The organism is Tenacibaculum halocynthiae, from assembly GCF_964512825.1.
Classification (GTDB): Bacteria; Bacteroidota; Bacteroidia; order Flavobacteriales; family Flavobacteriaceae; genus Polaribacter; species Polaribacter halocynthiae.
On record NZ_CAZELG010000016.1, the window covers coordinates 1 to 57,671 of the forward strand.

General features: G+C 29.2%; 54 protein-coding genes (1 of these 54 running past the window's edge). 26 read left to right on the forward strand and 28 right to left on the reverse strand.

Annotation, left to right across the window (positions count from 1 at the left end):
• Together ACKTTQ_RS05270 and ACKTTQ_RS05275 are read right to left on the reverse strand one after the other, a co-directional pair.
• Positions 1-3,210: beta strand repeat-containing protein (locus tag ACKTTQ_RS05270; protein WP_408048597.1), on the reverse strand; the 3,210-nt coding region annotated here is incomplete at its 3' end.
• 564 nt (positions 3,211-3,774) lie between these two features.
• Complete coding sequence (locus tag ACKTTQ_RS05275; protein WP_113785878.1) at positions 3,775-4,527, reverse strand: TerB family tellurite resistance protein; 753 nt, start codon at positions 4,525-4,527, stop codon at positions 3,775-3,777.
• A 160-nt stretch (positions 4,528-4,687) separates the two neighbouring features.
• On the opposite strand from ACKTTQ_RS05275, the gene ACKTTQ_RS05280 reads away from it, so the two are divergent.
• From ACKTTQ_RS05280 to ACKTTQ_RS05315, 8 genes are all read left to right on the forward strand, one after another.
• Complete coding sequence (locus ACKTTQ_RS05280) at positions 4,688-5,098, forward strand: BrxA/BrxB family bacilliredoxin (RefSeq protein WP_093870041.1); 411 nt, start codon at positions 4,688-4,690, stop codon at positions 5,096-5,098.
• Positions 5,099-5,196: 98 nt separating this feature from the next.
• Entirely contained in the window at positions 5,197-5,658 is a 462-nt protein-coding gene (locus ACKTTQ_RS05285; protein WP_113785877.1) for an Lrp/AsnC ligand binding domain-containing protein, read from the forward strand.
• Between the two features lie 10 nt (positions 5,659-5,668).
• Entirely contained in the window at positions 5,669-6,250 is a 582-nt protein-coding gene (locus ACKTTQ_RS05290; RefSeq protein ID WP_093870039.1) for a HupE/UreJ family protein, read from the forward strand.
• Positions 6,251-6,308: 58 nt separating this feature from the next.
• On the forward strand, positions 6,309-6,734 hold the full coding sequence (locus ACKTTQ_RS05295) for a deoxycytidylate deaminase (protein WP_093870038.1): 426 nt from the start codon (positions 6,309-6,311) through the stop codon (positions 6,732-6,734).
• A complete protein-coding gene (locus ACKTTQ_RS05300; protein ID WP_113785876.1) occupies positions 6,727-8,289 on the forward strand; it encodes a S41 family peptidase in 1,563 nt (520 codons plus the stop codon). Before ACKTTQ_RS05295 ends, ACKTTQ_RS05300 begins: the two co-directional genes overlap by 8 nt.
• Positions 8,290-8,716: 427 nt before the next feature.
• Positions 8,717-8,896 (forward strand): hypothetical protein, encoded by a 180-nt coding sequence (locus ACKTTQ_RS05305; RefSeq protein ID WP_408048598.1) that lies wholly within the window; start codon positions 8,717-8,719, stop codon positions 8,894-8,896.
• A complete protein-coding gene (locus ACKTTQ_RS05310) occupies positions 8,883-9,650 on the forward strand; it encodes a hypothetical protein (RefSeq protein WP_408048599.1) in 768 nt (255 codons plus the stop codon). The genes ACKTTQ_RS05305 and ACKTTQ_RS05310 overlap by 14 nt, the downstream gene beginning before the upstream one ends.
• A gap of 1 nt (position 9,651) precedes the next feature.
• Positions 9,652-9,864 carry a hypothetical protein gene (locus ACKTTQ_RS05315; protein ID WP_408048600.1) on the forward strand — a complete coding sequence of 71 codons (213 nt, stop codon included), beginning with the start codon at positions 9,652-9,654 and terminating at the stop codon, positions 9,862-9,864.
• A 7-nt stretch (positions 9,865-9,871) separates the two neighbouring features.
• Here ACKTTQ_RS05315 and ACKTTQ_RS05320 read toward each other — a convergent pair whose 3' ends face one another.
• Positions 9,872-10,297, reverse strand: a complete 426-nt coding sequence (locus ACKTTQ_RS05320) for a hypothetical protein (protein ID WP_408048601.1) — start codon at positions 10,295-10,297, stop codon at positions 9,872-9,874.
• 486 nt (positions 10,298-10,783) lie between these two features.
• Between ACKTTQ_RS05320 and ACKTTQ_RS05325 the strand changes: the two genes are divergently transcribed.
• From ACKTTQ_RS05325 to ACKTTQ_RS05365, 9 genes are all read left to right on the forward strand, one after another.
• Positions 10,784-12,661, forward strand: a complete 1,878-nt coding sequence (locus ACKTTQ_RS05325; protein ID WP_408048602.1) for a hypothetical protein — start codon at positions 10,784-10,786, stop codon at positions 12,659-12,661.
• A 146-nt stretch (positions 12,662-12,807) separates the two neighbouring features.
• Positions 12,808-13,347, forward strand: a complete 540-nt coding sequence (locus ACKTTQ_RS05330; protein ID WP_299135848.1) for an RNA polymerase sigma factor — start codon at positions 12,808-12,810, stop codon at positions 13,345-13,347.
• A 14-nt stretch (positions 13,348-13,361) separates the two neighbouring features.
• A complete protein-coding gene (locus ACKTTQ_RS05335) occupies positions 13,362-14,129 on the forward strand; it encodes a HEAT repeat domain-containing protein (protein WP_408048603.1) in 768 nt (255 codons plus the stop codon).
• 18 nt (positions 14,130-14,147) lie between these two features.
• Entirely contained in the window at positions 14,148-14,966 is an 819-nt protein-coding gene (locus tag ACKTTQ_RS05340) for a DUF4097 family beta strand repeat-containing protein (RefSeq protein WP_408048604.1), read from the forward strand.
• Between the two features lie 43 nt (positions 14,967-15,009).
• Complete coding sequence (locus ACKTTQ_RS05345; protein ID WP_113785871.1) at positions 15,010-15,741, forward strand: DUF4097 family beta strand repeat-containing protein; 732 nt, start codon at positions 15,010-15,012, stop codon at positions 15,739-15,741.
• A gap of 56 nt (positions 15,742-15,797) precedes the next feature.
• Positions 15,798-16,916 (forward strand): transglutaminase domain-containing protein, encoded by a 1,119-nt coding sequence (locus ACKTTQ_RS05350; RefSeq protein WP_113785870.1) that lies wholly within the window; start codon positions 15,798-15,800, stop codon positions 16,914-16,916.
• A 111-nt stretch (positions 16,917-17,027) separates the two neighbouring features.
• Positions 17,028-17,378: a YciI family protein gene (locus ACKTTQ_RS05355; RefSeq protein WP_233487104.1), complete on the forward strand. Its 351-nt coding sequence runs from the start codon at positions 17,028-17,030 to the stop codon at positions 17,376-17,378.
• Entirely contained in the window at positions 17,378-18,619 is a 1,242-nt protein-coding gene (locus ACKTTQ_RS05360; protein WP_408048605.1) for an RNA polymerase sigma factor, read from the forward strand. The genes ACKTTQ_RS05355 and ACKTTQ_RS05360 overlap by 1 nt, the downstream gene beginning before the upstream one ends.
• A 49-nt stretch (positions 18,620-18,668) precedes the next feature.
• Entirely contained in the window at positions 18,669-19,013 is a 345-nt protein-coding gene (locus ACKTTQ_RS05365; protein WP_299135857.1) for a VOC family protein, read from the forward strand.
• Here the strand turns inward: ACKTTQ_RS05365 and ACKTTQ_RS05370 are convergent.
• The 22 genes from ACKTTQ_RS05370 to thiL all read right to left on the reverse strand — a co-directional run bounded on the left by ACKTTQ_RS05370 (position 19,010) and on the right by thiL (position 41,232).
• Positions 19,010-19,567 (reverse strand): MOSC domain-containing protein, encoded by a 558-nt coding sequence (locus ACKTTQ_RS05370; protein WP_093870015.1) that lies wholly within the window; start codon positions 19,565-19,567, stop codon positions 19,010-19,012. The genes ACKTTQ_RS05365 and ACKTTQ_RS05370 overlap by 4 nt on opposite strands.
• 31 nt (positions 19,568-19,598) lie before the next feature.
• Entirely contained in the window at positions 19,599-19,955 is a 357-nt protein-coding gene (locus ACKTTQ_RS05375) for a hypothetical protein (RefSeq protein ID WP_408048606.1), read from the reverse strand.
• Between the two features lie 66 nt (positions 19,956-20,021).
• Positions 20,022-20,504, reverse strand: coding sequence for a hypothetical protein (locus tag ACKTTQ_RS05380; protein ID WP_408048607.1), 483 nt, complete (start codon positions 20,502-20,504; stop codon positions 20,022-20,024).
• Positions 20,505-20,784: 280 nt separating this feature from the next.
• Positions 20,785-21,078, reverse strand: a complete 294-nt coding sequence (locus tag ACKTTQ_RS05385; protein ID WP_408048608.1) for a hypothetical protein — start codon at positions 21,076-21,078, stop codon at positions 20,785-20,787.
• Between the two features lie 14 nt (positions 21,079-21,092).
• Complete coding sequence (locus ACKTTQ_RS05390) at positions 21,093-21,269, reverse strand: hypothetical protein (RefSeq protein ID WP_408048609.1); 177 nt, start codon at positions 21,267-21,269, stop codon at positions 21,093-21,095.
• A 149-nt stretch (positions 21,270-21,418) separates the two neighbouring features.
• The gene (locus ACKTTQ_RS05395) at positions 21,419-21,817 is read right to left on the reverse strand and encodes a hypothetical protein (RefSeq protein WP_408048610.1); all 399 of its coding nucleotides are present in this window, start codon (positions 21,815-21,817) and stop codon (positions 21,419-21,421) included.
• Positions 21,818-21,940: 123 nt separating this feature from the next.
• Positions 21,941-22,474, reverse strand: a complete 534-nt coding sequence (locus ACKTTQ_RS05400) for a hypothetical protein (RefSeq protein WP_408048611.1) — start codon at positions 22,472-22,474, stop codon at positions 21,941-21,943.
• A 5-nt stretch (positions 22,475-22,479) separates the two neighbouring features.
• Complete coding sequence (locus ACKTTQ_RS05405) at positions 22,480-26,298, reverse strand: DUF6443 domain-containing protein (RefSeq protein WP_408048612.1); 3,819 nt, start codon at positions 26,296-26,298, stop codon at positions 22,480-22,482.
• A gap of 15 nt (positions 26,299-26,313) precedes the next feature.
• Complete coding sequence (locus ACKTTQ_RS05410) at positions 26,314-30,345, reverse strand: hypothetical protein (RefSeq protein ID WP_408048613.1); 4,032 nt, start codon at positions 30,343-30,345, stop codon at positions 26,314-26,316.
• A gap of 124 nt (positions 30,346-30,469) precedes the next feature.
• Complete coding sequence (locus ACKTTQ_RS05415; RefSeq protein WP_408048614.1) at positions 30,470-31,963, reverse strand: GH3 auxin-responsive promoter family protein; 1,494 nt, start codon at positions 31,961-31,963, stop codon at positions 30,470-30,472.
• On the reverse strand, positions 31,964-32,827 hold the full coding sequence (locus tag ACKTTQ_RS05420) for a M23 family metallopeptidase (RefSeq protein WP_093870013.1): 864 nt from the start codon (positions 32,825-32,827) through the stop codon (positions 31,964-31,966).
• 83 nt (positions 32,828-32,910) lie between these two features.
• Positions 32,911-33,798: a hypothetical protein gene (locus ACKTTQ_RS05425; RefSeq protein WP_113785867.1), complete on the reverse strand. Its 888-nt coding sequence runs from the start codon at positions 33,796-33,798 to the stop codon at positions 32,911-32,913.
• A 70-nt stretch (positions 33,799-33,868) separates the two neighbouring features.
• Positions 33,869-34,312 (reverse strand): Spy/CpxP family protein refolding chaperone, encoded by a 444-nt coding sequence (locus ACKTTQ_RS05430; protein WP_093870011.1) that lies wholly within the window; start codon positions 34,310-34,312, stop codon positions 33,869-33,871.
• A gap of 56 nt (positions 34,313-34,368) precedes the next feature.
• Positions 34,369-34,749, reverse strand: coding sequence for a hypothetical protein (locus ACKTTQ_RS05435; RefSeq protein ID WP_299135860.1), 381 nt, complete (start codon positions 34,747-34,749; stop codon positions 34,369-34,371).
• A gap of 6 nt (positions 34,750-34,755) precedes the next feature.
• A complete protein-coding gene (locus ACKTTQ_RS05440; RefSeq protein ID WP_093870009.1) occupies positions 34,756-35,319 on the reverse strand; it encodes an RNA polymerase sigma factor in 564 nt (187 codons plus the stop codon).
• A gap of 118 nt (positions 35,320-35,437) precedes the next feature.
• Positions 35,438-36,286, reverse strand: a complete 849-nt coding sequence (locus ACKTTQ_RS05445) for a hypothetical protein (RefSeq protein ID WP_113785865.1) — start codon at positions 36,284-36,286, stop codon at positions 35,438-35,440.
• A 66-nt stretch (positions 36,287-36,352) separates the two neighbouring features.
• A complete protein-coding gene (nadD, locus tag ACKTTQ_RS05450) occupies positions 36,353-36,940 on the reverse strand; it encodes a nicotinate (nicotinamide) nucleotide adenylyltransferase (protein ID WP_299135861.1) in 588 nt (195 codons plus the stop codon).
• A gap of 11 nt (positions 36,941-36,951) precedes the next feature.
• Positions 36,952-37,551, reverse strand: coding sequence for a guanylate kinase (gmk, locus tag ACKTTQ_RS05455; protein ID WP_093870006.1), 600 nt, complete (start codon positions 37,549-37,551; stop codon positions 36,952-36,954).
• A 2-nt stretch (positions 37,552-37,553) separates the two neighbouring features.
• On the reverse strand, positions 37,554-38,420 hold the full coding sequence (locus tag ACKTTQ_RS05460; RefSeq protein ID WP_299135862.1) for a YicC/YloC family endoribonuclease: 867 nt from the start codon (positions 38,418-38,420) through the stop codon (positions 37,554-37,556).
• Positions 38,421-38,451: 31 nt separating this feature from the next.
• Positions 38,452-39,351 (reverse strand): DMT family transporter, encoded by a 900-nt coding sequence (locus tag ACKTTQ_RS05465; protein WP_299135863.1) that lies wholly within the window; start codon positions 39,349-39,351, stop codon positions 38,452-38,454.
• Between the two features lie 126 nt (positions 39,352-39,477).
• Positions 39,478-39,948: a peptidoglycan-binding protein LysM gene (gene lysM / locus ACKTTQ_RS05470; protein WP_093870003.1), complete on the reverse strand. Its 471-nt coding sequence runs from the start codon at positions 39,946-39,948 to the stop codon at positions 39,478-39,480.
• A 237-nt stretch (positions 39,949-40,185) separates the two neighbouring features.
• Positions 40,186-41,232: a thiamine-phosphate kinase gene (thiL, locus tag ACKTTQ_RS05475; protein ID WP_299135864.1), complete on the reverse strand. Its 1,047-nt coding sequence runs from the start codon at positions 41,230-41,232 to the stop codon at positions 40,186-40,188.
• A gap of 161 nt (positions 41,233-41,393) precedes the next feature.
• Here thiL and ACKTTQ_RS05480 point away from each other — a divergent pair, with 161 nt between their 5' ends.
• From ACKTTQ_RS05480 to sufD, 8 genes are all read left to right on the forward strand, one after another.
• Positions 41,394-42,857, forward strand: coding sequence for a choice-of-anchor B family protein (locus ACKTTQ_RS05480; RefSeq protein ID WP_299135865.1), 1,464 nt, complete (start codon positions 41,394-41,396; stop codon positions 42,855-42,857).
• 6 nt (positions 42,858-42,863) lie between these two features.
• Complete coding sequence (locus ACKTTQ_RS05485) at positions 42,864-44,189, forward strand: hypothetical protein (protein WP_408048615.1); 1,326 nt, start codon at positions 42,864-42,866, stop codon at positions 44,187-44,189.
• A gap of 4 nt (positions 44,190-44,193) precedes the next feature.
• Positions 44,194-44,949 (forward strand): MbnP family protein, encoded by a 756-nt coding sequence (locus ACKTTQ_RS05490; RefSeq protein WP_299135867.1) that lies wholly within the window; start codon positions 44,194-44,196, stop codon positions 44,947-44,949.
• 6 nt (positions 44,950-44,955) lie between these two features.
• Positions 44,956-46,011, forward strand: a complete 1,056-nt coding sequence (locus ACKTTQ_RS05495) for a cytochrome-c peroxidase (RefSeq protein ID WP_299135868.1) — start codon at positions 44,956-44,958, stop codon at positions 46,009-46,011.
• A 118-nt stretch (positions 46,012-46,129) separates the two neighbouring features.
• Complete coding sequence (locus ACKTTQ_RS05500; RefSeq protein WP_093869999.1) at positions 46,130-46,459, forward strand: HesB/IscA family protein; 330 nt, start codon at positions 46,130-46,132, stop codon at positions 46,457-46,459.
• Between the two features lie 27 nt (positions 46,460-46,486).
• Positions 46,487-47,935 (forward strand): Fe-S cluster assembly protein SufB, encoded by a 1,449-nt coding sequence (gene sufB, locus ACKTTQ_RS05505; RefSeq protein WP_093869998.1) that lies wholly within the window; start codon positions 46,487-46,489, stop codon positions 47,933-47,935.
• A gap of 92 nt (positions 47,936-48,027) precedes the next feature.
• On the forward strand, positions 48,028-48,780 hold the full coding sequence (gene sufC / locus ACKTTQ_RS05510; protein ID WP_093869997.1) for a Fe-S cluster assembly ATPase SufC: 753 nt from the start codon (positions 48,028-48,030) through the stop codon (positions 48,778-48,780).
• A 51-nt stretch (positions 48,781-48,831) separates the two neighbouring features.
• Complete coding sequence (sufD, locus tag ACKTTQ_RS05515) at positions 48,832-50,145, forward strand: Fe-S cluster assembly protein SufD (protein WP_093869996.1); 1,314 nt, start codon at positions 48,832-48,834, stop codon at positions 50,143-50,145.
• A gap of 81 nt (positions 50,146-50,226) precedes the next feature.
• On the opposite strand, the gene ACKTTQ_RS05520 is transcribed toward sufD, so the two are convergent.
• Positions 50,227-52,557 carry a trypsin-like peptidase domain-containing protein gene (locus ACKTTQ_RS05520; RefSeq protein ID WP_408048616.1) on the reverse strand — a complete coding sequence of 777 codons (2,331 nt, stop codon included), beginning with the start codon at positions 52,555-52,557 and terminating at the stop codon, positions 50,227-50,229.
• A gap of 698 nt (positions 52,558-53,255) precedes the next feature.
• Between ACKTTQ_RS05520 and ACKTTQ_RS05525 the strand changes: the two genes are divergently transcribed.
• The gene (locus ACKTTQ_RS05525; RefSeq protein WP_408048617.1) at positions 53,256-53,966 is read left to right on the forward strand and encodes a DUF547 domain-containing protein; all 711 of its coding nucleotides are present in this window, start codon (positions 53,256-53,258) and stop codon (positions 53,964-53,966) included.
• A gap of 148 nt (positions 53,967-54,114) precedes the next feature.
• On the opposite strand, the gene ACKTTQ_RS05530 is transcribed toward ACKTTQ_RS05525, so the two are convergent.
• On the reverse strand, positions 54,115-56,520 hold the full coding sequence (locus ACKTTQ_RS05530; protein ID WP_408048618.1) for a helix-turn-helix domain-containing protein: 2,406 nt from the start codon (positions 56,518-56,520) through the stop codon (positions 54,115-54,117).
• A 212-nt stretch (positions 56,521-56,732) separates the two neighbouring features.
• Positions 56,733-57,671 carry the 3' portion of a 2-oxoglutarate dehydrogenase complex dihydrolipoyllysine-residue succinyltransferase gene (gene odhB / locus ACKTTQ_RS05535; RefSeq protein WP_093869992.1) on the reverse strand. It continues 273 nt past the right edge of the window, so the window shows 939 of its 1,212 coding nt (coding positions 274-1,212); its start codon lies beyond the right edge, outside the window; it ends in the stop codon at positions 56,733-56,735.

Below are 57,671 nucleotides of genomic sequence, written 5' to 3' on the forward strand. Positions count from 1 at the left end.
ATTCGTTCCTGTGGTAGTGGTCGTTACACTTCCTGCTCCTTGACAGCGTGTGCTAGTCCCTGGACTAAAAGCTGCGATCGTCACCGTTGGAGTTACTGTTAAAGTAACTTCACTAGAAGTAACACTTTGGCAAACATTTGTTGTACTTGTTGCTATTAATCTATATTTATTTGTAGAAGCACTTATAAGTGGATTCGTTAATGTTAATGCTGCTGTCGTTGCATTACTATATATACCTCCATTACTAACTGTATTCCAAGCTCCAATTCCTCCTACTTGCTCTTCCCATTTATATATTAACCCAGTAGTTGTTCCGGTACTACCACTGTAATCTGGATTAGTCCCTGGCGCAGTTCCTGTAAATGTAGTTGTATTCAATGAAGAAACTACGGCTGTAAACGTAACATTACTCCCTAAACATATAGTACTACTTGTGGGCTCAGTATCAATTTGTATTTTTGTTGCTATTACTTCATTTCCAGTTGTACCTTGCCCCTGATCTCCTCCTATATCAGCTGTACCTCCTGAATTGACTAAATTTGGAACACCATTCCCATCTATACCTCCTTGGCTTGCTATATTTATTCTTCCATTACCATCTAATTGGCTTGCTAAAACATTCTCATTTGCCTCAATAGCATCATAACAATTATCATTATCACTATCTAAATCTAAATGATTCGGTATACCGTCATTATCAGTATCTAAAAAGCCTCCACAAATTAAACCTAAGTTAATAGGAGATTTAGTATTTCCAGATTTCAAGTCAAACTTCAAAGAAGTTGTAGTTGTCTTTATTTCCCATACTTCAGAAGCAACAGCTACACCTAAAGCATCGAAATTCAAGACCCCTCCTGAATTAGAATTTACTGTTAAATCATTATTAGGATCAGACACAGTATAAGTACCTGTAGATGTCAATTCCCATGTATCTCCAGCATCAAAATTCCCTGTAATACCTGTTTCATGCTTTATAGAAACAGTTACAGGAGAAGAAAAAGTAAAAGTAGCAGTTCCTCCTTGCGTCATTAAAATATCCCCATTAGCATTTCCTTCATCCACCGTACCAGTTGTAGCAATTGTTACATTTATTATTTTTTGAGTTTCTTCATCATAATAACTTCCAGTAGTTAATGTAGAACCAATACCTGTTAAATTCATAGGTGAGCCTGCACATCCTAATGATTCATCAGTATCTAAAATACCATCATTGTCATCATCTAAATCTACTCTATCCGCTTCCCCATCACTATCAGCATCATTACCTGAACCATTAATTGTAATTATTAAGTTAGCTGTATCTGTAGAAACTCCATCAGAAATTTCATAAACAAAAGTATCTGTTAGAGTTTGACCAACAAGTAAAGCAGCCACAGCTGGATTTGTTGTATCAACAATATACTCATAACTACCATCTGCATTGACAATAATTGTTCCATATGTACCAGCATAAGAAGTTCCTAAATTTGCAGCACTTACATTCCCTAATGTTGTACCTATTTTTAAAACCAACACTGAACTAGCTCCTTGCCAATAAATATCAGAAACTCCTGCTATCTGGCTACCTTGATCTGCATCGGTAGCATTGGGGCCATAATTATAACTTAACTTAAGCTGGTTAATTGGTTCTTCAAAAAACACATTTACATTACCAGTTGCATCACCAGGAACAGCACTTCCTATACCATAAAACGTATTATTTCCTGCATCAACAACACCCCCTGTAGTTACATATTTATATGTAGAATTTAAACCATTTAGGTTCCCTTCAATTTTCATTTGATCTTGCCATAAACTTCCTTGTGAGAAATCAATATCTGCTAATAAAAAACCAAGGTTATAAACTGGTTGGTCAAAATTAATAGTCAAAACAGTATCATCTGTAGGGTTAGTAGTTCCATCAATATTATATAACAGATATCCTGTATGCCCACCATTTGTTGTATAATCTACAGTTTGATTAAACGATGTTCCAAAACCACCTGGATCTGAAGTTATAAATGAAACTCCTACTCCTCCTACAGTTTTAGATTTTCCATGAACGGTTTCCCCACTAGTAAAGTTACTTTCCCATACTAAAGTTGTCAATCCTCTGTCAACAGCATCGGCTCCTCCTGTTCCTACATCTGTAATTACATTCCCTGTAGCACTAGCATCTACAAATGCCGTTAATGAATTTGTATTATCAAAAGCACTTGGAGCTTCATCTACCCCATTAATTGTAACTGTTAAATAACCATAATCTTTAATACCTATTGTATCTTCAATGGTATATGATATAATATCATGTAATGTTTCACCATTTCTTAATCCAGTTACAGATGCACTCGTTTCATCTACATCATATACGTAACTACCATTTGACTGTATAGTTATAGTACCGTATAATGTGGTATATGCATTACCAACTTTAGCAGGATACACATCAACCTCCGAAACAGAGATAGCTGTAGCCCCAGAATCATTGGTTCCATCTGTTAACACGTTTCCTGTTATAGTTGTAGTTGAATTAGCAGCAACAGAATTAACATCATCAACAGCTACAGGTGCAGTTGTAAAAACTCTTATTGTTGTAGTTGCATTTGCTGTAGCTCCATTAGTATCTGTGATAACTACATTCATTGTACGGATACCATCTGTATAAGGGCTTTTTAAATCACCGTAATATAATGTTGCCAAAAATGTTTGAAAATCAGCATTTGATATCGGATTTCCTGAAGTTTCTGTTATACTAAAAGTTGTGCTTGTTGTTTGAGTTACTCGAATTGTTGAACCTCCTATTGGATAATCAAACGGACCAGAAACTGGTGTTTGAAACCATAATAAATCAAACCCAGGTCTATTAATTGCTAGTAGTTCTCCATTAGGAGTATCAACTATGCCTGTAAAACTAATTATTGCACTTGCAATTCCTGCATCTGATGTTACTTGTGGACTAACCGATACTGGATATATATTTGAAGTTGTGGGTTGAACTTGAAATTCATAATTATTTCCTGAAGTTATTCCATTTAAGTCTAACGTAGGTGAAGCCATCATAGAGAACATAAAAGATGGAGCCATTTTACTAGTACTAATTCTATTCTTTAACACATCAAATTCAGCATCTCTAAGAACTAAAAAAGAGGTATTATCTTCAGAATTTTTAGCTGGCTTTAAATTTAATATTTTTCCTTCTTGTGAAAAAACACATTGAAAGGTAATAAGCATGCTAAATAGTATATTTAAACATGTGGCTTTTGTACTGCCATAGTAGTAACTTCTCTTCATAATCTGGGGGACTAAAAAGTTTATTAATAGTTAGATTGCATATTGTAACTAGTGCTACAAAACGCTTTATGTTGCGTAGTAGAAAAACTATATTTTTATTTTTTCTAGTTAAGAAAAAATAAAAGTCAAAATAGTAGTAGTAGTAGTAGTACTTTTTACACATTAAAAATATACTATCTCATTTCTATAATTGTTTTACAAAAATTAACAATTTTAGAATACCTCTTCTTTTAAAAACTATAGACATAGTAGTGAATCTTTATAGTTTTTTTTACACAAAAAAATCAAATTGGGTGTTTTTATAACGTAGCTATTTTTTAGTTTAAAATAAATGCTTTAAACTAATTATAAAAAAATTGACTTTCCCCGTGCATTGATAAGATTTTATATATAAAACAAACTTTTAGTTCCATCAAAAATCTCTTATCACTTTAATATTATCTCTGCTAATATAATGATTTTAACATTTATTAACATAATTTTATTGAAAAAAAATAATTTTCACTAAAACCCTCTTTGCTTTTTTATTTCATCATAAGCTTTTTGAACTTTCTGAAATTTTTGCTTTCCTATTTTAATATGTTCTTCCCCTAAACCTATTAATTTATCTGGATGGTATTTTTTCACCATTTTTCTATAAGCCTTTTTAATTTCAGGTTCTGAGGCTGTTTTAGGTATTTCTAGAATTTTATATGAACTTTCAGATTCCGAAATAAACATCGCTTTAATAGAACTATAATCACGTTCATTAATATATAAGTAATACGCTATTTTTTTTACAGCTTCTTCTTCAGAAACATCAATACTACCATCAGCATTTGCTATTCCGAATAAGAAATGTAGTAATTGTAAGCGAGATGAATGCGACATATATTGTCTGATTTGTAAACAAACCTGTCTAGTAGAAATTTCTCTTTTTACAATTCCATTAAATAATTTAAATGCATGATTAGCCCTTGTTTTTCCATACAAATTAACAAAGTATTGCCTAACATAATCTAGTTCTCTCTGGTCTATTTTCCCATCAGATTTAATTACTATTGACGCTAATATTAATAAACTAATTTCAAAATCTCCAGATTGAACATATTGACTTTCTTCATTTTGATGCCCTTTGTACTCTTGTTCTTCTTCCTTTAAATCATCAACAGAAACTCCATCAATAAAACTACCAACTACAAAACCTATTATTGCTCCTATTGGACCTCCTAACGTAAATCCAGCTCCCGCACCTAACCATTTGGCAAATTTCCCCATGTAAATATTTTTAATCAAATATAAACACTCTTTGGTTAAACTTGAAACCTTTTTTATTCTTTAGAATTATAACTTTAGTAACTTTTTAAAAACTACACTCCTTTTTTTAAAATTTTGCTTCAATTGTATAAAAGAGGTATCTTTGTATAAAATTTTATTTATGTACCCAGAAGAATTAGTAAAACCTATGCGTGATGAATTAATCAACGCTGGTTTTGACGCTTTATATACTGCTGAAGATGTTGATAATGCTTTAGCAAAAGAAGGAACAACTTTAGTAATGGTAAATTCAGTTTGTGGTTGTGCAGCTGGTACTGCAAGACCTGGTGCTATTGCTTCTTTAGGAGCAGATAAAAGCCCAAATCATTTGACCACTGTTTTTGCAGGTGTTGAAAAAGAATCTACAGCTAAAGCAAGAGAACATATGATTCCTTTTCCTCCTTCATCTCCAGCTATTGCTTTATTTAAAGATGGTCAATTAGTTCATATATTAGAACGCCATCACATTGAAGGTAGATCAGCACAAGCTATAGCTCAAAATTTAGCTGCAGCTTATGATGAATTTTGTTAAATTTTAATTGAAAAATTATTTTAACAAAACAATAAAAAACAAAAACCACTCAAATGAGTGGTTTTTTTTATAATTTTACCTCTTACACACTACAAATCATGACAAAGAAATTTAAAATTGATGGTATAGATAAAATAATTATAAAAAGACTTGTTCAAGATGCTAGAACTCCAGTTTTAAGTATTGCTCGTGAGGTTGGAATTTCTGGCGCAGCTATTCATCAAAGATTAAGAAAATTAGAAGATTCAGATTTGATCGAGGGTTATAAAATGGTTTTAAACCCGAAAACACTAGGCTACACTACTACAGCTTTTGTTGGTGTCTTTTTAGATGCATCTAGTTTATATTCTTCTGCTATTAAAAGATTAAAAGAAATACCTGAAATTGTTGAAAGTCATTATACTACTGGAAACTATGCTGTTTTTATAAAAATAATGTGTAAAAACAATGAAGATTTAATGCATTTATTAAATAAAGATATTCAAACAATAAAAGGAGTTTCTAGAACAGAAACTTTTATATCATTAGACCAACAAATTAACCGACAAATTAAAATTTAATATTTAAAAAATGAACGATTTTGTTTTATATTTTGAAATGGGCTTATTCCATGTTTTAGACATAAAAGCCTATGACCACATTCTTTTTTTAATTGTTTTAGCTGTTGTATATCAATTTAAGCAATGGAAAAAAGTATTATGGTTAATTACTTTATTTACTGTTGGACACTCAATTACTTTAGCTCTTTCTGCATATGGTATTATAAATGTACGAGCTGATTTGGTTGAATTTTTAATCCCTTTAACAATATTCATTACAGGGTTAATGAATGTTTTAACTGCAAAAAAAGCTTCAATTGGGAAGGAGAATCAAAATTTATTTTTCGCATTATTTTTTGGATTAATTCATGGTCTTGGTTTTTCAAATTATTTTAAAATCATGATTGGAAAGTCTAGTGACAAACTGGTTCCTTTATTAGAATTTGCTCTAGGAGTTGAAGTTGCCCAAGTAATAATAGTTTTAGCAATACTATTAATAGGTTCTTTATCACAAAGTGTACTAGGTGTAAATCGCCGTGATTGGATACTTGTTGTTTCTTCTATAGTTATTGGTTTTGCTTTTCAAATGATGATTAATCGTGTTTTTTGGTAAAAATTAACAATACTAAATTATAATTCTAACTAAATTAGCTTTTTATCTAAATTTTTAGATCTTGAATAAAAAACAACGTAAATACGATATTGCTTACTTAAAGATGGCGCATGAATGGGGACAGTTATCTCATTGTAAAAGAAAAAAAGTAGGTGCTCTTATTGTTAAAGACCGAATGATTATTTCTGACGGTTATAATGGTACTCCTTCTGGTTTTGAAAATTATTGTGAAGATGATGAAGGATATACTAAATGGTATGTTTTACATGCTGAAGCCAATGCAATTTTAAAAGTTGCAGCTTCAACCCAATCATGTACTAATGCTACTTTATATATAACATTATCTCCTTGCCAACAGTGTAGTAAACTTATACACCAAGCTGGTATTAAACGTGTTGTTTATACCGATGCTTACAAAGATCGTTCAGGATTGGATTTTTTAGAAAAAGCAGGAGTAGAACTGACACATTTACCAAATGAATAAAAACAATTTACCTATATATTTTTCAATAGCTGTTGTTTTCGGTATTCTTATCGGAACATTTTTTAGTAAAGGAAACTCAAACATCATTGGAAAAAACTCATCTAATGAGCGTAAAATCAAAAGACTTATTGATTACATTCAAAGTGATTATGTTGATAATGTAAACACTGACAAACTATTAGATGGTGCCATTGCTGAAATGCTTGGGAAATTAGATCCGCACTCAGTGTATATTCCTAAAGAAAACCTCCAATTAGTAACCGAAAATATGCAAGGTAACTTTGTAGGTATTGGTGTTCAATTTAGAATGGATGAAGACACTATTACTGTAATTGAACCTATAAAAGGTGGTCCTAGTATAAAAAAAGGCATTAAAGCTGGTGATAGAATTTTATTAGCAGATAACGATACTTTATATGGTAAAAATTTGAAATCTGCTCAAATACTAAAAAAACTAAAAGGAAAACCAAATACCAATGTTGATTTACAAATTTACAGAAAAACAAATGACAGTACTTTTAATACTATCATTACACGCGGTAAAGTAAATATTAAGAGTGTTGATGTAGCTTACATGGTAAATGAAACCATTGGTTACATTAAATTAGATCGTTTTGCTCGTAATACCTATAAAGAGTTTAAAACTTCTTTAGAAAAATTATTAAAAGAAGGGATGACTAGTTTAGTTTTAGATTTACGTGGTAATGGTGGTGGATTTATTGACATAGCTAATAAGATTGTAGATGAATTTTTAGAAGATGACAAACTCATAGTTTACACTAAAAATAATAAAGGAGATATTAATAAATCTTTTGCTACTGAAAAAGGTGATTTTGAAAATGGAAACTTATATGTATTAATAGATGAAAATTCAGCCTCGGCTTCTGAAATTGTTGCAGGAGCTTTACAAGACAATGATAAAGGTATCATTATTGGTCGCAGATCATTTGGTAAAGGGTTGGTACAACAAGAAATGGATTTAGGAGACGGTTCAGCAGTTAGATTAACAACAGCCCGTTATTACACTCCTACAGGACGTTCAATACAGAAACCTTATAAGAAGGATAAAAAATCGACTGATTACAGAAGTGATATCCAAAACAGATATACCAATGGAGAATTATTTGACAAGGATAGTATAAAAACAGTTGATAGCTTACAATTTAAAACCCCAAAAGGTAAAATTGTTTATGGTGGAGGTGGTATTATTCCTGATATGTTTGTAGCTGTTGATACTACAGCTTATTTACCAACAATCTTTTTTAGACCTTTAAATAATTTTGCATTTGAATATGTTGATGGAAATCGTAAAAAATTATCAAAATTATCAATAGGCGATTTTATCAAAAACTTTAATAAGGATAAAAAAATATCTAATACTTTTTTAGCTAAGCTTAAAGATTATACAGTTTCAGAAAGAACAAAGAAACAATTAGAAAAAAATCTAAAAATATTAATTGCAAGAGACTTATATAATGATGAAGGTTTATATAAACTAAATCAGCAAAATGATAAAATGATTCAAAAAGTTTTAGAAATTGAAGCTAAAAAATAGTCATTAAAAACCACATAAAAACACTCTTTAAAAAAACTAACAATAGCTGGATTATTGTTAGTTTTTTTAGTTAAAAGACTAAAACTAGAATTTTTAGTTTTTAAATTTCACTCTTCCTTTTATTTTATATTATCGAAAATTTTTGAATGCATTTTCTAACTATATTACACACTCCTTTAATTAACAAGTTTTTATAGGATATTTACGCTTAAATTCTCACTTTTATAAAATGTTAAAAAAACAGCAAACTACGGGAAACCCCGTAGATTTACACTAGGGGTATTGGGTATTGTTTTTCATAAAAAAACGCTGTAAGTTTGAAAAAGCATTATTTGCTATAACAGACTAATAATCAATACAAAACACTTCTTTTAAACAATCAATTACTACTATATTTACACTAGTATTAACTTTAAAATAGTGTAAAATGAAAAACTTAAGAACAATTTTAGCAGTAGTATTTTGTATGGTAGTATTAACTAGTTGTACGGATAATTCTTTAGAGGAAATTGAGCAAAATGAAAGACAAAATAACATCCAACTCATTGAACCAGGAGATGATGGAGAATCGGACCCAGAAGAAGAAGAAACTGGTGAAGAAGGATAATATAAAAAGTATCATATTAGGCATAGTAGCATTTTGTATGGTTGCTATGTCTTTATTTCATGCTCCTTTTAAGAGATACTCTAAAAGTTTCTTAGAACATAAAAAGAATTATACTAAAATTATAAAAGAAAGAAGTTACCTGCAAGATTCTTTATTAAATGAACTAGGAGCTACTCTTTCAATAACCCAATATAAAAAAGCTAAAAAAGAATACTGGAAACTATCTCAAAATAAACTTAAGGCATACACTAAAAAGAAAAAAGAATTAATAACAGAACATTCTTTCAGAGGAAGAAGTAGTTTTCGGTTTTGGCTTTTTGCATTCGGATTGGTCATAGCCTTATTATTTTTTAGTTGCAAATCCTTGTATCACGATATTGTAAACGGTAGTACTTTTAAATTTCAATTTATTTCACTTACTGGTATAATTGTTTCTTTTTTTTGGTTAACACACCTACTATTTCTAACTCAACAAGATTTTAATACAAACAGTTATATAGCAATCTTATTAGTTGCAGGTGCACTTTCAAGTTGTTTCACCTACTTTTTAGTGAAAAACTACACCTATAAAGATGACTTAATTTTAAAGCAACTTTCATTAATTGATAGAATAAAAACTGTTCATTATCCTCGAGTAGCTTTGAAAGCACTTTACTCTGAAAGGAACGATAAGGCTATGCTTTCTGCTGACAGTGTTAAAGAAAACGCCAATGCATTTGATGATGATATAGTAACAACACTAAAAGGAGTTTAGTATGAGTATGAAGCAGCTGAGAAATATAATACGTAGAATCTTAAAAAAGAGGACTTACACTACAAAAGAACAACGTAGAAATATTAAAAAGAAAACTATTATTGAAATAGCTAAAAAAGTTATAGAAGAAGAAAACAAAACAGCAAAAATAAACGATAAGTTAGATAAAAAAATGAGCACGTTTTTAAACAAAAATAAATCTCACTTTTTATAAAAATCTATTACTCGTTTTTAAGTTTTTGTTCTAATAATTTTTCATAACTTTCTATTTTAGCATACATTTTTTTCAACTCTCTTTGTTGTTGAAAGTTAGATAATATTGTAACTACGGCATCAATTTTAGTTTCCTCTCTAAAACTATCAGAATTGATTAAAATATAATCTAAAATATTTTCATTCTTCACCCCTTTCAAATCAACCACATAATCATTCTCTAAATTTAACATCGAATCATTTCCTGTAATCAACCAATTAAAATTTAATTCAGGATAATTTGCAGAGATAACAACAAGCCATTTAGAATTTATTTCTGTTCTACTATTAATAGCTTCATTCAAAACACCATTACCAATGTTAATAGTATTTTCAAAATCACTAATAGTAATACCTTTAAATTCAATAAATTCTTTAACTCTGTTTATTATCATGATAAAATATGAAAGGTTTTAAATTGGGAATATGCAATATAGCGGATTGCACAGTAACAAATATAAGAAAATTAAGGCTAGCTATAGCAACAGCGTACTGTTATAATCTTAAAAAAAGGTATTTTCCCCTTTAAAATTTAAACACTCTTTTTATTAAAAATTGATAACAATTCATATCCTTTATTCTTTAAACTAATAGTACTCCTTCATTTAACTTCCATTTAAAAACAGTTTTTAATAAGTAAGTCAATGGCTTACAAAAAGTAAGTCGTTGACTTACCTTCAAATATATATTTTCAAGTACCTTTACTTTTATTTTTTTACATAGCATTATATTTCTTTTAATTTTAAACAAAATGATTAAAAAAAGCAAGATAAAAAACTATTAGAAAGTATAAAAAAAAGAATAACTTCTACTAACTAACATTTAAAATAAAAAGTAAGAACAGCTTGTTTAAAAACAGGCTGTTCTTACTAAAATAAACTATGAAAAACTACCTACTACTAATTGCACTATTTTTAAACAGCCTATGTTTTGGCCAAAACCAACATGGTATAAAAATACAAACTACTCAAAGTGAAAGAAATCAGCAGTGCCAATACTTTTCAAAAATGTTTAGGCAAAAACCTAAAGAAATAAAGTTTGGTATTAAAAGAGAAGGCACGAAACTATATTTTGAAATAAATAACAAAAAGTGGTTTACTCAGCTTTTTAAACAAACGGGGGATGGTATAGCTGTAGATATTGTACCAAAAACAAGATATGAATGTAATGAAGATGTAAAGCCACAACAAGTAAGAGGTCTTTTATTAAAACCTGTATATGCAAAACAGTTACGAAGAAGTTTAAAGCCCTATCAAAAAAGGTATAGAGTATATGTAGGACAAATACCCAAACCGCTTGCAAAAGATGAATTAGAATTTAATATTTTGTTTTTAGCAAATAGAACATTATGCGAATATTATTACATATACAACTTACAATCATACCCATGGGATTTACTAGATATGGGAGTATATTTAGACTCATTAGTGTACAAAACAAAAAGCATAACTACTCAAAAAGATAAATTTGTAAAAAAATATAAAACGCTAAAATTCACTATCCCTTTCAAAAAAAATAAAGCCACTTATTTACCTGAAGATATTAAACCTCTCTATGACTCTTTACAACTAACTGATTTTAACATTAAAAAAATTAATATTAGAGCTTATGCATCAGTTGAAGGAAGTTTAAAAAGAAATACTGAACTACAAAATCAACGTGCTAGTAGTATTGCAAAAGCACTACAATCATTTCAAAAACCTCATATCCAAACAGAAGTTAAAACCTCAGAAAATTGGGTAGAGTTTTTAAATGACATTGAAGAAACTGCTTATACTGATTTTACAGATCTATCAAAAAAAGAAATAAAAAAGAAATTAGTAGGTAAAGTAGCTACCGATTTAGAGCCTTATTTAAAAAATCATCGAAAAGCGGTACTTACTTTAGAACTCGATAAAATTGATAAATATAAAGACATGCCAATCACTAAATTGGTAACCCTTTTTAATGAAAACATTGTTAATAACGATATACAACAAGCAATAAACATTCAAAATACTATTATAGGAAAGTTAGCTGAAAGATATTCTCCAGAAGTTTTAACTAAAATGGAAATTCCTAGGCAAAAAAAATACATCACCCTACTTACCAAAAATAGTATGGTTAAGTATTTAAACAATATTAGTCAAACATTAATTGTAACACATGAATTAGAACAATTAGAAAAAATAGCCCCGAAAAACAAAAGAATAAAATACAATTTAGCTGTTTTAAAGTTTGTTATTTGGAGAAACAATGGAAAGTCATTCAATGAAAATAATTTTAAAAAGGAAATTTTCAACTTAAAAAAATATGGTATTAATCAAAAATTAATAGACCGAATGCTTGTAAACTTTCATATAGTAAAAGCAGAAAAAGAAATGAGGAAAAGAGACAATGCTAAAAAAGATGTTTCTGTAAAGTATATTTTAAACAACTATAAAAAATTTCCTTTTTCAAACTATGACTACTTAAGTTTAGCTCAATTTTTAACTCATTATGCCAATATAGATAGTGCTATTGAACTATTAGATAAAAAAGCTAGAAGTATTACCATAGATGAAGATTTACTATTTTATTATTTAAATTTAACGATCATAAATACAGCATATACTGAAACGACTGAATACAGAACTATCATGCTAAACGCCATTAACATGAATAAAGATCGTTTTTGTAAACTTTTTAATCCTTCACTAGAAGATGGTGTTACCTTTCAGTTGCTTGAAGACAAATACTTACGCAAAGCATACTGTGAAAGCTGTAATACAACTAAATAACTTTAAGTAAAACTTAACTTTAATCAACTATAATTTAAAACTCACCCAATGGTGAGTTTTTTTATTCTTTAATTTTTTTTCACCCTAAGTGTAACCTTTTTGTAAATTGATGGTTTTAAAGATAGAAACTAACCAAAACTAACACATTGAAAAACTTAACAGACGAAGAACTTATGTTACTAGTTGCCAATGGAGACCTAGAAAAGCTATCCATCATTTTTGATAGATATCATCTTCGCATCTATAATTTTTTCAAGAAAATGTTACGTGATAAAACGATTAGTGAAGATTTAACACAAGAAGTATTTATAAAAATATTAAAATATAAATCATCTTATAAAAGTGGAAATTTTGCATCTTGGATATTTACAATAGCAAGAAATATTTTTACAAGTCACTATCAAAAAAACAAAAAAGAAAGAGCCAATATTATTAATGATGATTTAATAAGCTCGAATGAAGAAATAGCTTCAGAAGGAAATAAAGAAGCAATTGAGCATTTACAAAAATCATTACAACAGTTGAGTGTTTCTGATAGAGAATTAATTGTAATGCATAGATATCAGGGAATAAATTACGAACAAATTGCTGAGATTTTAGGAAGTTCAGCAGGAGCTATAAAAGTCAAAACACATAGGGCTTTAAAGAAATTAAAAAACATGTATTTTCAAACTATAGAAGGTTGATAAAAAAACATATTATGAATTGTAACGACGTACAAAATCAACTTATTAATTATATAGATAATAAACTCTCAAATGAAGAGCATTTAAAAATAGAAACTCATATAAGAGTTTGTGATAATTGTACTAATGAATTAAAAAAATTAGAAGATATTCTTTTAATTATATCTAATGATGAAATAGAAAAACCTGGTGAAACATTAAAATTGAACTTTGAAAACTTTTTAGCTAAAGAAATCAAAGAGGCAAACACTAAAGTTATTTCATTAAAGTCTAAACCAGATTGGAAATCGTATATAAAAATTGCTGCAAGTATTTTAATAGTTTTAAGTGCTTTTTTAATTGGTAGGCAGTCTAATCAACAAAAAACATCAATTGCTAGTCAGCAAAAAACACAACAGAAACAACAGTTTTTTGCTTTATTAGATAACCAATCGGCTAGTAAACGAATTTTAGGAGTAACAAATTCAAAAAAGTTTTCGGAAAATAATATAGAAATAATTGAAGCCATAGTTAATAAGCTATTCTATGATAAAAATGTTAATGTGCGATTAGCTGCAGCAGAAGCACTTTCAAAATTTTCATCATTAGAACTTGTGAAAACAGCTTTAATTAAAGCATTGCAAACAGAAAAAGAAGCCATTATTCAAATTGAATTAATTCAAATTTTAGCTAAAATACAAGAAAAAAGAGCGCTCGAACCCATGAAAAAACTACTAGAAAACGAAGAAACACCAAATTATGTTAAACAAGAACTACAATACAACATACCAAGTTTATTGTAATTAAAATTATAAAACATCATGAAAAAAATAGTCCTATTATTATTATTTATTGGAAGCACTGCTTTTTCTCAAGGCAAAGAACACAAACATTCTTTACAAGGAGTAAAAAAAGTACATATTTTATCAAACACTACAATTAAAGTTATAGCAACGAATACAAATTCATTACTATTAAAAAATCACAGTAATCATTCTGACAATCAATGTGAAGAAGATAATGATCGTGAACACTCCAATAACAAACATCATCAAAAGAAAAAAGATAAAAGAAAAGGATTAACCGCTATTTACCCAGGAGGTAAAGACAACACTAATGGGTTTGGTTTTTCTATAACAAAAGAAGGAAGCACCTTAATTGTTAAAGATTTAAAATCTCGTTTCCAACGACATGGAATTCAGCTTGAGCTTCCTAAAAACATTAATCTTTTTGTAGATTCAGGTAACTTAGGAAGCATTCATATTGAAGGATTTTCTTCTGAAATTGAAGCTGACTCAAATGTTGGTGAAATTAGCATGAAAAATGTTACTGGACCTATTACTGCCCACTCTAGTACAGGAGCAATTAATATCGATTTTAGTAAAGTAAATCAATCATCTCCTATTAGTATAAGTTCATCTGTTGGTGAAATTGACATTGCTATTCCTGCTTCAACAAAAGCAGATTTAGAAATAAAAACTAACAAAACAGTGTATACCAACTTTGATATTAACATTCCTACAAAAGAAGGTTTAAAAAATGTAAGTGGTAGAAAAAGAATTGTAAGCACCATTAATAATGGTGGTGTGCAAATTAAATTAAGATCATCTATGGGAGACATCTATCTTAGAAAAAAATAGTCTCTTAAAAAACTAATTCACACGTAATTTAAAATCTAAAAAAATGAAAAGTTTATTCTTATTCATAGGATTACTATTGCCTTTTAGTAACCTAACCGCTCAAAAAAAAGTAGTAACAAAACAAAATTCTAACTCTATTGAAGAAGTGTATGTAAATACCAAATTTGCTAACACTATAGAAGTTCAAAATTGGAATAAAAATGAAATCTCAGTAGTTGCTAACGTTAATATAAACGACAATAAAGACAATGACTACTTTAAATTTGAAACCAAAAAAACGGGAGCTATTTATAATGTAAAATCTGATTTTGGCAACTTATTTAAAAAACATAAAAAAGGAGTTACTATAACTCACAGTGGTAAAGGTTGTAACAGTTACAATTTTTGTTCTAACCATAATAATATAGTTATTAATTATGTTATTTATGTACCTAAAAAAATGACTTTAAAAGTTAAAAGTATTTCAGGTGATGTAGCCGTTTCTTCATATCAAGGGAAATTAACGCTAGATTTAGTTAGCGGTAATATTGATATAAAAAAACACTCAGAAAACATGTATTTAAAAACTGTTAGTGGTGATATTGATGTTGCTGTAGCTGATGCTACTTTTGAAGCAAGAACATTAACTGGTACTGTGTACTCAGATTTAGATATTGACTTTAATCAAAAAAGCAAAAGATCATCTCGTAATAAAATTCAAGGAACCATAAAAAACGGTACTGCTTATTTAAAATTAAAAACCGTTAGTGGAGATATTCTGTTAAGAAAAATTTAAATAAGGCAACCTTATAAGTATATTTATAGTCTATAAAATAAACACAATATATAACTATGAAAAAACTATTTTTAGTACTTATTTTAACAGGCTTATTTATTTCTTGTAAAGAATCAAAAACATACAACAATCATCCAGTAATAAATGCATCAACTGTAAATACTAGCTTTAAAATTGCAGAAAACTGGTATAACGGAAGATGGTCTATTGCTCCACAAGTAAAGCATGATACTTTGAAAATACAATGCCTTTCCAATCCTGAAAAGTTCGTTTTCAAAACAGACATGGATAGCATTTCTTTTGATGTTTTTGAAGGGAAATCGTATGATTTTTATGTACACTTAAATGATTCTATATATGCACATACAATAATTAAAGGGACTTCTTTTTCGAGGGAAGAAATAAAACATAACATTACTTCTAAAAATGACAGTCTCTTTATTTTGTATGAAAACAACAAAGAAAATCAATATCTAACAAAACTTGCTTCAAAATACCCTATCCAAAACTTAATCGATCAAAAATCTAACGACACTGAAAAAATCGTGAAAATTTTAGATTGGACAAATGCTAGATGGAAACATAGCGGAAATAACTCACCAAGTAAATCAGACCCAATTACTATTTTAGATGAAGCTAAAGCTGGAGGTAGATTTCCTTGCTTTGCCTATGCAATTGTACTAAAAGCCCAATTAGAAAATGCAGGTTTTAAGGCTAGAACTATTTATTTAAAAACTAAAGATGTAGAAACAAGAAAATCTTCTCCCGGACATGTAGCTACTGAGGTTTTTATTAATGATATACAAAAATGGGCATTTGTAGATGGTCAGTTCAATGTTATGCCTACTTTAAATAATATTCCTTTAAATGCTGTTGAGTTTCAAAATGCATTAACTAATAACTATGAAAACCTAGAGCTAACTAGCTTAAAAGAAGTATCAAAAAGATCATATACTGAGTTTGTATATGATTATTTATACTATTTAGATACTAGCTTAGATCATCGAAACTTAATTGGAACTGACATTAATCAACAGAAAATAAATGATAAAACAACCCTAATGCTAGTACCAACTGAAGCTCCTAATCCAAGGAAAATTGATTTTTGGAGTTCTAAAATCAATTATTGTATCTATACAAACTCTTTAAAAGATTTTTACGCCAAACCACATTAAAATTATTTAGTTAAATTAGTATTCATAATTTAATTTTGAAATAAAATTAAAAAAAGTGTCCTTTTTTATTTTTGGAAAACGTCTTACTAATACAAAACTTTAAAACTTTAAATGATGAAAAAATTTATGATGCTTTTTGTTGGAACTGAATACACTGATCTTGGACTTTCTCCAGAAGAAATACAAAATCGCATGGAAAAATGGTTTGCATGGAGTGAGAAAATGGAAAAGGCTGGTATCTTACGTGGTGGAGAAGCTTTAACATCACAAATAAGACGTATTGTTGGACAAAATAGAACAGTTACAGATTTAACTTCAGCTGAAGTTAAAGAAATTGTAGGGGGTTATTATTTAGTTGAAGCTAGTGATTTTGATTCAGTACAAGAAATTGCGCAAGATTTCCCTGATTACGACTTAGGAAACACGGTAGAAATTCGTGAAATTATGGTATTTGACAGTTAATGGATTCTAAACTCATAGATCATCTTTTCCGCCATCATAGCGGGAAGATGGTTGCTGTTTTAACTCGAATTTTTGGATTATCTAATCTTGAAATTATAGAAGATGCTGTTCAAGATACTTTTTTAAAAACAAGTACAAGTTGGCGTAATCAGCAACCTGATAATCCTGAAGCATGGTTAACTCATGCTGCAAAAAATAGAGTTTTAGATTTATTTAGAAAATTAAAAGCTGAAAAGAAATATATCCCGGAAATTAAAAATGGTATTGAAGCTATTTCTATCAATGACCTTTTTTTAGATACTGAAATTGAGGATGCTCAATTACGAATGATTTTCACTGCTTGTCATCCAAGTTTAAATGCAAAAGATAGAATTTCATTTGCCTTAAAAACCATTTCTGGATTTAGTATAAAAGAAATAGCTTCTGCTTTATTGACTAAAGAAGAAACCATAAAAAAAAGATTATTAAGGGCTAAACAAAACATTCAGAAAACAAACTTACAATTCAAAATACCAACTGGAAATCAATTACCTATTAGAATTGAAAGTGTTTTAGAAATTTTATACCTCATCTTTAATGAAGGATTTCATTCTAATAAAAAAGAAATTTTAATCCAAAATGAATTGTGCGGTGAAGCTATGCGTTTATGTAAAATGTTATTAAAAAATAAGCACACAAATATTTCTGCTAGTTACGCATTGTTTGCTTTAATGTGTTTTCATGCCGCTCGCTTAGATGCAAAAATAAATACTGAAAACGAATTACTCGATTTAAAAACTCAAGATAGAAACAAATGGTCTTTTCCTTTAATACAATTAGGAAATGCAATGATGAATAAAGCTGTAGAAAACGATGAATTTTCTTGTTATCATTATGAAGCTGCTATAATAGCTGAACATATTAAAGCACCTAACTTTGAGCAAACAAATTGGAATAAAATATTACAATGGTATCAACACTTATATAAACTACAACCAACAACTTCACATTTATTAAGTATGGCTGTAGTGTGTTTACAAAGTAAAAACTATATTAAAGCTAATTACTATTTTGATAAAATTACTCCTCTTGATTTAGGGCAACGCTCTTATTTATATTTTGGAGCCAAAGCCGAGTTCTTTTATCAAACTGGAAAAATTAAAGAAGCTATAAAATATATTGATATTTCTTTAAAAAATGTAAATAATTCATTAGAAAAAAAATACCTACTAAAAAAGAGAAAAGTAATGTATAACCTTTAGTTTTTAGTTCTATCTTTCACTGAAATTACATTGACTAAAACTATAGTAAATGAATACCAACAATCACATAAATTATATAGAATTTACAGCTAGTAATCTTGAAAAGATAAAAACATTTTACACCAATACTTTTGAGTGGGTTTTTACCGATTATGGTCCTAACTATGTTGCTTTTTCAAATAGTGGTGTAGAAGGAGGGTTTGAAAAATCTGAAAAGAAAATAAAAAACGGGGTATTGGTCGTATTATATCATAAAGACTTAGAAAGCATTCAAAATTTAATTGTCAAATTTGAAGGAAAAATAACTAAAAATATTTTCTCATTTCCTGGTGGCAGAAGATTTCATTTTACTGATCCTTCTGGAAATGAGCTCGCTGTTTGGTCAGATAATTAAGATTTATTTTTAGTTCTTTTTTCATTATATACCTCAGCAATAGTTTTAGCGTCAGTACATGATTTTATCTGTATAAACTGATCTCCAGATTTTACAAAACCAGTTTCTAAAACTTTAAAATAAATTCCTGAATAATTCTGTTGCCAAAATTGCTTTACAATTTTCATATTATTAAAACGAACTCCAAGTTTCATACATGGCTCTCTTGGCTTAGTTACTTCTAATATTGCCTCCCCTACTTTATAAGTATCTCCTACATGAATCTTAGTTTCATCTAAATCGTCAATTGTTAAATTTTCACCAAACATTCCATGTTGCCATTCCAAATCTGGATAAAATTCTTTCCAATACTCATAATGTTTTTGAGAATACCCATATACAGCTTGATCTACTCCTCCATGGCTTTCTCTATTACAAATAGCATCTCCTTTTATTTCTTCAACATCTAAATAAATAGCTTTTTCAACAGGAAATTTAAAAATACCAGTAGTAATCGTTTTTCCTTTCCAATCTACTTCTTTACGTTCTCCTATGCTTGTAGCTATTATTTTCATGAAATAAGATATTTAATAAAACAAAGATAAGTTAATACGCATTTAGCGTATAGTTTATGTACTCATTTTTCAACGAATACACATCATTAACTATTTTCATTACCACCTTATACACTTCTATAGTATCAGTATTTCCTCTCAACCTTAGAAAGTAATCATTTTTCTCAACTTCAGTAAACTTTTCAAATAATTTTGATGATTTAAAATTACTTAAATTCTTACTGTTATCTAATTTATCTTTATGAAAAGACACTTCAATTACTATTGCTTTATCATCTGGAAAATCAAAATTCAAATCCCATAAATTAACATCTCTTTGCTTATATAGCTGCATTAACACTTGCCCATTTGATCTAAAAACATCTAATTGGAGGTTTTTTATCTTCAAGGTTTTTTAACCTATTTAAAAGTTCAAATAACTCATTTTCTTTAATCATGCTTTTCTCAAATTAAATTATTTTTTAACTTTTTTCATTGTTTTTTGATAATAATACATAAAACCAAGACCAGAAAGTCCAACTCCTGTAGCCCATCTATTAAATTTTCCAGGTAAATAAACCTGTGGCCAGGGTTTCATTCCTGATCCAAAAACAGTTTTGGGAATAAAAGTAGCTCCTCTACCATAATAGACTCTAGGAAAAGGTAAAATTAGACCTCCTAAATACTTCTTCCCTCCAATACGGATCCCTCCTTTTGGTGCTCTTCTTAACATTGAATAAACTGGCTTAGAATAATCAAATCTTCCCAATGACGTTTTCACAATTTGTGATGTTAAATGAGGGTTGGTTATTCTGAAAGCGTACCTAATCATTAGATTTTGTACCTGCTTAGTAGCAAATCCTAACAACTTTTTACCAAACCAACCTAATCCTTTTGCTATAAAAGGAAGTGGAATAAAATCTCCATAATGCCCAGGAGTAGCAGCACCATTAGCCAACCTTGATCCGTTTAATCCAGAACTTTGCCAAATACCAGGAGAAATTCTATCTGAAAAGGAAGGATTAAAAGGGTTATCTATTTTTTGAGTAGACCCTCCTAAATAACTTCCTAATAATTTATCTATAGCATCACTGTTTGAAGGCCCACCTAAATATGTTATTACATCATAATCATTACCTCCTTCAAAACTTACTTTAATATACTTGTATACTTTTTCTCAAAATACCATAGAGCTATAAAACCATGCTACAATATCATATGATATGGCTTTATTTCAATTATAAAATTTCTTTTTTTATCTCATTTATTTTTAATAGCAAATCTTTTTTGTAAGTATCAATATTTAAACCATTTATATCTGGAAAACCATGTGAAACTGCATCGAAATAATACGCTACTCTTGTAAGAAATGAATCATTACAAGTTTCTAAATAATTGTCAATATCACTAATTAAATCATTTGAAATATAATCTTCAGGTGGAGCAACATAAAAAGCTTCCCTATTATTGTCATTTAATAATGCTTTTTCTAATGCGGGTATATATATACTATAAAACTTAGCTTTATTCATCTTTTTTAAATTTATTACCATCTTCTTTTACCATCTGGCCCTATTTCCCATGGCCTATGATATTGTAAATTATTTCCTTTCCCTCTATCATAATGTAATAGTTTTTTATTTTTCCAAAACCATAGTCTTGATAATCTTGCTGTTTTACGAGATGCTCTACCTAATTTATGAAAATCTATTCTATTTTTCACACCATCCACCTAGACCACTACCAACCAGCTGGTTACCCTCTAAACATTAATGGTTTTATACCCAATGGCCTTATAACATTCCACCAATTGATATTGGAGATTTTTAACTTATTTATTGAATTTAAATCTAAAATTACAGGAAACATTTTTTACTTTCCACTTAACGTTGGATTATACGTTCTAATACTTTCTATATCAGGAAAGTTTAAACTAATACTCTTCCCTATCCAGACAACACTATCTTCAATTCCTTTGAAAAAGATAAATGAATTATTTAAATTTGTATAATCTTTCCATGATTTTCTAAAAAAACTACTATTAATCTTAATTTCATTCACCGATAGAATCATGGCAACATTTTCATACTCTTGCCATTCTTCAATAAAAAAATCTAAAAAACTTAAATCATTAGTTCTATGATACTTGGAATGATAAATTTTATCTTTGTACTCTTCATCTGAGAATAGTACACTTACGTTTTCGGGAATAATCTTAATACTTTCTTGAGTTTCATCAAATATTTTACTGGTGACTAAATAAAAATTCAACTTATTATATTGTGAAAAACAGGATACAAGTTTCCTAAACACAATTCTATCTTTCCAAACAGTAAAATCTATTGAATAAATAGATCTTAGGTTTGAGTTATGTTGATTGATTTCTCTCAAATATTAATTTAAATCTACAAACTCCTGTAAAAAAACATCAAAAAAAGAAGTATTGGAATAAGACTTTATCTCAAAGTATTTGAAATATTTTTTAATCTCTTCTTCATAATTCATCGACCATTGTCTATTATTTAATCTAAGATCTAAATCATCCTTAATCGATATCCAAAAACCGTAGTCCCTTTCTTTCATTTCATTTGCAACCCATAATCCCTTATTCAAAATATCTTCGGATATCGAGTTAAAATATTTAATAAGAATAGTCCTCATTTTATTATAATCATTCTTCTTTATTAAAAAAGAATACACTAAAGAACTGAACTCATCGATATTATCCATAGAAATAGAAAACAAGTAATGGTATTGATCTAATAATTCAATTAAAACATCAGTCTTGTCTTTCCTGTGGATTAATGCTAACTCCATAAAAAAATTATGTTCATACCCTTTTTTCAGCATATCATAAGACCAACTCAATAAATCATCTAAAGTCACAAGTTCTAACTCAAACGCTATTTTTAAAATATTAACTTTCATAATTATTAATAAGGAGCTTCATGAAAAATTTTCCAACTCCATGGATTAAATGTTATATCAAATTTCCTGTTACCTATAGAATGGTAAAACCTTATATTATTCCAACTTTGCACTTGAATTTTACCATTGGTTAATATTTCTTTTCTAAAAAAAGTAGCTCCCCTGTGACCAACATCTCTTTGCCCTATCCCTGGCCATCCTCTACTAGTAATTCTTGAATCAATTCTTGCTGTCTTATATATAAAATTACCTGTACTATATCTTAAATTAAAACTTCCAAAATTAATAGTTCTAATTAATTGTCCAGTTCCAAAACTGAAAGCCATCCCAGGTGCACTATGTCCTGCCGCATAAGACCAATCATATAGTGACATTTGAGACATAGTATCATAAGCTCTTCTTCCTGCGAATGCCCAAATATCATTCCCTCCAGATAAAGCAAAATCAGTAATAAAAGCTCCTGTATTATTTGCAAAATTAACAACCCCTTTTAATGTTGTCTCTTTAGGAGACTCAGCAAAAGAGACAAAATCATTACCCCTTTGAGATAATCCATCATTCCACCCATTTTTTATATTAAAATAAGCAGCTCCAATAATACCATATCCTGGAATACTTCCATCTCCCCCAAAAGCTAAAGATAACATTTTTAAAAAACCATTAGAAGAAGAATCAGATCCAACCCACATTAAACCTGGTTTAACTTTACTCCCTTTATACCATTCTAACTTATTAGATTTACTATTCCAATACCAATCATAAGGCTGATTGCCTCCCTCAGCTTTAGCTAAATCTTCTGCACTCATCCCAAAATTATAAATTATCCAATTTTCTCCTCTAGTTCTACCTAGCCCAAAGCCGGCAGCATCAGAATCGGCTCCGCTTGGATCAGCATAATATATTGGGTTATTATCAAAAGCATTATACGGTGATAAACCATGGTGTATAACTGGGTCTTGTACTACCCAACGTGCCAAAGCAGGATCATACGAACGCATATCCATTTCATACATATTGTACCCTAAACTTTCTTCAAATTCTTTGCCGTTATATTTATACTTTTGAGCTATGATATTTCCATTAGGAATATATACTCCATTATATCCTTTATGCTTTAAACCAAAGGGATAATAGTTGTTCTCTTCTATAATTTCAGAAGTTGAAATAGTACCGTTGTTATTTACATCAGTATATGATAAACGTACATTACCTAAATGGTCGTTGTATTGGTATACGTATTCAAATGATGAGATTGCTACACTACCGCTAGCAATCACAGGTTTTACATACCCTTCTGGTTGACTAAAAAATTGTAAAGAATACGTTAAAGTATTGTTTCCTCCTGGAGGTAAACCATTACTTATAGAACCTGAATACACATAATTACCAGCATATTGTGTAATTTTAGTAGTTGAAAAATCATTTACTGATTTTAACAGTTTATTTCCCATAGCATCATACACGTAATTAATTCTACCTCCTGAACCATTTGTAAATGTAATTTCAGTTGGTAAATTTAAATAGTTATATTTTATACTACCAATATCTTTATTTTTATCAGATATTAAGTTTCCACTACTATCATAAGTATAATCTAATTTGTAAGGTTTATCCTTAAAACCATAATTCTTGTTTCCATTATCAATAACTGCATTTAATTTATTACCTGCATCATACTCATAAATTAAATCATCCATATTACTAAAACTTACTGTGTTTTGCCAACCATTTCTACGAAGTGTTTTAATATTTCCGTTTAAATCATAGGTAATATTATTAACATTATAATTAGAGGTATGTGAACCAGTAGCTTCATACATTCTATTTAAATCATCATACGAAAACAAATACGATTTAGTGGATGAATCTTGGCTTAATGTACTCCATGAAACCTGAGAAATATTACCATTATACAATTTTTTAGTGGTGTCAGATACATCGTTATATTTTAAACTTAGGTTAAATAAATCGTTATCGGAATTTGAATCGCTATTTATGCTTTTAAGCCATCCTCGTATCGTATATTTATAGTCTACGCTTTGTAAATAATTAGTTTCTGATTTTCCTACTTTTTTATTTTCTACAACACCTAATTCATCATAGCTGTTTTTTGTTATGAGCTCTTCTTGTTGATTATTTATTTTTTGCTTTTGAGTAAGTACCCTTCCAGTATGATCATACGTAAATTTATTAACCACTGTTACTGTTGCTACACTTGAAGTATGTGTTTCAGTAGCTTCTATAACTTTACCAACAAAATCAAGATTAGATTTAATTACATCTGTAGTATTTAAATAATCGTTTTTACTTGCCACATAAATTGGACGTTCTTTATCATCATACCCAGTAACTGTAGTAATCCATTTTGTCTCTCCTAATACTTTTACTTTACTTCCAGTAGCTAATCCTTTTGTAGCATTAGAAATTGTTTTTCCATAAACGCTTGCAGGTATTGATAATCCGTTTTTATCAAAATTATAGTTATCAAAATAATTTACAGTATAAACATCTTGAGAGTTTATAGCTGTTGGAAAAGCCACATTGGTGTAACCAAACATACTTGTACCTCGTTCTTCTACTAATACTACATGGTTATCAATTGCATTTTGTATGTTAATTCTTGAATCGTTGCTTTTGTATACCCCCGTATAAACTTCTCTCCCAAATTTGTCAAATTTTATAAATGACCACTCTTTGTTAGTTTTTGCTCTTTGTAAAGGATTTTGAGTTAATACAGGTCTGTCTAATTTATCATATACAACGTATTCCCATCCTTTACCCGGATCTTTCTTTTCTACCAGTCTATTTTTATCATCATATTTATGAATATACCCTAAATCATTTAATTTTGAAGTGATTTCAGATAAATTAGAATTATGTACATTTACATTAGGAGAAAGTACAAATGTTAAATTTCCATATATATCATACACATAATATGTATCATGTTTTTGGGTATTATTGTAGGTTCTTTTTAAAACAATATTTCCTTTTTTATCTTTAAATTCTTCTGTTGTTTTATTAACACCATCTGATGTTTTCCAATTCTCATCTTTTGTTATTACTTTATATAATTGACCTGGTAAACACCAACTACCTCCTGTTAATGTAGGTGTGTTGTTTGTACTTAAATTAACTTTAAAAAGCTTTACTTCATTAGCTATATTTGTTTGATACTCAATTTTTGTTTCATGTCCGCTCCCTAAAGCCCATGAATTTCCTGGAGCTGCTTCTTTAAAAACTCTATTTAATGGTGAATTGTCAAATTGCTTTTCTGTAAAAGGATTTAATGTATTTTCATATTTAGGGGTGTTATAAAAATTTAATATTTTAGATTTTGCCGTAGCTTCAAAACCTCCTTTATTATTAGAAGAAACATACGGTAAGTATTCTTTTGCTTTTCTTCCAAAAGCATCGTATTCATAATGTTGTACAATATCTTTTTTCAAAGGGCTCTGTTTAATTGCTCTGTCTTGCAAAGCTCTTCCCAATCCGTCAAAATATTTAACACTTTCATTTACATCTTTATTGAATGAAACAACTCCAGTTGTAGTTGGTACTTGAAAAGTTTGAGTGAAAATATAATTTTCATTACTTAATTGAACTGGGGTATATGCATCTTCAATTATTTTTGCAGTAAAAACACTTCCGCTTTTTATCCATGTACCAGGTTTTAGTATTATTGATTTAGATGCGGTTAAAACCTCTGTACCTGTAACTGTGTAATTCTCTTTAACAATTGTTTCTGGAATAGTGGTCTGTGCAACTATACTAGTTGTTATAAGTAAACCTAAGTAAAAAAGGTATTTATTTAATTTTTTCATTTTTTAGCAATTTTATTAGTACGATGATTTGTTATGAACTAAAATACCATTAGCAAAAAAGTTATGGTTTTTACTTACTTTATCTAAATTATATGTCTTTTGAGTTTCTGAGAATAACTTCTGACTTACTAATTTAATTTCTTCTACCTTTTTCTTATTCGAATTATAAAGTAATACAAAATCACCTATTTCTATTTTCTTAACATTAAGCCCATATTTTATTTTTGTCATTTCAGGATTATATGAAGCCCAACCTTTTCCCTTTACATAATAAGGATGATCTAATGTATTTGTATTTGTTATGTTTTTTTCAAAAGTAAAAACAACAAGGTTAGTATGAATTGGTGACACTAAATTATTTATTACTCCAACCTCCGTTTTTTGTGTTTTAATATTATAAGTTAAAACTTTATCTCCTACAGAAACTTCTTCTATTAATTTTTGTTTTCCATCAGCCAACGTAATTTTTGTTCCTGCTACAAAACAAGAATTAATTTCAAATTCTGGTTGAATAACAACCGATTTACTTCGTATAACGAAATATCCACTTTCTATGTCAGTAACTTTTACACTTAAATTCACGGTCACAGGCCTTCCAGATGTATTTGTTAAGAGTCCTGCTGATTTTGGATATACAGGATCATCATACTTTAAAGGCGCACCAACACCTGATGTGTTATTTGGGATATACCATTGGTATGAAAAAATATCATAACTACCTCCTTGTGGAATATCTACCCAAAAATTATTTTGATTATTTGTAGTTGAAGCACCTTGAATTTCTCCTACAAAAAATGGTTCATTACAATGAGCAGCATACACCGTAATAGTTTTAGTTATTTGAGTATTATTATCATCCGTTACTTTTACTTGTAAGTTTCTACTCTCACCACATGGAATGTCTACAACATAATCATATTCGTCAGCTAAAACAGTAGTTGTTCCAACCAAACTCCATTGATATTTATAGTTTCCTTTTCCTCCTTTAACAAAAGCTGCAACTACCGTTTTATGATTAGTTGCCGATTGTTTTGAAGTATAAAAATCTGTAGGCCTTTTTTTAATTTCTAACTGTAAGTTCTCCTCATGGATATTTTCTGCTGTTGGCGACAACTTATAGTTATATGTATTTCTGCTTACAATATTATTATCTTTATCTTTAACAAGGTTTAATCTATGAAAAGTATCGTAGCTAAAATATTTTGTTTTCCCATTAGGGCTCGTTATTTCATTCGTTCCTTCAAGTGGTGTATGAATATAACTATACACCTGTGCATTAGGCAGTGCTGCTCTCAAACTATTTAATTTGATTTTTAACTCATTATTAGACAAATTTTGCAGTACATCCAAATTATTTATATTTAAAGCTACTAATACTTCAGATAAGTTAGCTCCTATAATTTCTGCAATTTTGTGTTGATAACGATACCCCCATAATACAGTTACATGTGTTCCATAATTATCTGAGTACTCAGTAAGGTTCCCTCTAATATCATAATTATGAAATTCTTTTTTTACTTTTAATGGAGCTATACCTCTTGAAGATTTTGTCGCTTTAGGTAAAATTTTATCATTCCCAAAATCTTCAAGAATAGTTTCTGATGTTGCTAATAAAGTATTATTTTCATAAACAAATGTTTTTACAGGAGTTAAAATATTTAACTCTTTTAATTTTAAAACATTTGGGTTCGACAATACTTCTAAATCAAAAGGGTATAAAGATTTTTCTTTAATGATTTCACCATCACCAATAATGTTTAATGACTCTTTTACAAAAGGTCTATTAACGTCATAAATATATTGTTTTTCGCTTTTTATTACCCCTTGAGAGGAATATTTTTTTTGGGTAGTTTTTTTTAAATTAAAAGATTCAGAGGGTAAAACACTTGTAAATTTAGCAAAACCTGTATTGGTTCCGGTTGAATATGCTAAATTAGGGTAAAATGTAATTATTCGTTGATCAATATTAAAACTGTTATATTCAAAGTATTTGTATTCATTCTCTTTACTTGTAATTAACACATTATTTTCATTGTATACTTTTGATGTTAACAACCTAGATCTTTTTACAGAATAGTCTCTGTATATATCAAGTAAATATCCTTTACCAATTGCGTCATTAAGCCAATTTGTATTAGAAGTATTTCCATGTAAACTATAAGTTGAAGGAGTAAAGTTAGGGTAATCAACTGCATTTGTATAAGTATTTATTGTATATCCATTATTTACTTCTCTACTTTTAACTCTAGAATAAGTTACGTAAGCTCCATTAGTTAACTCTAACTTAGTATTGGACACTTGTTTTGTTACTGGTTTGTATCCAAAATTATCCGTTTTTGCTCCCATAAATAACGGCAAATTAGTAATACTTCCTGATGATTTTCCATTTTCAAGAGTATACTCATACAATATCTTTTTTTGTAAAATTTGTTTATTATATAATTCTTGAGATTTTAAACGAAGTCCTCCACTATTGACTGTTGTTCCTTGAAAATTAAATGTATTCAATTCAAAATTAAATTTTGTAACCCCACCTGTTGGATATGTTATTTTAGATAATGATGCAGCCTTAGTATAATTAATATTGGGTACTTTACTTGCATTCCCTCCTGGTAACATAGTATATCCTGTAAAAGGGAACGGAATTATTGATTTTTTTCCTTGCCCTGCTTTATAATATGATTTAGGAAAATACTGCTTTTCATTGATACTACTAGTTCCATTATAATATCCCATAAAATCTTGATCTACAGAAAAACGTTTTGGCAACTTACCCGTATTATACTCAAAACTGTATCCAGGCATTACCTTTTTATCCTTATCAAGAAATTTTACACTATTTAAACGAAGTCGGTAACAATAATTATTAGAACAATTTTCAATTGAATTAAAATAATCATGCTCAAAAACAACTCCTTTTATAAAATTTCCTTGATTATTTCTAATTTCAATTTTTTTCAAAATCTTTCCTCCTCTAACATCTAAACGATTAGAGTCATAATAAAAATCAATTACTCCTTGAGGAAATACTATTTTTTTTAAAGTTTTTGTTTTACTAAAATCATGTTCATAATTAACTTGGCTAACGACATTAAATTTATCTAGAGTTCTTTCAATCCTCCTATTATTATCTACTATAAACGTGTTTTCATAAAAATACTCCACCCTTTTCTTGCTCATTGGACTCTTTATCGAAGATAAATGTACCAATCCTAAATCTTCTGTATCATCTTCTATAAAATAAGGATGTTTTCTAAAATTATTAAATAACTCTTCAGCTTGTTTGTCTGTTAAATTTTCAGACCATACAGGAAATATTAGATTATCTGTTAAAGGATACTTTGTACTATTTTGACTCCGGGAAATTTGAAAAGATTGATATGTTTCTCTTTCTTTAAAAGAATAAACAAACCCTTTATTAGACTTTATTTTAAACTTAAAATTATACTTATTAGATTCTTTATTATAAGGACTAGATAATTTACTAAATGCACTTTCTATTTTATTAACATTATTTGAAATTTCAAAAGCTTCTCCATTTTTCTTGTGAGTAAATTTTGTTGACAAACCAGGAGCCATTACATAAAAAAGATCCGGTCTACCATCTCTAAACCCCTCAATTACTGGTATATTACTCACTTCAAAAAGATGGCTTAGATACCCGTATTTAGTGTAAACATACCCTGGAGGACTTGGAACTATATCATTCTTTATAAATTTTGTTTTCAAATCATGAGTTCCAATTATTTCTTTTGAAATTAAACCAGATGCATTTAATGTCCAGTTAAGCCCTACTGAAGAAGCAGGAGCATCAACTTTTACCCCTCCTGTATCATAAGACAAAGAAATAGGAATTGATAATCCATCTAATTTTATGGTATAAATAGGGATTTTTACATCAATTTTCCCGGTAGACTCATTTACAGGTAAATAATTTGCATTTAAAAAAGTCGTTACTCCTGGAGATTTCATAGGCTTAAAATCCTGAGCATTAACTATCAAAACTGATAATAAAACAATATATAAAGTAAAAATGTTTTTTTTCATAAAATTTATTTTTTGGTAAATTGCTAATAGAGGTATAAACCTCTTATAGAAGAATTTTGTTTTTTTTAAAAAAACTTAATTATTTGAATTTTAGCTTTTTTTGTTACAAATATATATAAATATATTAAAGCAGAAAATCATTTAAAACATCTGCAATTTTACGATTATCTGACAACTGAGGTATTTTATTCTGTCCTCCAAATTTACCTATAGATTTCATGTACTCATGAAATCCGCCTTTTTTTACTTTTCTAATAACTAGTGGACGTAATATTTTTCCCTCAATTAGATCTTGATAATATATATTTTGTGCTTGCATAGAAGCATCAATCTTTAAAGATAATTCTTCAATATTGTTTGGTTCATTTTCAAATTCAATAAACCATTCATGATAAGGTAAGCCGTCCTCAGGGTTTATTTGCGGTGCTACCGTAAATTCACTAACATTTATATCGGTACCAATAATAGCTTCATTTAATGCTTTTTCTACTTCCTTTCCTATAACATGTTCTCCAAAAGCAGAAATAAAATGCTTAATACGTCCAGTTACCTTAATTCTATAAGGTTTTAGTGACGTAAACTCTACTGTATCTCCAATATTATACCCCCATAAACCGGCAGAAGTATTTAAAATGATTACATAATTAACTCCAATTTTTACATCTTTTAATGATATTCTTGTTGGACTATCTTCAAAAAATTCAGTGGCTGGAATAAATTCATAAAAAATTCCTGAATTTAACTGTAATAACATTCCTTTTTCCGTTTGAGAATCTTGATACGCTATAAATCCTTCTGATGCTGGATACAACTCTACATAATCTATTTTCTTCCCTATAAGCGCTTCAAACTTATTCTTATACGGTTCAAAATTCACTCCTCCATACACGAAAAAATTAAAATTCGGAAATATCTCAGAAATTGTTTTTCCTGTTTTATCAATTAGTTTTTCAAAATACATTTGAACCCATGATGGAATCCCACTAATTACCGTCATATCTTCCGGTAATGTTTCTTCAACCACTTTATCTACTTTTGTATCCCAATCTTCAATACAATTTGTTTCCCAACTTGGTAAACGATTTTTCAACAAGTAATTTGGCACATAATGTGCTGCTATACCACTTAAACGCCCCAATTTTACACCATTTTTATCTTCCAACACAGGGCTTCCCTGAAGAAATATCATTTTTCCATTAACAAAACTAGCATCTTTAGTTTCTGCTATATAAAATAACAATGCGTTACGTGCTGCCTTAATATGAGTTGGCATTGACTCTTTAGTTATAGGAATATACTTGGCTCCAGATGTTGTTCCAGATGTTTTTGCAAAATAAATAGGTTTACCTTTCCAAAGTACATTCTCTTCTCCTTCTACAATTCTATCAACATAACTCCGTAAACCTTCATAATCATTTACAGGCACACGTTTTTTAAAATCTTCATAAGTATTAATAGATATAAAATCATGATCTTTTCCAAAAGCCGTTTTACACCCTTCAGTTATTAAGTACTCAAATACTTTTTCTTGAGTTTGATGCGGATTATTAGCCCATTTATAAACTCGTTTTCTTACTTGCTTAGCAAAAGGTATTGCTAATTTTGATTTAATACTCATTTACTGAAAATCTATATAATTTATTGGATTTACTGGGTACCCATTATTCCATAACTCAAAATGTAAATGCGGTCCTGTAGATAACTCACCTGTTGAACCTACATTTGCTATTACCTCACCTGATTTTACTATTTCTCCCTGTTCTTTTAACAATGTTCCATTGTGTTTATAAACAGAAATAAACTTATTAGTATGCTGTAACATAATTACATAACCAGTTTCAGCAGTCCACTCTGCTAAAATAACTGTACCATCAGCAATTGCCATAACAGGAGTACCAGTTTGAGCAACAATATCAACAGCAAAATGTTTTTCGTTAACATCAAATTCTTGAGACATGTTTCCTTTTAATGGAGAAAAGAATACGTTTTTTGCTCTATTTAAACCTCCTTCGGTTAAAGGAAATCTATCTTTACTTTCTACTTTTTCTCTAAAAACTGAATCTTTTTTAGTAGGCTGTAATAGTTTCTCATCTAAAACTACTCCCATTCCATCACTTATAATAGAGTCTATTTTTTCTGGTTCTATTTCTCCTGTTAAAACTGGCTTAATAGCTCTTGTATAATTCTCTAAAACTGTTAATTTTTGTTTTAATGAATCTGCCTTATAAATTAAACGGGTTGCTTTCTTTTTTAATGATGTTGAAGAATATCCCGGTATATATTCTCTTAATGAAGTAAAAGCTATTATTAGTGTTGTTAACATCACTAATAATATTGAAAACAAACCACCAAAAACAAATACATTTAATCTTGATAATTTTAAAGAAAATCGCTCTTGAAAAGTATCTTCATTTAAAATAACCAATCTGTATTTGTCTGTTAGCTTCTGTTTTAACTTTCCTTTTTTATGTTTTTTGGCCACAGTTAAGTAATATAGTAAGTTTGGATTTCAAATATACAACGAAAATTTTTCAATTCTTTTCTTACAGAAGTATTAAAATTTTGTTATAATCCTAATAAATATGCTACAGAAAACATAAATGTCCCTGTAGTTTTAAGGTTAGATTCTCCTTCTAAAGCTGATGGAAGATTTAAAATATACCCTGCTTCAAAATCAAATCCGGCATAGGAATATTGAAGAGGTAATAAAAACTGTGCATTCAATAACCCAAATTCATTGTTTTGTTTATACACAGTAAAAACTCGATCTCTAAAAGTAAAAGTTTGCGCTAATTGAATTGTTTGTTGAGCTACAATAAGTCGTAATTCTGGTCTAAATTTTAATTCATTTTTCTTTCCTTTCGTTAATGAAATTTCACCATAACTAGACGATACTATTTGAATAGAACTCTCACTTCCAAATAATAGACTTGTAGCTAATTCAGTTCCTAAAGTTCTTGATTTGTTGTCTAACTCTAAACTAAAATTTATTGCGTTCTTTAAAGGATTGTTGCTTGGTTCACTAAAAAAATACCTATCATAATAAGTTGACCACCTAAATTGTTTATTCTTACCAAATCGTTTCCCATAACCAACTGTTATTGAAGTATAATCCCACTTAGGTTCTAATTCATTGTAATAAACACCAGAAATTCCTGCAAAATACCCTTTCGAATGAATATAGTTTATTTGAGGAGTTATAGAAAATTGATCTATTCCAATATCTCTTCCAGAAAAATATGTTTTGTTATTATAATTAATTGAAAAATGTAAAAAATCTAAATTTTCAGATAATTTAAATAAGTCTTCAATAGTTTCATCATTAAATAAACTATCTAAGATTTCATCTTCTTCTGTTATTACATCTACTTCATTACTTTCATTTTGTTTTTCTTGAGCATATGATGCTATAACACTAAATAGTAACAAAAATTTTAAGCATAGTTTTTTCATGATAATTTAAAAATACAAAAAGTGGTTGAACTTTCAACCACTAAAATAAAACAAGTTTATAAAAATCTTATCAATTCCTTATTCTTCTTCTTTTCTCTCTATTTAAATTTTTTTTTATATTTTTTCTAACCATTTTCTTTTTATTCCCAACCCTTCGCTTTAATTGTTGTCGTTGCTTTGGTGTTAATGTTGCTCTAAACTTAGCTTTTACATTTTTTACACTCACATTATTTTGCTTTATAATTCTTTTTTGGAAAGAAGTAAGTGTATTTTTTAAAGCTATCTGTCTTTCTACTTTTGTTAAAGAACTATTTTTTAATATTGTTAATTGTTCTTGTGAAAGTGTTTCTTTAAACGCTTTCCTATGTTTTTTTATTAATTTTTTTTGAGTCTTTAATAACTCTTTTTGCTCTTCTGAAAGGTTTAACTCTCCTTGTAAATCTTGAGAATACACTTTAAACACACTTAAAAAAAGTGATATTAAAATAATTCCTATAACTTTCAAACTTCTCATCTTTTATCTTATTAAACTCTATTCTTTAGACCCTTATATTCTAAAAAAGTTGTAATCTATTCTACAAAAACTTCTTTTGTAAGTAATTCTTCATTTACATATTCATCTAACAAATCATCAATATCAGATTCTTCTTCTATAATAGATGCTATTAAAATGTCATTCTCTAATTCATAGCCTACATTATCAAAAGGATTATATACAACTAAAACAAATAATAATGCTATTACTGCAGCTGCAGACCAAATGTACATTTTCTTAGAAAGAAAAATGATTTTTCCTTTTTTATTTTGACCAATAGTTTCACTAAGTATTGAGTTTTTTGATTTTTCAAAATAACCGTCTGGCACACTTAGTCCTAAATCTTTTTTATGTATTTTTTCTGAATTCACATCTAATGTATTTCGATAGATAAAGTTATCACTTTGTACGCTCATTACAAACTATGCTTTAATTTTTTCTATATATTCAATAGTAGTAATGTTTTTTTCTATGTGTTTTACAACTGCATAATAATGCGTTTTAATTGTACTCTCACTAATTTTCAAAAGCTTAGATATTTCCCTAAACTTTAAATTATCATAATATTTCATCTGAAAAACTCTTTTTTGGTTTTCAGTTAATACACTTAATATTTCATGTAATTTTATTTGAGCTTGTTCCCCATCAAAAAACACATCACTTTTTAAATTACTTAAAAAAGCATCATCTACTTCTTGTAACGATGAAAAGCTTTTCTTTTTTTCTTTCTCTAAAAACCGAATAGATTCATTATATGCTATTCTATACATCCAAGTGTGCAAAGAACTTTCTTGTTTAAATTTTGATAAACTTTTATATACTCTTATAAAAGTATTTTGCAGAACATCATCTGCATTTTCATGAGTTCCTACTATTTTCCTTATATGCCAATACAATCTTTCCTGATACAAATCTAATAATTTTGTAAAAGCCCTATCTCTATACTTTTTACTTGATAGTTCTTTTATAAAGTTAGCTTCATTCATAGTACTTATAGAATAGTGTTGATTGTTAGACCCTTTAAAAGGAAAAAAGTTTTAATAAAATAGTTAATTTATTTTAAAAAGCCAAATTAAGTATCTCAATTTGGCTTTTAAACTGCTGCTATTTACGTTTTCTATTTTTCAACGTTATTTCTTTAACCCTTCCAGCTTCATCAGTAATTGTTGCTAAATTATCACAAGAACCATCACCAAAATCCAATACATATTTGCTAGTCCCTTTAGTTAATTCAACTACACCACTAACAATATATTTACATGCATATTCTCTTCTTAAGCTAGTTGTGATTTGTGCTTTTTTAGCATCACCATTTTTATTAACTGACTCCCAAAAACCTGAAATTAAAAACACATCATCTCCCCTATCTTTTGTATCAGCACCTGCTATTTTTTCTTTTACTTTTTCTCCTTTTTTAACAATAGTTTCTCCTGACTCTAATGTAATTGTAATATCAACGGTATGCGTTCTCTCAGGATTACCATTTGTATTTTCTTTTACTTTGGTTGCCGACATTCCTCCTTCAATAGCATTTCCATTAACTGAGAAGTTTTCAAATGATACGGTTTTAGAAAATGAATCATTTTCACGAACATATTCTATAATAATTTTCCCAGCAAAAACTCGCCCTTTTTTCCCTTCACAACCAGCTCCAAAATCTAAAGTTACTATTTTACCGTTTGTGGTATTTTCAACAGTTCTTTCTAAACAAGATGGATGATTACTAGTTGTTGTTGTTCCTCTTGACGCTAACTCACTTTCTACAGAATCATCTTCAATAACATCATCGACATCTGATGATATATCATCTGCTAAAACAACTTTTAATGCTTCTTCGGTTGTTAAATCATTATTTAATAGTTCTTCATTACTATTTGACTCACATGAAGTGAATACTAAAAGTCCTAAAAATGCAAGGTAACATAAATTTCTTTTTACAAATCTTAAAGTCATAATTACTAATTTTTAATGTTAATCAGTTCTTTGACCTAAGAAGTTTTAAAAAGTTTTAAAAAAAGTTTATTTTTTATAAAAATTCATCTCATCAATATACTTCCATACTTCATTAGAAAGGAGTGGACGTACTGATTTATCTAGCTTTATAGCATTTCGAATCATTGTAGAAGAAATTTGAACAATTGGAGCTTCTACCCTATTAATTTTTATATGATTATCAAATTGAGTCTCTATAATCCCTTCTGATATTCTAGGATAAACATAAACACTATAATCATCTAAAATAGCTTCATAGTTTTTCCACTTATGAAAACTTTTCAAATTATCCTCACCCATTATAATACTAAATGAGTGTGCTGGATATTTATCAGAAATATGAGTTAAAGTGTTAATTGTATAATTAGGTTGAGGCAAACTAAATTCAATATCAGACGGTTTAATTTTATCATACTCTTTAGTTGCCAAGTACACCATTTCTAAACGATGGTGATTATCTAAAAGTGAACTTTTTTTCTTAAAAGGATTATGAGGTGTTACCACCATCCATATTTCATCAAGGTCAGAGTTTTCAACCATATGGTTCGCTATAACCAAATGCCCCATGTGTATAGGGTTGAATGTTCCAAAATACAATCCTACTTTTTTACTCATAAATAAGTATATTAATGCTTAGTAGTTTTTTTTAAACCTAAAAACTCATCTACTAAATCTTCAGCATCTTGTAATGCTACTTCTAAATCGTAGTTTTTTATAATTTTATCAAACTGAGGTGCAGTTGCTAGTTCTACAGAAGCTTTTGCTACACGCATGTTAATTTTATCTTCACTTTCTTCACCTCTATTTTTTAAACGTCTAATAAGCTCATTAATATCTGGTGGTTTTACAAATACAGCTAATGTTTGTTCTGGAAATTTTTCTTTTATACGAAGTCCTCCTACAACATCTATATCAAAAATAACATGCTTTCCTTTTGCCCAAATACGTTCTACCTCTGTTTTAAGTGTTCCATAAAAGTTATCTCTATATACTTCTTCCCACTCTAAAAACTCTTCACTTTTAATTTTTTGTTTAAAATCTGCTAATGAAATGTAATAATAATCTACTCCATCTTTCTCATTACTTCTAGGTTCACGAGAGGTTGCTGAAATAGAAAATTCTAAATTAAACCTATCTTGAGCCAATAAATGACGTACAATTGTTGTTTTTCCTGATCCTGAAGGTGCTGAAAACACAAATAATTTACCTTGAAAATCTTTCACCATTTTTATAATACGTTTAAAATTTGCTCTTTAATTTTTTCTAACTCATCTTTCATTTGGATCACAATTTTTTGAATTGGTGCAAAATTCGCTTTAGATCCTGTAGTATTTATTTCTCTTCCAATTTCTTGAACAATAAAACCTAATTTTTTTCCATTAGAGTCAGCAGTAGCTAATTGTTGTAAAAAATAATCTAAATGATTTGCTAAACGCACTTTTTCTTCATTAATATCTAGCTTCTCTAAATAATAAATAAGTTCTTGTTCAAAACGATTTTCATCAACTTCTACCTTCAAATCAGTTAACGCTTTTTGTAATCTTTCTTTTACATGATCTATTCTATCACCATCTAGCTTTTTAACTTCTTCTAAAGCAGTTTTTATATTTTCAATTCTTTGTTGAAAATCTTCTTCTAATGATTTTGCTTCGTCTTTTCTATATTGAACAATTTCTTTTACAGCAACTTCAATATGAGTTTCTATTTGTTTCCATTCTTCAACATCTAATTCTTCTCTTTCAGTTTTTAATGCATCTGGCATTTTTATTGCCATTTGTAACAACTCTACATCATCACTTGAACCTGTTTGAACAATATTTCTTAATTGCTCCATATACTCTTTAACAACTCCTTTATTTACAGTTGTTGAAGTTTCATCAGCAGTCATTTCTACATAAATTGAAAAATCTACCTTTCCTCTAACCAAACTACTAGCTAACTTTTTTCTTACCGTTAACTCTTTTTCTTTGTAGTAAGATGGAATACGAGTATTTAAGTCTAAATTTTTACTGTTAAGCGATTTTATTTCAATAGTTACTTTCTTGGTAGGTAACTGCAATACGGATTTACCGTATCCTGTCATAGACTGTATCATATTTTCAATTTAATGAAGTGCAAAGATACACTTATTTATTAGTAGTTTTTGGCACTTGCTTTGTTACTAAAGCAACCCCTAAAAATATAAGTAACGTTGCTATTACTTTTACAACATTTAGGCTATCACTTCCTCTAAACAAAGCAAACATTGTAGCTAATACTGGCTGTAAATATATAAACACACTTACTGTTGTTGGTTTTAATGTTGTTAATGCAAAAAGGTTAAATAAATAAGTAATACAAGTTGAAAAAAATACAACATACCCAATTTTTAAATAAACCGATGTGTCCATTGCATTAAAATCAATATTCATTAACTCAGTAAATCCGAAAGGCAATACCATTATAAAACCGAAGAGATACAACCACCTAACAAAAATTATCGGATTGTATTTATTAATTAGTTTTTTTACTAGCACTAGGTACAAACCGTAAGAAGCTGCATTTATAAACACTAAAAAGTTGCCTAAAACCACATTACTTCCATGTTTACTAGATGTATTTCCATAAATTATTAGAATAACTGCTCCTATTAACCCTATAATAACTCCTAGTATTTTTATAGGTACTATCTTTTCTTTTATTAATATGGAAGAAAAAATTAGAACCAATATTGGCGCGGTTACCATTATTGCTGATGCACTAATAGGCGTTGTATAACTTAACCCTTTAAAAAAAGTTAACATATTTAAACAAACACCAAAAAAAGCTGCAACGGCTATTCTTTTATAATCTTCACGCTCAATTTTCTGTTGTTTAATAAACAAACTTGTTATCCAGAAAAAAATAGCTGCTCCTCCTATTCTTACTACTATAAAACCGTAAGGTAAAATATGTTTTGGCATTACCTCTTTAGCTATAGTAAAAGTTATTCCATAAATTAAAGCAGTTATAGAGAGAGCTATTAAAGCTAAAGTTCTTCCATTCATACGTAAAAATATAAAGTGCAAAATTGAGAATAAAATTCAACTTTCCACTTCTTTTTTATCTAAAATAACTTCAAAAAAAAGCACTACATAGTGTAGTGCTTTTTCCTTTGGTTGATTAACTTTTGATTAGTCCACTAAAGGTGGTATTCTTAACACTTGTCCAGGGTAAATTTTATCTGGATGTGATAACATTGGCTTGTTTGCTTCAAAGATAACTGGGTATTTCATAGCGTTTCCGTAAAATGTTTTCGCTATTTTCCCTAAAGTGTCACCACTAACAACAGTATGAAACTGTGCCATATCCTCTTCCTTAATCTCTTCAACTTCAGCAACAGTCATATTATCTTCAACAGATGCAATACCTTCAGTATTACCAACTACTAAAACTACTTTTTCTTTAGTTGCTAAATCAGCAGCTTCACCGTTTATTGTTGCTTTATCATCGTCAATATCTACTGATAAATCAGTTACAGATAATTCTAAAGCGTTAACAGCATCTACTAATTTCGAAGCTTTTTCAGCAGCTTCCTCTTCTGTTGTTTTTCCGATTCCAAAAACTTTAGCTCCGGCATTCTTAATAAATGAAAAAATTCCCATTCTTTTTTTGATTTTTTGTTAATTAATACTCATTTTCGTTTGACTAATATACAATTTTTATACCAAAAAAATAATATTAAAAAATTCATATCTATCTACAACTATATAACAAATAAATCAACTTTTGATAGCTATATAAGTTCTTATCAAAACAACTAAATAAGTTTTCTTTTTAATTTAATCATTTCAAAAAATCAATGCATAAAAAAAAGCCGTTAAAAACGACTTCTTATTTTTTTATCCCTTAAACGAATTCCAACCTTGAGCTTTTAATTCTATTTCTTGGTTTGCTCTTGTTACCAAATTCATACCTTGATTCTCCTCTGTAATATGACCTATAACACTTAAATTAGGATTCCCTTTTATTTTATCATAATCATCTATTGAAATTGTAAATAACAACTCATAATCTTCTCCACCACTTAGAGCTACCATAGTTGCATCAATTTCAAACTCTTCGCAAGTAGAAATTACTTGAGGGTCTAAAGGTAATTTCTCTTCATATAATTTACATCCCGTTTTACTTTGCGTACAAATATGCATTATTTCAGAAGATAGCCCGTCTGAAATATCAATCATAGATGTTGGTTTAACATCTAATTCTTTTAATAATTCAGGAATATCTTTACGAGCTTCTGGTTTTAATTGCCTTTCAATAATGTAGGTATAATTATCTAAATCAGGTTGATTCTCTGGATTTACTTGAAATACTTGTTTTTCTCTTTCTAAAACTTGTAATCCTAAATACGCACCACCTAAATCACCTGAAACAACTACTAGGTCAGTAGGCTTTGCTCCACTTCTATAAATTACATCTTCCTTATTTGCCTTACCTATTGCTGTGATTGACAGCAACATTCCTTTTGTAGATGAAGTTGTATCTCCTCCAATTAAATCAACATTATAAGTATTACAAGCTAATTGAATTCCAGCATATAATTCTTCTAAAGCTTCCAATGGAAATCTATTTGATATAGCTATAGATACTGTTATTTGCTCAGCTTCAGCATTCATTGCATATACATCAGATAAGTTAACCATTACTGCTTTATAGCCTAAATGCTTTAAAGGCATGTAACTTAAATCAAAATGAACTCCTTCGATTAATAAGTCAGTAGTTACTATTGTTTGTTTTTCAGATGAATCTATTACAGCTGCATCATCTCCAACACTTTTAATTGTTGTTTTATGGTATGATGAAAAGTGTTTTGTTAAATGTTTTATTAAGCCAAACTCACCTAGTTCAGACAACGACGTTTTTTCTTGATTTTTATCTTCTAACATCTTGCAAAGATACTACTACGAATGTAAACTAAACAAGAATTATACAACATCCTTTTTTAAGGTTTAATTTTTCTCTTAGGGTGTTTACTTACTTAATTGTTAAACTTATACACATAATCTTTATATATTTCATAAATTTGTCTTAATCCAAAAATTACATCATGATAAGAAAAATACTTTTTTTACTTTCTTCTATTATATTTTTCACAAGTGTTTCCTACTCGCAAACACCTTGTTCTAGTGGAAAAGCTGGCGATTACCCTTGTAAGGGTTTTGATTTACTATCAAACATTCCTGTATCAACTTTGGCTAACAGTAATAAAAGTGTTAATGGAAATGCCCCGGACGGAAGTGATATTTGGGGATGGACAGATTCTACTACCAACAAAGAGTATGCTATTGCAGCAATGACCAATAGTACAGCTTTTGTTGACGTTACTGACCCTGTTAATCCTATTTTTTTAGGAAGACTAGATTCTAATGCGAACAGTCATTACTGGAGAGATGTTAAAATATACAATAACCATGCTTTTATTGTTGCTGATAATGTTGGTAATCATGGAATGCAGGTTTTTGATTTAACTAAATTAAGAAACGTTACTACACCACAAAATTTTACCGCCGATAAAATTTATACTGGAGTAGGTAGTTGTCATAACATTGTTATTAATGAAGCAACAGCTGTTGCTTATTTAGTTGGTTGTAAAAGCACTAATGGTGGTGGACCAATTTTTGTAGATATTTCAGACCCTAAAAACCCTAAAGATTTAGGTAATTATACTGCAGATGGATATTCTCATGATGCTCAAGTTGTAACCTACAATGGACCAGACACACCATATAAAGGAAAAGAAATTTACATAGGTAGCAACGAAAATGAAGTGGTTATTTTAGATGTTACTGATAAAGCAAATGTGAAAAAAATTTCAAATATAGACTACCCACAAATTGGATATACTCATCAAGGTTGGTTTACTGATGATCACCGATTTTTTATTCTTGGTGATGAAACAGATGAAAAAGACCTTGGCATGAACACTAGAACTTTAATTTTTGACCTTCAAGATTTGGATGCTCCAAAATTATCTTCAACCTATCTTGGAGCTACAAAAGCTATTGACCATAACGGATACGTTAAAGGAAATGAATTTTATATGGCTAGCTATAGAGCTGGATTAAGAGTTTTTGATATTACCAATATAGCAGCTTCAACAAACTCAATGACTGAAACAGGATACTTTGACACCTATCCTGCTGATGATAATACAGCTTTTGACGGTGCTTGGAGCGTATACCCTTATTTTGCTAGTGGTAATATTATTATCAATGACATTAATAGAGGGCTTTTTGTTATTCGAAAAAGTGGAACGCTTTCTTCAAGTTCTGAAAACTTAAAAGAAAGTAGTTTTTCAATAAATCCAAACCCAACTAATACCTCTCCTATAATTACTGCTCAAAACAACACTATAAAATCAATTGAAGTATACAGTATTTTAGGAAAAAAAATATTTTCTAAGAAAAATATTAATCAAACAAAATTCGTTCTACCTATAAACCAAAATGCAAAAGGCATTTATCTTGTTAAAATAAACGGTAGAACATCAAAAAAACTAATTCTTAAATAACTGTAATTGGTAAAAAACATTTTTAAATATATTTTACTCTTCTTAGCTCTTCTAGGTTGTACTAAAGAAGGCATTACATTTAAATCTACTTCTTTTTTAGAACAATTAGATTTTGTAAAAACTATAGGAGGTTCTAAAAATGAAGTAGCAAAATCTGTAATTAAAACACCAGATGGAGGATATGCTATTTTAGGATACACTCAAAGTAACGACATAGATTTCTCTCAGAAAAACAATACCAGTTTTGATTATGCTGTGCTTAAATTTTCTTCAGATGATAAATTAGAATGGAAAAAAACATATGGGGGATCTAATGATGATAGAGGTGAAAAAATCATTTCTACTTCCGATGGAGGATATGCTATTTTAGGCTACACCAAAAGCAATGATATAGACATTACTAACAATGCTGGAGACAGAGATTTTTGGCTAGTAAAACTTAATCCAACTGGAACTATCATATGGCAAAAAACATTTGGATATATTGGCAAAGACATTGGCACTACTCTTATTGAAACCGATGATAATGGTTTTTTAATTGCTGGTGAATTAGACGTCACTTCTTCAGGAGGTTTAGGAAACTCTAAATCTTCTGCTATTCAACATGCTGGTGGTGACATGTGGGCTTTAAAGTTAAATAGTCTTGGTGCTATAGAATGGAGCAAATATTATGGCGGAACTTTTACTGATACACCACATGGAATAGTAAAAACAGATGATGGGTACATTATAGCTGGAATTTCTGACAGTAGTGATGTTGATATCACAAACAATAAAGGTTCTTATGACTTTTGGGTTATTAAAATTAACAAAAAAGGAAAACTTCTTTGGAATAAAAACTTTGGTGGTACAGAAATTGATGAAGCTAAAGCCATTGTTTCTACCAATGATAATAATTTTTTAATTGTTGGAAATACAAGAAGTACCGACAAGGATGTTACAAATAATAAAGGAGGAGCAGATCTTTGGGTTATTAAAATTAACTCAAATGGAGGTTTAGTATGGCAAAAGAATTTTGGTGGGAACAACTTTGATGTTGGAAATTCTATTAAAAAAATGAGCGATGGAAATTACTTACTTTCTGGTAGTTCAAGAAGCGCAGATAATGGTATTACTAATAAAGGACAAAACGATGCTTGGATTTTAAAAATCTCTCCTGATGGAAGCTTATTATGGCAAAAAACAATTGGAGGTACAGAAATAGATTTTTGCTATGATGTAGTTGAACTCAATAACGGAACTATTGTTGGAGTTGGCGAAAGCTCTAGTAACAATAATGATATAACAAACAACAAAGGTTTTTCTGACCTACTTATAATAAAATACAAATAAACCAATGAAAAATTACGCTATACTATTTTTATCTTTATTCCTTTTTTCTTGTAGTTCTGATAATGACGAACCAATTAAGGAAGTTTCTGTTGACCTTAAATTTACTCATAATTGGGGGGGAACTGATGTAACCAAAAGTGATTTTAATAAAATAGAATTCGAAAATTCAAAAGGCGTTAAACAAAGCATAGAACGTTTACGCTATTTGATTTCTAGAATTACACTTACTGATGGAAATAAAAAAGAAATTAATTTTGATGGATATAAGCTAGTAGATTTGGATGACTCTGACAACTTAACACATGCATTATCACAAAAAATATCTGAAGGAACCTATAATCTTTCTTTTACTTTTGGTTTTAATACTGAAGATAATAAAGATGGTGTATATAAAGATTTAAACACTGCTTCTTGGGAAGTTCCTGCTATGCTAAATGGTGGTTATCACTTTATGCAACTTGACGGGAAGTATTCAGATAAAGATGGAAATCCTCAACCATATAACTTTCATGCAATTCAAGCTTACGATCAAACAACAAAAGAAAGTAAAGACACCTTTTTTGTTGTTGAACTTGGTACTGTATCTATAAAAAACAATGCTACTATTACTATTAACATGGACATATCTCAATGGTTTAAAGTTCCAAATGAATGGGATTTAAATATTTTAAACGTAATGTTAATGGGTAATTTCGAAGCTCAAAAACAGATTTCTGACAACGGTCGAAATGTATTTAGTTTAGGAGGAGTTAGTCAATAAAATCAAATGAAGAAGCTAAGTATATTTCTTTTTATAATTTTTATAAGTTGTTCTTCAAAAAATGAAGAAGAAGAATATATTCCTAAACTTACAGAATTAGAAATACCAGAAATACTTAAACAAAAACTAATCGCTCCAGTAATTCCTTCAACAAACCCTTTAACTGAGGAAGGAATTGCTTTAGGTAAAAAATTATTTTTCGATAAACTTTTATCTAAAAACAACACACAATCTTGTGCCAGTTGTCATAATCCTCAAAAAGCATTTAGTGATGAAACTCGATTTAGTGATGGGGTAGATGGAGTATTCGGCAAGAGAAATTCTATGCCTTTATTTAATTTAGCGTGGAATTTTGATGATCGTTTTACTTGGGATGGAAAAGAGCTTAGTTTAGAAAGACAAGCCTTTGAACCTGTTAGAAACCCCATAGAAATGCATAGTATTTGGGCTGATGTTGAAAAAAAACTACAAAAACATCCTGAATATCCTATATTATTTAAACAAGCATTTGGAACTTCAAAAATTGATTCTACACTCGTAACTAAAGCAATTGCTCAATTTGAAAGAACATTAATCTCTGCGAACTCAAAGTTCGATAAACATCTACTTGGTAAAGCACAACTAACTCCAGAAGAATTAAATGGATTCAATGTTTTTATGGATGAAAATAAAGGAGATTGTTTTCACTGCCATGGAAGTAATAACAATCCACTTTGGACAGATAATAAATTTCATAACAATGGCCTTGATAATGTTTTTGCAGATTTAGGTTTCGGTAAAGTCACTGGAGACTCTAACGATAATGGTAAATTTAAAACTCCTTCACTAAGAAATTTAGCTTTTACTGCTCCATACATGCATGATGGAAGGTTTTCTACTTTAGAAGAAGTTATTAATCATTACTCAGAAGGCTTAAAATCATCGCCAACAATTGACCCTCTAATGAAAAAAGTAGATAAAGGAGGCGTTCAATTAACTGAAAAAGACAAAGCAGATTTAAAAGCTTTTTTATTATCCTTATCAGATTATGACTTCATAAATAACACCAAATTTCAAGAATAACTATTTAAAGTATCAACAAATTTTATAGTCTTATAAATGATATTAGTTTCAAAAAATGATAAAAATCATATTTTGTGATTATCTTTGCAGTTCATTTAGATTTAATCTACTTTAAATTATGATAAAAGTTTCAGACACAGCAAAAAAGAAAGTTGTTCAACTAATGACTGATGATGGCTTTGACGCTACTAGCGATTTTGTTAGGGTTGGCGTAAAAAGTGGAGGATGCTCAGGCTTATCATACGATTTAACTTTTGACAAAAAAGAACAAGAAGACGATAAAGTTTTTGAAGATAATAATGTAAAAATTATTGTTGATAAAAAAAGCTTTTTATACTTAGTTGGAACAACTTTAGAATACTCAGGGGGTTTAAATGGTAAAGGTTTTGTTTTTAACAATCCTAATGCCAATAGAACTTGTGGGTGTGGAGAAAGTTTCTCTTTATAAACTTATTGAAAACAGAACTTAGAACTGATGAGTAAATACACTGAAGACGATTTACGAGAAGAATTAAAAACCAAAGAATATGAATATGGTTTTTATACAGATATAGAAAGTGAAACCTTTGCAAAAGGGTTAAATGAAGAAGTGGTTCGTGCAATTTCTAAAAAGAAAAACGAACCAGAATGGATGACTGAATGGCGTTTAGAAGCCTTTAGAGTTTGGAAACAAATGGAAGAACCAGAATGGGCAAATGTTCATTATGAAAAACCAAACTTCCAAGAAATAGCATATTATTCAGCACCAAAAGAAAAACCAAAATTAAATAGTTTAGATGAGGTTGATCCAGAATTACTTGACACCTTTAAACGTTTAGGAATTTCTATTGATGAACAAAAGAAGTTAGCAAATGTTGCTGTTGACATAGTAATGGATTCTGTATCTGTTGCAACTACCTTCAAAGAAACTTTAGCTGAAAAAGGTATTATTTTCATGCCTATATCTGAAGCTATTCAAGAACATCCTGAATTAGTTAAAAAATATTTAGGAACAGTAGTACCAACTACAGATAATTTCTATGCAGCTTTAAATTCAGCTGTTTTCTCTGATGGCTCTTTTTGTTACATTCCAAAAGGGGTACGTTGTCCAATGGAGTTATCTACCTATTTCAGAATTAATGAAGGAGGTACTGGTCAATTCGAAAGAACTTTAGTTGTTGCTGACAAAGGAAGTTATGTTTCTTACCTAGAAGGATGTACCGCTCCAAGTAGAGATGAAAACCAATTGCATGCAGCCGTTGTTGAATTAATTTCAATGGATGATGCCGAAATAAAATATTCTACAGTTCAAAACTGGTATCCTGGTAATGCAGAAGGAAAAGGAGGAGTTTACAATTTTGTTACCAAAAGAGGTTTGTGTGAAACAAATGCAAAAATTTCTTGGACTCAGGTAGAAACAGGTTCTGCTGTAACATGGAAATACCCTAGTTGTATTCTTAAAGGAAACAACTCAGTAGGAGAGTTTTATTCAATTGCAGTAACTAACAATCATCAACAAGCCGATACTGGTACTAAGATGATTCATTTAGGAAAAAACACTAAATCTACAATTATATCTAAAGGTATTTCTGCAGGAAAATCTCAGAATAGCTATAGAGGTTTAGTTCAAATAAATTCTAGAGCTGAAAACGCACGTAATTTCTCTCAATGTGATTCTTTATTAATGGGTAATGAATGTGGTGCACATACATTCCCTTACATTGAAGTAAAAAACAAATCAGCTCAAATAGAACATGAAGCTACTACAAGTAAAATTGGAGAAGATCAATTGTTTTATTGTAACCAAAGAGGTATTGACACTGAAAAGGCAATCGCTTTAATTGTTAATGGATTTAGTAAAGAAGTTTTAAACAAACTTCCTATGGAATTTGCTGTTGAAGCTCAAAAATTATTAGAGATTTCACTAGAAGGAAGTGTTGGATAAATTCCAATAAAATTAATTCCACATAATATATTAATTGTAAAAATCACACGCTTGTGGTTTAAAAACCAAAAGCAAACAGCATAAATATTAAGATGTTAAAAATAGAAAATTTACACGCACAGATAGAGGATAAAGCTATTTTAAAAGGGCTAAATTTAGAAATAAAAGCTGGTGAAGTTCATGCTATAATGGGGCCAAATGGTGCTGGTAAAAGTACTTTTGCAAACATTGTTGCAGGTAAAGAAGAATATGACGTTACTAACGGAACTATTGAATTAAATGGTGAAGACATTAGCGAACTAGCTCCAGAAGAAAGAGCTCATAACGGTGTGTTTTTATCTTTTCAATATCCAGTAGAAATACCTGGTGTTACCGTAACTAATTTTATTAAAACAGCTATAAACGAATCTCGTAAAGCAAAAGGCTTAGAAGAAATGCCTGCTAAAGATATGCTTAAAATGATTCGTGAAAAATCTGAATTATTAGAAATAGACCGTAAATTTTTATCGCGCTCTTTAAACGAAGGTTTTTCTGGAGGAGAAAAGAAGCGTAATGAAATATTTCAAATGGCTATGTTAGAGCCTAAACTAGCTATTTTAGATGAAACTGATTCTGGTTTAGATATTGATGCTTTACGTATTGTAGCAAATGGTGTAAATAAATTAAAATCTAAAGACAATGCTGTAATTGTAATTACGCACTACCAACGTTTATTAGATTATATCGTACCAGATTTTGTACACGTTTTACACAATGGGAAAATTGTTAAATCTGGTGATGCTTCTTTAGCTTTAGAATTAGAAGCTAAAGGTTATGATTGGATTAAGGAAGAGGTAAATAGTTAAGAAGTTTAAAAGAATAACTTTTTAAACTTATACACTTTTAAACTAACAACAATGGAGTTGAAAGAAAAATTAATATCATCATATGTAGCTTTTGAAAACGGAATCAATATCAATTCTGATATTCATGATATTCGCACAAAAGCTTTACAAAACTTTGAAGACTTAGGCTTCCCTTCTAAAAAATTAGAAGCTTGGAAATACACATCTTTAAATTCAGTTTTAAAAGAAGACTATAGTCTTTTCCCAGATAATGACATAGCAATTGAATTAGCTGATGTAAAGAAGTATTTCATACATGAAATTGATAGCTATGCTGTTGTTTTTATAGATGGTAAATACAGTTCATTTTTATCAAACACAACTCATGATGGAATGGATATTTGTTTATTATCTGCTGCCTTTACAAAAAGTAAATACAAACCTATAATTGAAAATTATTTCAATAAAATAGCTAAGCAAGATAATTTAACATCTTTAAATACTGCTTTTGCTAACGAAGGAGCTTTTATACACATACCAAGAGGTGTTGAAGTTGAAAAACCTATTCAAATTATTAACTTTACCACTGGTAAAGAAAATGCAACTATGTTACAGCCTCGTAACTTAGTTGTTGTAGAAAATAATGCGCATGTTCAAATAATTGAACGCCATCAAAGTTTAACAGACAATGCAGTTTTAACAAATTCTGTTACTGAAATCTACACAGATGTTCATGCTACTGTAGATTACTACAAAATACAAAACGACAACATTAATGCTTCTTTAGTTGACAATACTTATATTGAGCAACAAAAAGAAAGCGTTTGTTCTGTTCACACATTTTCATTTGGAGGTAATATCACAAGAAATAATCTTAATTTTTACCAAAAGGGAGAGCGAATAGATTCTATATTAAAAGGAATTACAATTATAGAAGGAAAACAACATGTTGACCATCATACATTAGTTCATCATATAGAACCTAACTGTGAAAGTCATCAAGATTACAAAGGTATCTTTGGAGAGCGCTCAACTGGAGTTTTTAATGGAAAAGTTGTAGTAGAGAAGGAAGCTCAAAAAACGAATGCTTATCAACAAAACAACAATGTACTTATAAGTGATAAAGCTACCATTAATGCAAAACCTCAATTAGAAATATTTGCTGATGATGTAAAGTGTTCTCATGGATGTACTATAGGTCAACTTGATGACCAAGCATTATTTTACATGCAGCAAAGAGGGATTCCTAAAAAAGAAGCCCAAGCTTTATTAATGTATGCTTTTGCCAACACTGTTTTAGAAAGCGTAAAAATACCAGAAGTTAAAAAGAGAATTAACAAGCTTATTGCCAACAAACTAGGAGTTAACATAGGATTCGATTTATAATCAATTCTTTACTATTATAATAAAAAGAGCTCAGAAATATTTCTGAGCTCTTTTTTTTGTTAGACTGATTTATTTAATTCACTAATTTTTATTAGTTTTTATAAAACTCTTAGAATAAGAATGCTTAGTACTTTCTACCTCTAACACATAAAATCCTGCTTTTATTTCCTCTACAGATATAGATTTAGACAATGATCCTTTTTTAATAACTGCCCCAGTTAAGTTAACTATTCGATAAGAACCGTTTAATTTTCTTTCTGGTATAATTATATTCAATACGCTGTTAGAAGGATTAGGGTACACCATTAAGTCATCTATAACAACTGAAGTAGGTGTAAAAACTTCTACCGCATTTTCTACAGCATTTGTTCCAATACAGAAAGCTTTAGTATCTGTACTTGTAAACTGACCTCCTGATGCTAAAACAGTTCCAGAACTATTAGTTAGTTTATAAGATCCATTTCCATAACTACAACATATACCGTCTCCATAAGAATCTTTAAATATTAAACTATAACATCCATTAGGTAAAGTTTTATTTACAGTAATTTTCGAACCACTTGCTTGACTGTTATAATTATTACCAGAAGCAACAACAGTATTAGAACTATTAGTTATTTCCCAGCTTGTTTCAGAAGAATAATTATCAAAAGTTATCTCTAAACTTACAGTAGAGTTTCCACCTCCAGTACTTCCTGTTGAAACAGATAACTGATCGATAGCCATATCACCTTGCCAAGTTGTTCCTGTTACACCATTAAATCTTACTTGAACATCTTTACCTACATAACTATCTAAATTAACACTTGCTGTTTGCCATGAATTTCCTTGATTTCCTGATTTTTGCCAAACACTTGTCCAATTTACACCTTTATCAATACTTACTTCTACCTTTAAGTTACCCATAGCTGAAGTACCATACATATGATATTTAAATGATAAAGAAGCATTACTAGCTTGTTTTAAATCAAAACAAGGAGAAGTTATTATTGCTGACTTGTTTGAATAATTTGGAGAGGAAGATTCCATATATAAATAATAACTCCCTGCATTGGCTGAAGTTGGTCCTGTGTTGCTTGAAGGTGTTGATCCAGATCTAGTAGCCCAATTAAAATCGTCAGATGTACTTTGCTTCCAGTTCCCTATAGTGTTTTCAAAACTTTGATTGTAAGGAAATGAAGATACTGTATTACTACAACTACCACCTGGTGGATTTCCTCCACCACCATTATTATCAACTCCTTTAGCTGGCATATCAGAACCAATTGAACTAATTAAATTATCTGACCTTCCATAAGATCCATTAGGACAACCACCAGTGTTATGAATTGCTATCACTAAATTAGAATTATAATCTAAAACTGGAGATCCAGAACTTCCTCCTTCTGTATCTGCATAATATCTTACTTGTTGACCAGATCCAGAAGAACTTTCAAACACTCTAGAAAAACCATCAGGAGTAGCATCTCTATCAGACTTAACAGAAATCTCTTTTCTTCTTCCTCCTGGGTGTTGAGGGATATATATTCTATCTCCTTTTGAAGTAACAGCAGAACTTAAGCTTAAAAAACCATAAGTATTTGTAGGATTAACAGGTAACTTAACTAATGTATAATCAAGTGATGAATTTGTTTTTACAAATGTAGCTGAAGATGCCACTACATTAGACTGTGCATTTGTAGAACCTGAACATCCATCATATTGATAATTGAACATAAAATCTGTGTTTTGAGCATCAGAAGCAGATCCTATACAGTGATTGTTAGTCATTAAATGACCTTCATTACCTAATAACCATCCAGTACATAAAGAACTACCACCAATTAATAACCTACATACAGCTTTTGCCTTCTCATACATTTCAGTACCTTGATAACAAGAAATGCGTTCTTTATCGTCATTAGAACAGATAGATCTTCTTTGATTAGCCAATTTTTTCATTATTCTTTCTTCACTATAACCATAAGCTACTTTACTAATTTCAAATCCATTATGCTTACTTGCCTTTCCTGAAGAATACAACTTAACTTCTACTTTCTCATCAAACAATACTTTTGACCAAAAATCACTAATCATAGTCATATTATTATCTACAATTTTACCTTGTCCACCATAAATAATAGACTCTTTACTTTTACTACCTGTGATTTTTACATAATCTCCAGGAGCTAAATCGAAATTTTTAAAATAAATTTTGATGTAAGAAGAATTTTCTGAAAAGAATTCTTTTTTGTAAACTAATTCTTTTTCATTAATTTTTGATGCAGTTCTTTTAAATTTTTGATAACTTTTGGTGACTTTAATATCAGAATCGAACTCATCACCTATTTTAAATACCTTCTGGGCATTTAAATTTTTTGTACATAAAAGCACAGCAGTCAAAATGACTACTTTTAAAAAGTAATTTTTCATTTTTGAAGGGTTTATTTAGTTAATTAATCACGACTAAATTACTGATTATTAAAGTTTTTAACAAAAAAACGTTAATTTTTTACAATATTATTCTTAAAAAAAAGTTCTTATTGATTAATCACAAACCAATTATTTTCCATGAACCACCAGTATTTACCCAATTGCAACTCATTCTCACTTCATTAAATATTTCAAAAATTTTCTTTTAGCATCAGCATTATTATGTAGTGAAAAAGTCATTAATAATATTAAATTTCACTTTTTTTCGTGTAATTATTTTAATTATTTCCTTTAATTAATCGAATAAAGTTATCAATATAAAAAATCGTAAAATCGATTTTACTACTTACTCAAAAAATGGCTTTTATTTAAATTTGAAAAAGATTATTATTAGATTAATTTAAATAAAGTAATACTTCAAAAAACATTAACTCCTCCCCTTAAGTATTCTAAACTTAGATGATAAAGTATTAATTATCAAAACAATAATTCGTCACAAAAAAAAACAATATAAACCTCATTAACAACGATATACATAAAATTATTATACAGTACTTTAAATAGACCTTCCTGTATTATTAAAAGATAATACCGCTCCTAAAGGAACGTTAAAATTCAATATTTTAAGAACCATCATGTAATGAATTAAATTCTTATTCGTCCAAGGAACTATACAATTTATCAATAATCAAAAAATTATGCGAAAAACTATTATTATAATCTGCTTACTTTTTATAAATATACAAACACAAGCTCAAACTGATGTTTTTAATGCACTTTTAAAAACATATGTTGACAACAAGGGTAATGTTGATTACAAAGGACTACGTAAAAATCGTGCTCTTTTAGATATATACCTTAAACACTTAGATAACACAATACCAGGCAAGAGATGGTCTTCAAATAAAGCTAAAGCTTTTTGGATGAATGCTTACAATGCGTACACTATTAAATTAGTTTTAGATAGTTACCCTCTTAAAAAAATAACAGCAATTAAAAGACAAGGTAAAAATGCATGGAAGCTACCTATTGCTAAAGTTGGTAAAAAAGAATACACTTTAGATTATATTGAACATAAGATTTTACGTAGATGGCATGATGATGCAAGAGTACATGTTGGATTAAATGCAGCTTCAAAATCTGGACCATGTTTCCCTCCTTATGCTTTTACTGAAAAAAACATTAATGCTAAATTAGAAGCATTAATGAAAAAATTCATTAACGATTCAACCAAAAATAAAATCTCATTAAATAAAGTAGAAGTTTCCAAAGTTTTTGAATGGTATCAAGAAGATTTTACTTCAAAAAATAGCTTAGTAGATTATATCAATAAATACTCTAAAATAAAAGCTAATGACAATGCCGAAGTTGTTTATTTAAACTACAACTGGGATTTAAACGAAAAATAATGAAACAATAGACAACTCCCCTTTTAATTTTTCCCCTTAAAAAAAAGCGAAGCATAAAATAATATTTTATGCTTCGTTTATTTTTTAAATACTTCAATTAACTTCAACACTTTCTTCTATAAATAACTAACAACTTCAATAAAGTTATTTATTTTTCTATAGACAGTAAAATCATACGAAGTTCCATATAAGAATAACTTTTATCTAGTTTATCTTTAAGATCAGACAAGCTTTCAAATTCAGTATTTTCAATATCTTTAATTATTTTTTTATACTTTTCTAAGGAAATTAACTCTAAAACATCAACCTCTCCAGAAGGTATAAAACTAACCAAATGACTTTCTATGGTACCCACTGTTAAAGATCTTTCATTTGCTATCTCTTTTAAGGACATTCCAGATTTAAACAACTCAAAACTAATTTGTTTAGTTGACTTTTTATCTTCCTTTTTTTGTTCATTTAACTTATTTATACCATTCTCTTTACAGTATTCTTCTACAACCTCTAAAATTTCTTCCCCGTGTTTATTAACACGAATTTTCCCCATTCCATTTACCTTTAACAATTCTTTTTTAGTTCTTGGTAATGCATCGCAAATTGCATATAATGTTTCTTGCGTAAATACTTGAAAATGTGGAATACTTAAAGATTTAGAAATATTATCTCTTAATTCACGTAATTTTAAAGCCAAAATCGGGTCTCTTTTTGAAGAAAGTTTTTTCTTTTTAGTAGGTGCTGTTTTTTGCAATACAGCATTCGCCCTTACTTGTAAATACTCTTGTACTTTAAAACCCTTTGTCATTTTTTTTAACGCAAATAACTTTTCTTCAAGTTTTTCCTGTAAGGCATCAAACTGTTTAGAAAAATCTTTTTTTACTGCTTTATTATCAGATGAAAAAGAAATAGCATCTAATGGTGTTTGTATTTTATTATTTGTTTGCGTTAAAAAATAATCTACAGCTTTTATAAATCGTTCCTGAATAACTGTGCTATGTTCTGGTAAAACCTCATCATTAGACATTTGACTTAATTGATTTTTAAACCCATTGGAAACCTTCATTAAAGTAACTACCCCTTCATCTTTTATAACTTGCAAATAATCAATCACCTCACCTTTTATACTTGTTTTATTCTTATAAAAAATATCAATTAAACGAGTAACTGGATACAATAAATACTGATAATCGAACAATTCAGAAATTAAGTTTAATTGAAACTGTTTTTCAGATTCATTTAAAACTTGTTCATTCGGATGATTCTCTTCAATACTTTCATTGAATGAACTTACCGTTTTATCATTAATTATTGCATTACTAGAAATTTGTGTTTTTAATACCAATCCTTCTAAAGAAGTACATCTACTCAAAGCCACATAAGTTTGTCCATGAGCAAAAGAAGCTTCTGCGTCTATAACAGCTTTTTCAAACGTTAAACCTTGACTTTTATGAATAGTTATTGCCCAAGCTAGTCGAAGTGGAATTTGAGAAAAAGATCCCGCTATATCTTCTTTAATTTCTTTAGTATCTTCATTAATTGAATAATTAATATTTTCCCAAGTTTCTTTTTCGGTAATAATTTCATCTATCTCATTCCTACACTGTACTGTAACTGTTTCACTAGAAATATCAGTAACAATTCCTATTTTCCCATTAAAATATCTTTTTTCAGGTGAAGAGTCGTTTTTTATAAACATTACTTGAGCTCCAACTTTTAACTCTAACTTTTCACTATTAGGATACGAATTCTCATTAAACTTTCCAGAAACTTCAGCTTCAAAATAACTACTTCTTGTTTTTAATTCCTTTAATTCTGAATCATTAATTGAGTTCGCTCTTTTATTATGTGTTGTTAAGGTTATATATCCATCTTCTTTACTTGGAGAAAAGGTAGGATTATAATGTTCATTTAAAATACTAGCAGATTCTTTTGACAAAGAATCATTTCTAATCTCATTTAAAATTTTAATGAATTTCTCATTTTTTTGACGGTAAATATATTTTAACTCAATAGAAACTACATTTGCTTCTTGATATGCTTTACTACTAAAAAAATAAACAGTTTTATAATACTGCTGAAGCAAACTCCATTCATTTGGTTTTACTACCGGGGCCAACTGTTGTAAATCTCCAATCATTAAAACCTGAGCACCACCAAACACTTTATTTCTATTCTTATATCGACGCATTACTTGGTCTATTCCATCTAATAAATCAGCTCTAACCATACTAATTTCATCAATAACAACTAAATCTAACGATTTTATAATATCAATTTTAGTTTTCGAAAATTTACGTTGTTGATTGGAAGTATTTGTTATTTGATTTGGTAAAATAGGACCAAATGGCATTTGGAAAAAAGAATGAATAGTAACTCCTTTTGCATTGATTGCTGCAACACCAGTCGGAGCAACAATAACCATTCTTTTTAAGGATTCACTTTTAATTTTATGCAAAAAAGTAGTTTTTCCTGTACCAGCTTTTCCTGTAATAAAAAGATTCCTGTCTGTTTTCTCTATAAACTGTAAAGCAAGCTCTAGCTCTTTATTTTCAATCATTCTATAGGTTTATTCTACTTTAGTATTTTTCAATTTATTTTCTTAATACTCTACAATCAAATACTTTCAAATTAAAACTTTTTAAGCTTAAGTTATTTGTTATAAAATCATGATTTTTTAGTAATAATATCCAATGTAGCAAAATTTCATGAAATAAAAAATCCTACACAAACTGTGTAGGATTTTTTATATTTATGAAACCTAAAATCGGCTTACATTTCTAATGCTTTTGTAGGATTATTATCCATTAACAACTCTACTGGATTTTCTAAAGCTTCTTTAACAGCTACTAAGAAACCAACAGACTCACGTCCGTCAATAATTCTATGGTCATAAGATAATGCTACATACATAATTGGTTGAATTACAACCTCACCGTTAACAGCCATTGGGCGGTTTACAATATTATGCATTCCTAAAATTCCACTTTGAGGAGGATTAATAATTGGTGTAGATAACATAGATCCGAAAACACCTCCATTAGTAATAGTAAATGTTCCACCAGTCATCTCATCAACCGTAATTTGACCGTCACGAGCACGTAATGCTAAACGTTTTACTTCACTTTCAACACCTCTAAAAGATAAATTTTCTGCATTTCTTATTACAGGAACCATTAATCCTTTAGGACCAGAAACTGCAATAGATATATCTTGAAAATCGTGTTTAATTTGGAAATCACCATCAATCATTGAATTTACATCAGGATATAATTCTAAAGCTCTAACAACTGCTAAAGTAAAGAAAGACATAAACCCTAACCCAACTCCATGCTTTGCTTTAAAATCTTCTTTATACTGCTTACGTAAATCAAAAATTGGCTGCATGTTAATTTCGTTGAACGTAGTTAACATCGCTGTTTCACTTTTTACAGCTACTAAACGTTGCGCAACTTTTCTACGCAACATAGACATTTTTTTACGTTCAGTACCTCTTGAACCGTTTGCTGGTTGGGTTCCCATTGAAGGTACAGCTTTTACAGCATCTTCTTTAGTTACACGCCCATCTTTTCCTGTTCCTTTCACACTAGAAGCGCTAATTCCTTTTTCTGCTAATACTTTTTTAGCAGCTGGAGAAGCAGTACCTGTTGCATAGGTTTCTTTTTTAACTTCAACCTTAGGAGCTTCAGCCTTTGGTGCCTCCTCTTTTTT

Coding starts and splice junctions, on each gene's coding strand:
- ACKTTQ_RS05530 (WP_408048618.1), bottom strand. CDS start 56,520: ATGATTGAAAATAAAGAGCTAGAGCTTGCTTTACAGTTTATAGAGAAA.
- ACKTTQ_RS05305 (WP_408048598.1), top strand. CDS start 8,717: ATGAAAAACTTAAGAACAATTTTAGCAGTAGTATTTTGTATGGTAGTA.
- ACKTTQ_RS05445 (WP_113785865.1), bottom strand. CDS start 36,286: ATGACTTTAAGATTTGTAAAAAGAAATTTATGTTACCTTGCATTTTTA.
- ACKTTQ_RS05370 (WP_093870015.1), bottom strand. CDS start 19,567: ATGAAAATAATAGCTACAAGCATAGGAGAACGTAAAGAAGTAGATTGG.
- thiL (WP_299135864.1), bottom strand. CDS start 41,232: ATGTTAGAAGATAAAAATCAAGAAAAAACGTCGTTGTCTGAACTAGGT.
- ACKTTQ_RS05435 (WP_299135860.1), bottom strand. CDS start 34,749: ATGAGCGTACAAAGTGATAACTTTATCTATCGAAATACATTAGATGTG.
- ACKTTQ_RS05355 (WP_233487104.1), top strand. CDS start 17,028: ATGATGAAAAAATTTATGATGCTTTTTGTTGGAACTGAATACACTGAT.
- lysM (WP_093870003.1), bottom strand. CDS start 39,948: ATGGGAATTTTTTCATTTATTAAGAATGCCGGAGCTAAAGTTTTTGGA.
- ACKTTQ_RS05360 (WP_408048605.1), top strand. CDS start 17,378: ATGGATTCTAAACTCATAGATCATCTTTTCCGCCATCATAGCGGGAAG.
- sufD (WP_093869996.1), top strand. CDS start 48,832: ATGGAGTTGAAAGAAAAATTAATATCATCATATGTAGCTTTTGAAAAC.
- ACKTTQ_RS05500 (WP_093869999.1), top strand. CDS start 46,130: ATGATAAAAGTTTCAGACACAGCAAAAAAGAAAGTTGTTCAACTAATG.
- ACKTTQ_RS05340 (WP_408048604.1), top strand. CDS start 14,148: ATGAAAAAAATAGTCCTATTATTATTATTTATTGGAAGCACTGCTTTT.
- ACKTTQ_RS05525 (WP_408048617.1), top strand. CDS start 53,256: ATGCGAAAAACTATTATTATAATCTGCTTACTTTTTATAAATATACAA.
- gmk (WP_093870006.1), bottom strand. CDS start 37,551: ATGGTGAAAGATTTTCAAGGTAAATTATTTGTGTTTTCAGCACCTTCA.
- ACKTTQ_RS05345 (WP_113785871.1), top strand. CDS start 15,010: ATGAAAAGTTTATTCTTATTCATAGGATTACTATTGCCTTTTAGTAAC.
- ACKTTQ_RS05385 (WP_408048608.1), bottom strand. CDS start 21,078: ATGAATAAAGCTAAGTTTTATAGTATATATATACCCGCATTAGAAAAA.
- ACKTTQ_RS05320 (WP_408048601.1), bottom strand. CDS start 10,297: ATGATAATAAACAGAGTTAAAGAATTTATTGAATTTAAAGGTATTACT.
- ACKTTQ_RS05465 (WP_299135863.1), bottom strand. CDS start 39,351: ATGAATGGAAGAACTTTAGCTTTAATAGCTCTCTCTATAACTGCTTTA.
- ACKTTQ_RS05520 (WP_408048616.1), bottom strand. CDS start 52,557: ATGAAAAATTACTTTTTAAAAGTAGTCATTTTGACTGCTGTGCTTTTA.
- ACKTTQ_RS05415 (WP_408048614.1), bottom strand. CDS start 31,963: ATGAGTATTAAATCAAAATTAGCAATACCTTTTGCTAAGCAAGTAAGA.
- ACKTTQ_RS05285 (WP_113785877.1), top strand. CDS start 5,197: ATGACAAAGAAATTTAAAATTGATGGTATAGATAAAATAATTATAAAA.
- ACKTTQ_RS05410 (WP_408048613.1), bottom strand. CDS start 30,345: ATGAAAAAAAACATTTTTACTTTATATATTGTTTTATTATCAGTTTTG.
- ACKTTQ_RS05350 (WP_113785870.1), top strand. CDS start 15,798: ATGAAAAAACTATTTTTAGTACTTATTTTAACAGGCTTATTTATTTCT.
- ACKTTQ_RS05400 (WP_408048611.1), bottom strand. CDS start 22,474: ATGAAAGTTAATATTTTAAAAATAGCGTTTGAGTTAGAACTTGTGACT.
- ACKTTQ_RS05275 (WP_113785878.1), bottom strand. CDS start 4,527: ATGGGGAAATTTGCCAAATGGTTAGGTGCGGGAGCTGGATTTACGTTA.
- sufB (WP_093869998.1), top strand. CDS start 46,487: ATGAGTAAATACACTGAAGACGATTTACGAGAAGAATTAAAAACCAAA.
- ACKTTQ_RS05495 (WP_299135868.1), top strand. CDS start 44,956: ATGAAGAAGCTAAGTATATTTCTTTTTATAATTTTTATAAGTTGTTCT.
- ACKTTQ_RS05490 (WP_299135867.1), top strand. CDS start 44,194: ATGAAAAATTACGCTATACTATTTTTATCTTTATTCCTTTTTTCTTGT.
- ACKTTQ_RS05440 (WP_093870009.1), bottom strand. CDS start 35,319: ATGAATGAAGCTAACTTTATAAAAGAACTATCAAGTAAAAAGTATAGA.
- ACKTTQ_RS05430 (WP_093870011.1), bottom strand. CDS start 34,312: ATGAGAAGTTTGAAAGTTATAGGAATTATTTTAATATCACTTTTTTTA.
- ACKTTQ_RS05460 (WP_299135862.1), bottom strand. CDS start 38,420: ATGATACAGTCTATGACAGGATACGGTAAATCCGTATTGCAGTTACCT.
- ACKTTQ_RS05315 (WP_408048600.1), top strand. CDS start 9,652: ATGAGTATGAAGCAGCTGAGAAATATAATACGTAGAATCTTAAAAAAG.
- ACKTTQ_RS05480 (WP_299135865.1), top strand. CDS start 41,394: ATGATAAGAAAAATACTTTTTTTACTTTCTTCTATTATATTTTTCACA.
- ACKTTQ_RS05300 (WP_113785876.1), top strand. CDS start 6,727: ATGAATAAAAACAATTTACCTATATATTTTTCAATAGCTGTTGTTTTC.
- sufC (WP_093869997.1), top strand. CDS start 48,028: ATGTTAAAAATAGAAAATTTACACGCACAGATAGAGGATAAAGCTATT.
- nadD (WP_299135861.1), bottom strand. CDS start 36,940: ATGAGTAAAAAAGTAGGATTGTATTTTGGAACATTCAACCCTATACAC.
- ACKTTQ_RS05365 (WP_299135857.1), top strand. CDS start 18,669: ATGAATACCAACAATCACATAAATTATATAGAATTTACAGCTAGTAAT.
- ACKTTQ_RS05335 (WP_408048603.1), top strand. CDS start 13,362: ATGAATTGTAACGACGTACAAAATCAACTTATTAATTATATAGATAAT.
- ACKTTQ_RS05290 (WP_093870039.1), top strand. CDS start 5,669: ATGAACGATTTTGTTTTATATTTTGAAATGGGCTTATTCCATGTTTTA.
- ACKTTQ_RS05280 (WP_093870041.1), top strand. CDS start 4,688: ATGTACCCAGAAGAATTAGTAAAACCTATGCGTGATGAATTAATCAAC.
- ACKTTQ_RS05325 (WP_408048602.1), top strand. CDS start 10,784: ATGAAAAACTACCTACTACTAATTGCACTATTTTTAAACAGCCTATGT.
- ACKTTQ_RS05405 (WP_408048612.1), bottom strand. CDS start 26,298: ATGAAAAAATTAAATAAATACCTTTTTTACTTAGGTTTACTTATAACA.
- ACKTTQ_RS05425 (WP_113785867.1), bottom strand. CDS start 33,798: ATGAAAAAACTATGCTTAAAATTTTTGTTACTATTTAGTGTTATAGCA.